Source organism: Embleya sp. NPDC020630 (genome assembly GCF_044334985.1).
In the GTDB taxonomy this organism is placed as follows: Bacteria; Actinomycetota; Actinomycetes; order Streptomycetales; family Streptomycetaceae; genus Embleya.
The window spans coordinates 273,003-328,551 of sequence record NZ_JBIRUB010000004.1; the positions used below are offsets into that span (position 1 = coordinate 273,003).

Consider the following 55,549-nt stretch of genomic DNA (forward strand, 5'->3'; position numbering starts at 1 on the left):
GGCCGTGCTGGGTGTGCACCAGGGCATCTCCGGCGGCTTCGTGGAGGTACCCGCACCGGTGGTCCAGGCCCCGCAGATGCCGCCCATGCCCACCTTCTGAGGCCCGCCCGCCTTCCCACGGCCACCACCCGGAAGACCGCCCCCGGCACGAACCGCGCGGACCGGCACGCCGCGACCCGGGTCGGGCGCACCCGCTCGATCGGCGCGGTCGACAATGGCCCCATGACCGCACCGAACGCACCCCGCCCGGCGCGCCGATGGTGAGCGTACGACCGATCACCCCGACCGCCCTGGTGGACGAACTGGTCGAGGCGATCGCCCGGCGCGCCGCCGGCCGGCCGTGGACCCGGGTGGCCCTGGACGGCGCGGACGCCGCCGAACCGGGCGCGCTCGCCGACGCGTTGGTGGCGCCGCTGCGCCTGCGCGGGCATCCGGTGTTGCGGGTGCGGGCCCGCGACTTCCTGCGGCCGGCGTCGGTGCGCCTGGAGTACGGGCACACCGACGCCGAGTCGTACCTGTGGGGCTGGCTGGACGACGCCGGGCTGCGCCGCGAGGTGTTGGAACCGCTGGCGCCCGGCGGCACCGGGCGGGTGCTGCCGAGCCTGTGGGACGCGGCCCGGGACCGGGCCACCCGCGCCGACTACACCGTGCTGCCCGAGGGCGGGGTACTGCTCCTGGACGGGCCGCTGCTGCTCGGCAAGGGCCTGCCGCTGGAGTTGACGGTGCATCTGTGGTTGTCCCCGGGGGCGCTGCGCCGGCGCACCCCCGCCGAGGACGCCTGGACGATCGAGGCGCTGACCCGCTACGCCGAGGAGATCGTGCCCACGACCGAGGCGGACCTGACCGTGCGCTACGACCATCCCGCGCATCCGGCGCTGGTCGAGCCGCAACGCCGCTGAGCGTCGGCGCGGTCGGCCTCAGTCGACCTCGTCCGGGTCCGGGCCGAGCCGCTCGCCCCGGTCGAGCCGGCCGATCGCGTCCAGTTCGGCCGCGTCCAGGTCGAAGTCGAACACCTCGAAGTTCTCCCGGATCCGCGCGGGCGTGACCGACTTGGGGATGACGATGTTCCCCAGGTGCAGGTGCCAGCGCAGCACCACCTGGGCGGGCGATTTGCCGTGCGCGCGGGCCGCCTCGGTGATCACCGGGTCCGCCAGCAGCGCGCCGCCCTTGCCCAGCGGGCTCCACGCCTCGGTCGCGATCGCGTGCGCCCGGTCGTACGCGCGGACCCGGCCCTGCTGGAGGTAGGGGTGCAGTTCGACCTGGTTGACCGAGGGCATCACGGCGGTGTGTTCGAGCAGTCGAGTCAGGTGCTCGGGTTGGAAGTTGGACACCCCGATCGTGCGCACCCTGCCATCCGCGAGCAGCTTCTCGAACGCGCGCCAGGTGTCCAGGTAGCGGTCCCGGCTCGCCGCCGGCCAGTGGATCAGGTACATGTCCACGTAGTCCAGGCCGAGCAGCCGCGCGCTCTCCTCGAACGCGGCGAGCGTCGAGTCGTATCCCTGCTCGGTGTTCCACAACTTGGTGGTGACGAACAGTTCCTCGCGCGGGACGGAGGAGGCGGCCAGGGCCCGGCCCACACCCGCCTCGTTGCCGTAGATCGCGGCGGTGTCGATGCTGCGGTAACCCACCTCGATGGCGTTCGTCACCGCGGCGGTGGCCTCGTCGTCGCCGACCTGGAAGACCCCGAAGCCGAGCTGCGGGATGGTGACGCCGTTGTTGAGGGTGACGTCGGGTACGGGGGTGGAACTCATGATGGGGACGGTCCTTCGTGATGGGGGGTGGGGATGGGGGATCGATAGGGGAAGGAAGGGCTCGCGGTCAGCCGCGAAGCCGGACGGGCCGAGGGGTCGCCGGCTCCGGCACGCCGGAGCCACCCTGCCCGCTCTGCCCGCCGGCGGCCTCGGCCACACCGGGGAGGTGTCCGGCGACCGTGCGCGAACGGGTGGGCGCACGCCGTTCCAGTGCCCGGGCCAGTACCGCCAGGGCCAGTGCGCCGAGCGCCGGCCCGGCGCCGACCCAGTTCGCCGACGCGTAGCCGTGGCCGGCGTCGATCACCAGGCCGCCCTGCCGCGCCGCGATCGCGTTGCCGAGGTTGAACGCGCCGATGTTGACGGCGGAGGCCAGGGTCGGCGCCAGGGGGCACCGAGGAGTGGACGTGCTCGACCGGCAGGACGGCTTCCACCTGCGGATGAACGAACTCTCGGACGCGGTGGTATTGAACCAGAGCGCGACCACGCGCCTGGTCACCCGGCTGGAGGAGCGCGGACTGCTCTCGCGCTATCTGTGCGACACCGACCGTCGGGGCATCTACACCGAGGTCACCACCGCGGGCTGCACACTGCTCTCCGCCGCCCGCCCCACCCACGACCGAGCCCTGCGCGAAGCCCTCGCCAAGGCCGAGGAGCACACCGAACTGGCCCCACTGGTCGACGTGGTCAAGTCGCTCGGCGCTTGGCGCGTGGGCGCTGCACGGAACCGGGGCACATCCGGCCCGACGCCGGACGGATCGAGGCGACCCGTCCGGCGGCCAGGCGGGCTCGGGAGCGGCCGGGCCCTGTCCGGCGGACCTAGGCCAGCACGCTGGTCGGGCTTCCGGTCGCGAGCGCGACGCCGAGGGCGGTGAGCCGGCCCGTGCCCGGGTCGCAGCGGAATGCGGTGATCGTGTCGCCGCGCTGGTTCGCCACGTACAACACGTCGCCGACCAGGGTCAGATCACGCGGCCAGGCCCCGCCCGTCGGGATCTCCTCGACCAGGGACAACTCCGTGCCGTCGACGGCGAGCACCGAGACCGTGTCCGGCCCCCGGTTGGCCGCGTACACGAAGCGCCCGTCCGCCGAGGCCACGATCCCCGACGGCGCGCCCTCGCCGCCGGACAACACGAACGGCTTGCCCGCCACCGTCAGCGCCCCCGTCCGCGGATCGCCGCGCAGCGGGGTGACCGTCGTGTTCAACTCCCCCGCCAACCAGGCCAGGTCCTTCGGCCCGTACGCGATGTGCCGCGGCCCGGTCCCCGGCGGCAGGGTCACCTTCGGCCCCTCGGCGATCGTCCCCGCCTCGGCGTCGAAGTTCAGGTGGTACACGGTGTCCGAGCCCAGGTCGCACACCACCAGCCACCCGCCGCCGGCGGCGAACGTCACCTGGTGCGCGTGCGAGGACGCCTGCCGGTCCGCCACCGGCCCGGATCCGGTCAGCCGTACGTGTGTGGCGGCTTCGCCGAGCGTGCCGTCGTCGGCGATCGGGTGCACGGTCACACTGCCGCCGCCGTAGTTGGCCACCACCACGAACCGCCCCGTGGGGTCGGCCGCCAGATGACACGGTCCGGCGCCGAGCGTGGAGACCTCGCCCAGCGGCACGAGCCGTTCGTCCTGCACCGAGTACGCGCCGACCGCGCCCTCGCCGGCCCGCTCGCTGACCGCGTACAGGAAGCGGCCCGAGGGGTGCCGGGTCAGATACGACGGCGAGATCGCGGGAATGGCCGCGGACGGCGTACCGAGCAGTCCGCTCTCCGGGTCCTGCCGGCACACGGTGATGCCGGTGCCGTGCCCGTCCATGTCGGGGGTGTACGAGCCCACGTACACCAGCGGTCCGCGTCGGTCGGAAGCATTTGGTGAGGTCACACGGTTCTCCTGTGGTCCGGCCGGTGGCGGCCGATCATCGGTCGACTCCTGATCCATCGACCGAGCCGGCGACGCCGACCACGCAGATCATCGCGGATCGAACGCGCCGCCGCGGCCGATGTCATGCTCCTCCCCGACCCCACCGCCGGCACACCCCGCCGAAGCGCCGGAGCCGGCTCACTCGGATCCGCGAACCGCGTAGCCCAGCACCTCGGCGCTCAACAACGTTTCGACCGCGTCCAGTTGCTCCAGCGCGCGGTCGGCCGTCTCGTCCGGATCGACGCCGTCGGCCAGGCGGCGGCCGATCCCCCGGAAGACGGCCTGCTGGATTCCGGCGAGTTGGCCGGCGATCAACTCCGGTACCGGGTCGGTGGGTGCCACTCCGGCCTCCTCGGCGAGGGTGCGCGCCAGCGCGTCGGCGCCGGCCTGCTGCATCCGCCACAGCCGGCCCACCAGCACCGGCGATTCCAGCATCACCCGCGCCCACCGCTCGTAGCCCGGAAACAGCCCGGCGTAGGGCGAGCGCTCCTCCACGTCCCGGCGCAGCACCGCCAACACCGCGCGTGTGGCCGACTCGCCCACCGCGCGCTCGCGCACGATGTGGGACAGGCGGTCCACCAGTTCCGACTCGCGGTCGAAGAACAGGTCCTCCTTCGCCGGGAAGTAGTTGTACACGGTGTTCACCGAGACCTCGGCCGCTTCGGCGATCTGCGCGACGGTGACCGCGTCGAACCCGCGTTCCATGAACAACCCGGTCGCGATGTCCGAGATGTGCGTCCGGGTGCGGCGCTTCTTGCGCTCACGCAGACCCTCGGCGGGTTCGGCCTCCGTCATGTCGCCATTGTAGTCATCTTAGGGGTTCTTAAATTTTGGGGTCGTTGCAAAAATTAAGCGACTGTGTTTCGGTGGTCCCATGACACCCGTCATCCACACCACCGGGCTCGCCCGGACCTTCCGGACCAAGCGCGGCACGGTCGAGGCCGTCCGCGGCATCGACCTGACCGTCCCCGCCGGCGAGATCCTGGGTTTCCTCGGGCCCAACGGCGCCGGGAAGACCACCACGCTGCGCATGCTCACCACGCTGCTCGCCCCCACCGGCGGCAGCGCCACGGTGGCCGGTCACGACCTGCTGCGCGATCCGGCGGGCGTACGCAGACGGATCGGCTACGTCGCCCAGTCCGGCGGCCTCGACCCGGGTGTGTCCATGCGCGAGGAACTCACCACCCAGGCCCGGCTGTACCGCCTCGACCGGGCCGCCGCCCGGGCGCGCACCGCCGAACTGGCCGCCGCCCTGGACCTGGCCGACCTCCTGGACCGCCCCTGCGCCGCGCTCTCCGGCGGCCAGCGCCGCCGGCTCGACATCGCGATGGGCGTGCTCCACCGCCCCGAGGTGCTGTTCCTGGACGAGCCGACCACCGGCCTGGACCCGGGCAGCCGGGTCGACCTGTGGGACCTGGTCCGACGGATCCGCGACGAGTGGGGCACCACGGTCTTCCTGACCACGCACTACCTCGACGAGGCGGACGCGCTCGCCGACCGCCTCGTCGTCGTCGACCACGGCCGGGTCGTCGCCGAGGGCACCGCACACGCGCTCAAGACCGAGTACGCCGGCTCGCCCGACGCCTCGCTCCAGGACGCCTTCATCGCCATCACCGGCCGGCGCGCCCCCGCGCCCGCCGAGACCCCGATCGCCGTCTGACCCGCCGAGGTGAGCATGTCCACGCCATCCGCGCCTTCCGCGCCGGCCGCGTTCCTGGCCGACACCCTGCTGATCTTCGGCCGCTACTTGCGCCAGACCCTGGCCGCCCGGGTCGGGTTGGTGTTCGGGCTGCTGCAACCCCTGCTGTTCCTGGTCCTGTTCGGGCCGCTCCTGCACGAGGTCCCCCTCGGCGGGAAGGGCGACTCCTGGCAGACCCTCGTCCCCGGCCTGCTGGTGCAACTCGGACTGTTCAGCGCCGCGTTCGCCGGTTTCGGCATCCTGATCGAAAAGCAGCAGGGCATCCTGGAGCGAATGCGGGTGACCCCGGTGAGCCGCGTGGCACTGCTGCTCGGGCGGGTGCTCAAGGACATCGTGCAACTGCTGGTCCAGTCGCTGCTGCTGGTCCTGGTCGGGTTGGCCTTCGGGCTGCGCGCGCCGATCCTCGGGATGCTGGTCGGATTCGGCTTCGTCGCGCTGATGACCGCGTCGATCGCGTCGCTGTCCTACGCGTTGGCGATGCGGGTGGACAGCCCGCAGGAGTTCGCCCCGGTGGTGAACTCGGTCAACCTGCCGGTGATGCTGCTGTCCGGGATCCTGCTGCCGATGTCGCTGGCCCCGGACTGGCTGGACGGGCTCTCTCGGGCCAACCCGCTACGGTACGTGGTCCTGGCGGTGCGCTCGGCGTTCGTCGGGGACTACGGGGGCACGGTCGGCACGGGGGCACTGGCGGCGCTGGGCCTGACCGCGGTGTCGGTCCCGGTGGCGGTACGGCTGTTCCGGCGGGCCGGGGCGTAGCGGGCGGCCGGTCCGCGGCGGCGCGGCGGCGCAGCGCGGGTGCCTACCCGTACCGCGCCGCCGTCGCGCGGGCGCCGGCGGCGATCGCGGCGCGCAGCTCGGGCGGGCCCAGGACCTCCACCTCCGGCCCCAGTCGCAGCAGTTCGGCCACCCCCACCTCGATCGTCTCGATCGGGAGCCGGGCCCGCACCCGACCGTCGGGCAGCGGCTCCCCCGCGCTCGCCTCCACGACCTCGGCGACGTGCGCGCCGAACAGGGGCCGCACCATTCCCCGCGCGCCCTCGGTCAACAACACCTCGGCGTCGATCGGCCGCAACCGCTCGGCGAACTCTCGGGACGAGTCCTCCCAGTAGGCCGCCAGATCGAAGTCCGGATCACGCTCGAACACCTCGTCGAGCACGTGCAACTCCTCGATCCGCACCACCCGATAGGTGCGGTCGCGACGCTCCCCCGCCCCGGCCGAGCGCGCAACCAGGTACCACTGCCCCGCCTTGAGCACGAGCCCGTACGGTTCCAGCTCGCGGATGACCTCGCCGGCCCACCGCCGGTAGTGCACCCGGATCCGCCGATCGGTCCACACCGCGCCCGCGATCCGGGACAGCTCGGGCGAGCGGTCCGCCTCCCGGTACCACCCCGGCGCGTCCAGGTGGAAGCGTGGTCGGGCCCGCTCGACGCGCTCGCGCAGTTCGGCGGGCAGTCCGGCCCGGACCTTGAGCTGCGCGGAGGCGACCACCGCGCCCAGACCCAGTTCCGCCGCCGGGCCCGGCAGCCCGGCCAGGGACAGTGCGTGGGCCTCGTCGTCGGTGAGCCCGTTGATCCGGGTCCGAAAGCCCTCCAGGAGCCGATAGCCGCCCGCGGGACCGCGCTCGGCAACGACCGGCACCCCGGCCGCCGCCAGCGCCTCCACGTCCCGGTAGACGGTCCGGACGGACACCTCCGACTGCTCGGCCAACTCGGTCGCGGTGACGAGCCCCCGGTTCTGCAGGGTCAGCAGGATGGTCAACAAGCGGCTCGCACGCATGGTCGCAATTGTGGCGGAGCGGACCCCGGCGGCGCCGAACGGGTGAAATGCCCGGCCGAACCGGTGCACTCGGCTTCTGGATCCTCGATCGTGCGCCGTTCGTTGATCGAATATCGAGTGGACTCTGCACGACTGTGATCTCGGGGCCGGAACGAAACGGAGAACGGCGCCATGAGCGGCTTCCTCGACAAGGCCAAGAAGATGGCCGAGGACACGATGAACACCGGCAAGCAGAAGGTCGAAGAGGTCCAGGTCGGCCGGGACGCGTCGGCACTGCTGAAGAAGTTGGGCGCCGCGTACTGGACCGAGCAGCGCGGCGGCGGCTCGCACGAGGAGGTCACGCGGGCCCTGGCCGCACTCGACGAGCACGTGGCCAAGCACGGCGATGCGGCGCTGCACGGCTGAACGTCCCGGCCCGGGTCGGGGCCCGGGCACAACGAAGGGGGCCGGGTCCACGACCCCGCCCCCGCTTGTCCGTCGCGTATGCCCGCCGGCCGATCAGGCGACGCTGTCCCCTCGGGTCGCCGACGTGGCCCCCGCGAAGTCGCGGCGCGCGTCACCCGACGCGGCGTCGGCGGTGGGGTCCGCGAACGCCGAGGAGCCGTCCTCCTCGGCGTTGCGCCGCCGCCGGCGCCGAATGAGGGTGACGGCCCCGGCGACGATCCCGATCGCCACGATCGCGGCCCCTATCCAACCGGGCACGCTCGCCGCCGACGGGTACGCGCTGCCCGCGAGCCGGCCCAGCATGATCGAGCCCGGCACCCACACCACGATGCCGACCGCGTTCCACGGGGCGAACCGCCGATAGGGCATCCCCGCCGCCCCGGCCAGTCGCGGCAGCAGTGTGCGGGCGAAGGCGACCCAACGACCCAGCATCACCGTCACGCCGCCCGCGCCCCGGCCGCGGGTGAACATCTCCTCCGCCCGTTCCCACCGATGTTCACCCACCCTGCGCCCGATGCGCCCGGTTCGTATGCGTTCGCTGCGATGTCTGCCGGACAGGTAACCGAGAGTGTCCCCGGCGAGCGCGGCCAAGGTCGCGATGATCAGTACCGGCACCAGTGCCAGGTGTCCGGTCGAGGTGAGCAGTCCACCGAGCAGGAGCACCGGTTCCGCGGGGGCGAAGACGCCGAGCAGCAGACCCGTCTCGATGATGGCGACCAGTGCGATCACGACATAGGCGTATAGCGGCGGGAGATCCCCCAGCCGATCCACCCACTCGTGCACGGCATCCACGTGGAACCTCCCCGTTAGGCCGCTTGCCATGTGGCCTGACAAGCATCCGCCTTCAATGGTGTCAACGGATCCTGCGCGCGGCCGAATTCCCGCCTACTCCCCTGGCGGTATGGACCTGACAAAAGTCATCCGATCCCGCGCGTCTACGTTGGGCACCATGAACGACATCCAAATCCGGCCGGCGAACCGCGACGACCTGGCCGCCATAGTCGGCCTCCTGGTGGACGACACCCTGGGTTCGGGACGCGACTCGCAGGAGGACATGACCCCGTACCTGGCCGCCTTCGACCGCCTGTCGGCCGACCCGAACCAGGAGGTGGTGGTGATGACCCGCCCGGACCCGGAAACCGGCGCCCCGAAGGTGATCGGCACCCTACAACTCACCATCATCCCGGGCCTGTCCCAACGCGGAACGACCCGGGCCTTGGTGGAGGCGGTCCGCATCCACAGCACCGAGCGCGGCAACGGCCTCGGCACAACGTTGATGCACTGGACCATCCAACGCGCCCGAGAACGAGGCGCCACCCTGATCCAACTAACCTCCAACAACACCCGAGAAAACGCCCACCGCTTCTACCGGACCCTGGGCTTCACAGACTCCCACGTAGGCTTCAAACTCCCCCTGCAATAACCCCAAAAGCCCCACCCGACACAACCCACCCCCAAAACCAAGCCCCTCAGCCCACAAGCCCACCCAGCCGAGCCAACACGCCCCCAAGCACCCCGACCCCCACTGGAAGCCCCCAGCCGGGTCAACGCTCGAGGCCAAACAGCCCGGCCGGCGCTTGAAGCCACCCAGCCCGGCCGGCGCTTGAGGCCAAACAGCCCGGCCGGCGTTCGAGGCCAAAGCCCGCCGCACGGCCCGAGTGCGCTCAAGGCCAACCCGGCACCACCAGGCTCGGGCGCCTACTCGCGCTCCCCAAGCACAACGCGCACGCCCACCGTCCCCGCCACCCCCCGCCGCACCCGGCTCCCGAGGAGCGTCACCCACCCCACCACGCCGAACTTGCGCCGAATCAACCCCCGATACCGCTCCGTCCCGGCCGCATCCAACAGCGACGCGGTCCCCGGCACCGCCTCCCCCCGCACGCGCCCCCGCGCATCACACTCGGCGACCGTGACCCGCCCGCTGTTACGGATCCGCTTCACCTTCCCGGACGACCGCGCCGTCCACACCCCGAGCGCATCGCCGTCGCGGAACACCCACACCGGCGTTCCCACCGCCCGCCCGTCCCGGCGAAACGTGGTCAACAGGACGTATTTGCCCGCCGCGAGTCGATCCAGATCCTCGGGCGTTCCGGACGAAGTCATGCGCGCGAGTCTAGGGCGCACGCGCGGCGCGGAGGCGGCGCACACGAAGCCGTAGCCAAGATCGTCCGCCGCCCGACCTGCCCGGCGCGCCGCCGCGGATGGGACGATGATCCGATGTCGCGCACATCGGAGGAAACCCGCGTCCAGGTCCGCCCCGCCGTCGAGGCGGACGGGACCAGTCTTGCCGAGATAGACCACCTCACGTGGTCCCCCGACGTCACGCCCGCCCCCCGCTGGGCGGTCGACAAGGTCTTCTTCCGCGACGCCGACCACGTGCGCGACACCCTCGTCGCCCACGAGGACGACATCGTCGTCGGCTATGTGCAACTCGAACGCTCGACCCTGTGCCCGGCCTCCGGCCACGTACAGATCATCAACGGCCTCGCGGTACACCCCGACCACCAGGGGCGCCGGATCGGCCGACTGCTGCTGACCGCGGCCGAGGCCGAGGCGCGCCGGCGCGGTGCCCGCCGCATCACCCTGCGGGTGCTCGGCGGCAACGCGTCCGCGCGCGCCCTGTACACGGCCTGCGGCTATCGCATCGAGGGCGTCCTGGAGGGCGAGTTCCTGCTCGCCGGGCGTTATGTCGACGACGTGCTGATGGCGCTCGACCTCACGAACGAGGCCTAGCCGCCGCGTACTTGACCGCCTCGGCGACCGGCACGTCGCCGCCGACCGCTTCCAGCGTGCGGCCGATGGTCCCGGGCTCTTCGAGCAGTTCGGCCAGGATCGCCGCCACGTCGTCCCGACGGATCGCGCCGCCACCCTCGCGTTCGGACAGCGCGATCAGTCCGGTGCCCGGGTCGTCGGTGAGCCGGCCCGGGCGCAGGATGGTCAGGTCCAGCGCGCCGCGCGAGCGCAGATCCTCGTCGGCCTCGCCCTTGGCGGTCAGGTAGAGCGCGAAGTCCGGGTCGGTGTCGGGCGGCGGCGCGGTCGAGGCGCCCATCGACGAGACGATCACGTAGCGCCGCACCCCCGCGTCCTCGGCCGCGTCCGCCAGCAGGACCGCGCCGCCGTAGTCGACGGTCATGGTGCGCTCGCGGGTGCTGCCCGGGCCCGCGCCGGCCGCGAACACCACCGCGTCCGCGCCCGCCAGGTGCTCGGCGACCTCCTCGACCGGGGCCCGCTCCAGATCGCACACGACGGGCTCGGCACCGGCCGCGACCAGGTCGTTCGCGTGATCGGGGTTGCGAATGAACCCGACCACCGTGTGTCCGCGATCGGCGAGCAGGCGCTCCAGCCGAAGGGCGATCTTTCCGTGTCCACCCGCGATGACAATGCGCATGTATGACACGGTAAATTCACAAACCGGGACATTCACCACCGCCGACCCGCGACACGTCCAGGTTCCACTGATCGGCCGCGCCCCGGACCACGCCCCGGGCCCACGTCCCCGCCCAGGCCCCCGCACACCCACGCCCGCACCGCACCACCCTCACCCGGCGCGACTCCCACCCGCCCCTACAGTCACATGCCATGACAATCACTCCGGGCCCGACCATCGACACCGACCTCACGCACACCCGCGACCTGCTCTTCGCGTACTACAACGCGACCGCCGAGGAGGTCGGCCACGCCGGCTGGGCCTCCCCCGACCTGCTGCCCGAGTGGTGCCGCACCGATCACGACGACCCGGCCGACTACTACGCGCACCCCGGCGCCTACTTCACCGCGCACCTGGCCGGCCGGCCCGTGGGCGGCGTCGGCGTACATCTGCTCGACCCGGGAACGGCGGAGGTCAAGCGCCTGTACGTGCTCCCGCACGCCCGGGGCCACGGCACGGCCCGGGCGCTGATGACCCGCCTGCACGCACACGCCCGCGCCGTCGGCGCCGACCGCTGCGTCCTGGACTGCCTCCCGCAGCGCACCGGCGCGATCGCCCTGTACGAAGCCCTCGGCTACCGGCCCATCCCGCCGTACCGGGAGTACACCGCCCACGCGCCGCTGTCCTGCTTCGAACTCCGCCTCGACGCGCGGGGGTGAACCCGACTTCAGCTCGACGCCCGCCGACTGCCGAAGTCGCCCATGATCCCCCATTTGCCGTAACTTGCCACGTCGCTTCCCCGCACGATCGGGCGGATTTCGCCCTTTGACCTCCCCCGCGCCCCGCAGCCGTTCTATCGTCGCCCCGTTCGGTGTCACCCGTACGGAAGGGGCCGGTCGTGACCCGAGGAGGCATCGGTGCGGCGCGCGTCGGCAAGGCACTGGGGCTCGTCCCCCGCCAGGTCCGCCTCGCCGCCAGAACAGGACTGCTCGCCCAACACCAAGACGGCACCTTCGACGCGGACGCCGTCGCCCGCGCCGCCGCCGACCCGGGCCCCTTCCTCACCGCGCTGCAACGCGAGGAACCGCTGACCGCCACCGAGGCCGCGCAACGCCTCGGGATCAGCCGCGAGCGCTTCCGCCGGGTCGCCCGGGCCGCCGGGCTGGCGGTGGTCGACCGGGTAAGGGTCTCGCGCTACGGTCGCGACCTGGAGGTGCGCTACTACCGCACCGCCGACGTGGACACCCTGCACCCGCACATCGCCGCCGACCGCGAACTGCGCGAGGCCGCCCGTACCGTGTCCCGCTCGCTGGCCGCCGCCAAGGCCGCCGCCACCCGCGCGCACAACCGCGAACGGGCGCACCACGCGCGCAGCTATCTGGCCACGCTGTCCCCCGACCAACAGACCGACCCGGCCGACGCGATCGCCTTCGCCTGCGCGCTGGCCCGCCTGCACGGCACCGCGCCCGCCCGGCTGCGCCGCTTCATGGCCGACCCGCGCGTACGCGACATCGCCGAGATCGCCGACCAGTGCCGCTTCAAACCGGAGGAAATCGCGGAACTGCTCACCGCCGCCGCCCCGCGCGCGATCGCCGCGCTGCGCGCCCTCGCCCGGCCGCACCGGGTCTGGGCAACGCTCGGCGTGCCCGCCGAGGACATCGCCCACCGGGTGCCCTCGATCGATCACCACATCAGCGTCGACCTGCTGCACGAACTGGCCACCGACCCCCCGCGCTGGCTGCTCGAACTGCACGCCGACCGCGAACTCGAACACGCCTCCGCGGCGGTCACCCGCTGGTTGGACCGGGAGTGGCACGCCCAGCAGCGGCGCGCCGAGGCGGTGTGTCGCGCGGCCGAGGCGGTGATCGACCAGCTCGCCGACGACGCGGTCGCCGAACTGTTCGCGCTGCCGGTGGAGGTGATCGTGGAACTGCGTCCGCGCAGCAACAAGTGGACGACCGCGTACGTCGAGGAACTGCTGCACACCCGCCCGCTGTGGTTGCGCAGCCTGGCCCTGGCCCATGCCGAGATCGCCCGCCGCGCCGCCGCCCGCACGCGCCGCGAGGCGGCGCGCACCCAACGCCGCCTCAACTGGCGCCGCACCTGGGCGAGGGCCCTGTCCGTCCCCCTGGACACCGTGCCCGACACGGTCGAACGCCCCACGCCGGCGGCCCTGCACACCGCGCAAACCGACCCCCCGCCCTGGGCCCGCCCCCACTGACCGACCCGGAACCGGGTCGGCCGGGCCGCTGCGAGCCGTAGCGGTTCAGGCGGGGGCCAGGCCCAGCGCGGTGCGGGCCTCGCCGACCAGTTTGTGCGAGCCCAGGACCACCACCAGGCCACCCTCCCCGGCCAGCTTCCCGGCGCGGCCCAGCGCCGCCGTCACGTCCGGCTCGACCCAGTCCGAGCGCGCCGCCCCGGCCGCCGCGCGCAGCGCGAACAGCGCCGCCGGGTCGGCCGCGTCGCCGGAGCCGCTCCGGGTCATCACCACGGGCCACTCGACCGGCAGCGCGGCCAACATCCGCGCCGCGGGCTTCTCCCGCATGACGCCGAAGACGACCACCGGCGGCACCCGATCCGCGGCGCGCGCGTGCCGGGCGATCTCCGGCGCGACGGCGGCCAGCCCCTGGACGTTGGTCGCCCCGTCCAGCAACACCCGTCCCGACCACTGCCCCACGCGCGCCGACGCGACCAGTTCGAGCCGTCCGGGCCAGCGAGTCGTGGCCAGCCCCGCACGCAGGCGCTCGTCGCGGTACGCGGGCACATGGCCGCGCTGCACGAGCGCGTCCACGCCGGCCACCGCGAGGGCGAGGTTGTCGTACTGGTGCGCGCCCGGCAACGTGCACACCAGGTCGCGACGCACCCCCAGCGGCGTCCGTACGTCGAGGAGCGGCGCACCGCCCGGGCCGCCGTCCCGCGCCTCGACCAGGATCTCCCGCCCCAGCCGCCACACGGTCAGCCCCGTGTGCCCGGCCAGCACCTCCTCGGCCGCCGCGGCCGCCTCCGCCGACAGGCGGCCGAGCAGCACGTGATCCCCGTCCACGGTCGCGCCGACCTTGGCCCGGGCGATCTCCGCCTCGCTTTTGCCCAGCCGCTCGGTGTGGTCCAGGCCGACCCCGGTGAGCACCTTCACGTCGAGCCCGAACTTGCGCACCACCGTGCGCTGCCCGCCGATGTTGGCCTCGGCCGCGACCAGTTCGACCCCCGCCCGCCGAAAGTGCGCCGCCGCCGCGGCCGCGTGCAACGACGAGGCGTTGTAGGCCAGTCCGGTGGCCCGGATCGCGTCCACCGCCTCCGTACAGGCCGCCGCGTACTCCTCCTCCGACACCGGCACCCCGTCGACCCGGATCCGCTCGCGCGGCTCCTGCAGATGCGGACTCGGCATGCTCCCCACCCGCAGCCCCATCCCGTTCAGCGCCGCGACCGCGAACGCGCACGTGGACCCCTTGCCGTTGGTCCCCACCACCTGCATCCCACGCAGCGCCCGCTCCGGATGCCCCATCGCCGCCAACAGCTCCGGAAAGTGCCGCCCGTTCCCCCGCACGCGGTGATACTCCTCGACCACGTGCGCGCACTCGCGATAGTCCATGACCCCCGATCGTGTCACCCCGAGCCACCCCTCGGCCACCCACCGTCGCGACCCCCGGCGATCCGCAACGGCCGGGCCCCGTCCGAGAGTTGCCGGCAGCCTCGCGGTGTGCGGCACACGCCGCCGCGGGCGCTCGCGGGTGGTGTCGGGAAATCGGCCGACCGGGCGGCCGCGGCTCGATCCCGGCGCTTTCGGGGCTCCTCGTCGATGTGGCAACGGAGGGAGCCCGCTCGCGTGGTGGGGCCTCGTACGTGTACAACTCCTACAACACCCCCGTACGGCCCGCGCGCACGACACGCCGGGACTCCGGACGAGCAGGGTGCCGCGCCGCGACGCGTCGAAGCGGTGTCGTCGGCGGGGGCGAAATGGTGCGACGCGACCCATTGGGGGAACGATTGCGCCACCCGGCGGGCGCACACCACCCACACCCGTGTCACACCACCCCGGGGCCTGACCTGCACCGATACCACGTTTGCCCAGGTCAGTGCATTGTTGACACCGCGCCCGCATCGCCCAGTACGTTCGACCCGGTCCACCGCAGGACGACCGGCAGGAGAACACCCTCCCCGAGCACGCGCACGCCTCCGGGCCACAGGTGGCACAGCCACCGGGCGCCAGGTCCGGAACCGACGTGACACGCGCCCGGGAGGCCGCCCCACGCGGCCACGAACGGCAGAGCGGCACCCGTGCAGCCGCCCCGCCGGACGCGAGCACACCCCACGCCGGAAGGTGAGACCGCGGCAGAGCCCGGTCGCCCAGTAGACAACGACCACCGCGACCGACAGCCAGCCGGTCCGGGGCCGGCCCGAAGGGCGACCGGGTTCCCGCTGCCATCCACCCATACCGTCGAGCCACCCGCGCCGTCGAGCGGGCCACGGGTCTGTCCCAGGGCGAAACCGAATGGCCGGCTCGTCCGTTGTACCGTCACTGCATCACCCGCCCGGCGCGCCACCGTGTCGAGCACGACCGCAGCGATCCACGACGACCCGGCGAGGGGGCCACACGGTGCCGCAGTTCGACCGCGACGCGGCGCCCCGCGCCGGCCACGCGGATCGACAACGCCATCGAAGCCAACGCCATCAAGGAGATGATGTGACCGACCGCGAGCAGACCAGCTTCGCCGATCTCGGCAAGGTGCTCGTCATCATCCCCACCTACAACGAATCGGAGAACATCGAGCCGATCGTTGCGCGCCTGCGCGTCGCGGTGCCCGACGTCGACGTGCTCATCGCCGACGACAACAGCCCCGACGGCACCGGCGACATCGCCGACACCCTCGCCGAGCACGACCCGCACGTCCAGGTCATGCACCGCGCGGGCAAGGAGGGGCTGGGCGCCGCCTACATCGCCGGCTTCCGCTGGGGCATCGATCGCGGTTACGACGTCCTGGTGGAGATGGACGCCGACGGGTCGCACCAGCCCGAGCAACTGCCCCGACTGCTCGAAGCGGTCCGGGACGCGGACCTGGTGCTCGGCTCGCGCTGGGTGCCCGGCGGCGGCGCGGTCAACTGGCCCGGCCACCGCAAGCTCATCTCTCGAGGCGGCAGCACCTACTCGCGGCTGATGCTCGGCGTCGACATCCACGACGTCACCGGCGGCTTCCGGGCGTTTCGCCGGGACACCCTGCTGGGCATCGGCCTGGACGAAGTCGCCTCGCAGGGCTACTGCTTCCAGGTCGACCTGGCCTGGCGCGCGATCCGCAAGGGCTACCGCGTCCTGGAGGTGCCGATCACCTTCATCGAGCGCGAACGCGGCAACAGCAAGATGAGCAACACCATCGTCGCCGAGGCGCTGTGGCGGGTCACCGCGTGGGGCGTCGGCCGCCGGGTCGGCAAGTACGCGGACGAGCCGACCCCGGAACCCGCCCCGGACGCCGCCCCCGTGCCGGCCCCGGCCGGCCCGACCGACGCCGAAGCCGCCAGTACCTCCGGCACCACCACCGGTGCCACCCCGCCGAGGACGTGATCTCGTGAGTACCCCGCTGCGCCGAGCGGTCAAGCTCTTGCCGATCGTCGCCCTGCCGCTGGCCGAGATCTACGTGATCACCCTGGTGGGCGGCGCCATCGGCGCGGGCGAGACCTTCCTGCTGATCCTGGCAGGCATCGCGGTGGGCTCGCTGGTGATCCGGTACGAGGGCCGCCGGGTGCTGAACCGGCTTCGCGCGCTGGGCGAACGGGCGCAGCGCGAGGGCCAGTCCGACCCGGCCGTGATCGCGGCCCAGGGCAAGGAGGCGACCAAGGCCGCCGCCGACGCCGGTGTGGTCATCCTGGGCGGCGTGCTGCTGATCATCCCGGGCTTCATCAGCGACGCGCTGGGGCTGCTGTGCGTGCTGCCGTTCACCCGGCCGCTGGTCCGCCGGCTGATCGGCACCGTGGTGGCGGCGAAGGTGGCGAGCAGCACCCGGTTGAGCGGCATGACCCGGCAGGCCCGGATCCATCGCCCCGACGGCAAGATCATCCAGGGCGAGGTGATCGACCCGGACCCGCGGCGGGACGACGAACCACCACCGCCGCCGCGCCCGCTGCCCTGAGCGTGCCCCCGGGCGGTCGGCCGTTCGAAGACACGCGCCAACACGACGCCCGGGGCGCCACGACCGTGAAGGTCGTCGGCGCCCCGGGCGTCGGTGCCACCTGTCGACGGGATCCGCCCGGGCCCGGAGCGGGCTCGCGCGGGGATCGCTCAGGCGCTCTTGCGGTTGTCGCGCGGATCGTGGTGGAGGTTGATGCCACCCGACCGCAGCACGGCGAGGCGCTCGGCGAGCACCTCTTCCAGCTCTTCCCTGGTCCGCCGCTCCATGAGCATGTCCCAGTGCGTGCGTGTCGCCTTGTTCTTCTTCTCCTCGGGCGGCGCGCCGTCCACCAGCTGCGCCACGGCGCCGCAGCTGCGGCACTCCCACGTCGACGGGATCTCCGCCTCGACGGAGAACGGCATCTCGAAGCGGTGCCCCCGGGGGCATTCGTATTCCACGGTGCGACGCGGCGCCAGATCGATACCGCGATCGGTCTCGTAGCTGGTGGCGCCAAGGCGTGTGCCGCGGAGAGCTCGCTCACTCATGAATCGTGCCTCCTGGCTGGTAACCCACATCGACAGGTCTTGCTGTCTCGTCCGATTGCAGAACGCGTGACGGGCCCCGAAGATTCCCGACCGAGGGGTCGACGGGGACGGCTCGGGGTCCGTGACGGTGGGTAGCTACCCGAAAACGGATGATTCATCACATCACCGGGAGAAAGTGACATAAAACTCGCGAGGTTCACCGGAATCGCCCCGCGAACGCGCCGTCGGCGACGTGTACCGCCACGCAACGAAAACCCACGGGGTGTCACCGGTCGCGGATCTCCGCCCAGACGATCTTCCCGGTGTCGGTGGGCCGCACTCCCCAGTCGGTGGTGAGGCCGGCCACGATGCACAACCCGCGATGCCGCTCGTCGTGGCCGGGAGAGGCGATCTCCTTGGGCAGTCGCCCGTCGTGGTCGACCACCTCGACGATCAGCCGGCCCGGATGGTGGCGCAGCCTCAACTCCATCGGCGTGCGGGCGTGTTCGGCGGCGTTGGAGACGAGTTCGGTGACCACCGAGCAGGTCGTGTCGCTGTGGTCGACCAGGCCCCAGCGGGCCAGCGTGGCACGGACGAAGTCGCGCGCCTCGCGGGCCGAGCGCGGGGTGGGCGGCAGGTCGAGTCCGGCGGTGCGCTCGACGCTGTGCCGGGCGCGCACCAGCAGCAGCGCGACGTCGTCGGGCTCCTGACCGGTGAGCATCGTCTTGGCCAGCAGGTCGGCCACGTCGGCGACGGTGCAGGTGCCGCCGGTGGTGCCGTCGATGTGCTCGGTGAGTTCCTGGAGCCGGTCGGTGAGCGAGGCGTCGTGCGATTCGACCAGACCGTCGGTGTACAGCAGCAGCTGATCGCCGGCGTCGAAGCCGACCATCGCGTCCTCGAAGGTGGTGCCGTCCAGGCCGAGCGGGACACCGAGGTCGTCCTCGAGGAGTTCGACCTTGCCGTCGGCGCTGATCAGCGCGGGCGGCAGGTGTCCGGCGTTGGACCAGTGCACGGTGGCGTCGCCGGGGTCGTAGACGGCGTAGACGCAGGTGATGATCTGGTCCTCGCCGCCGAGCCCGGTCACCAGCCGGTTCAGATGCCGCATCACCTGCGCCGGCGGCAGGTCCATGACCGCGTACGCCCGGACCGCGGCGCGCAGCTGGCCCATCACTGCGGCGGCTTGCAGGCCCCGACCCATCACGTCGCCGACCACCAGCGCGATTCGCCCGGCGGACAGCGGGATCACGTCGAACCAGTCGCCGCCGACCTGCTGGCCCTTGGCTCCGGGCAGGTAGCGGAAGGCGATGTCCAGCTCGTCCAGGTCGGGCGGGACCTGTGGGAGCAGGCTGCGCTGGAGTTCCACGGCGGTATCACGGACGCTGCGGAACAGCCGGGCGTTCTCGATCGCGGTGGCGGCTTGGGCGGCGATGCCGAGGGCGAGTTGTTCGTCGCGTTCGGTGAACACGTCGGGCCGGGTGTGGCAGAAGGAGAACGCGCCCAGGTCCTCACCGGTGGCGGTGGTCACCGGGATGGTCAGCAGGCTGCGGACCGGGGGTTGCCCGGCCGTGCTGACCCGGTAGGGCAGCAGTCCGGCGGCGCCCGGGTCCTCGGTCAGGTCGCCGCGGCGCACGGTGGCCGGCGGCACGACGGCGGTCTGCGGGCGGGTGCGCGCCGCGAGGGTGGGGCGCGGGCGCGGGAGACGGTCGATCAGGGTGGGGTCGGGGCTGGTGACCGCGTAGCGGGTGTCGGCGACGCCGCCGGAGTCGTAGTCGATGTAGCGGAAGATGCCGTGTTCGGCGGCGATCACCGAGGTGGCGGCGTCGGTGGCGGCCTGGACCAGGCGTTCGAGGTTGAGTTCGCGGGTGAGCTTTTGGCCGACGCGGTAGAGCGTCTCGACGATCCGGGTCTCCTGGTCGAGCCGGCGCTGTTTGTAGGCGAGTTGTTCCTGCTGCGAGCGCACCCGGTCGCGGGCGTCGGCGGCGACCAGGGCCGCCTGCGCGGAGGTGTCCTCGTGGGCGGCCAGGAGTTGTTCGAGCGCGTCCAGGCGGGCGGCGGCGAGGTGTGTGACGGGGGTGTGCCGTCCCGGGCCGCCGGCGAACAGGGGCGCGGTGTTGAGCGGGAGCAGGGCCAGCCGGGTGGAGACGGCGACGGTGCGGAAGAGTTCGGCGATCCGGGCCGGAACGTACACGCGGGTGAACATCAGGACGGTGAACAGTTCGCCGTCCGGGAGCTTGCCGGCGTAGCCGACCACGGATTTTATGCCGTGGCTCCGGATGAACTCCTTGTCCGGGACGGCGCTGCCGGCCAGCGCGTCGGGGATGTGGGTGATGTCGTGCCGGTCCCATTCGGTGTCGCCGCTCAGCGGGCCGGCCACGATCTCCTCGACGGTGACCCCGAGTTGGGCCAGCATGGCGCTGATCATCGGCGCCCGGCGGACCGCCTCGGCGCTGGGGAAGGCGACCACCTGGTGCCGGCTCGAGCGGGTGCGGTCGCACCAGTCGGGGTGGTCGCCGGTGGTGGCGAGGAGGGTGAGGCAGCGCAGGTCGGGGTGCGGGACGAGGTCGGGTTGCCGACGCAGGGCGCGCTGTTCCAGGTCCGGGGTGAGGTTGCGCCAGGGCATGGTCTGGAACAGACGGGTGAGGACGAGTTGGGACCGTCCGGTGTCCGGGTCGCGAAAGGTGGTGCGCAGGTGCTGCACGATCGCCCGGGCGGCGTCCTCGGTGGTGGCCGATTCGGCGGTGACCCGGCGCAGTTCGGAACTGCACACCACCATGTCGCTGACGGTGAAGTTGGCGAGGTCGAACACTGGGCGTCCACGTCCTCCGTGGGGGTGCGGGGCACCATCATGGCGCGGCAGTGCGGGTGAAGTGATGTGTTTTGTGTATTTGGTGGCGTGGCGGGCGAAGACCGGGTACACGTCGCGGCCCTCCGAGCCGCGGTCGCTCGGAGGGCCTTCGGAAGCGTGGGGGCGGCGCGGCGTCCGGGGCAGGGGGCGCGCGCCGGGTGGTCAGGCGGTCGGTTCGGGCTCTCGCCGGCGTTCCTTGGCGAGCGAGATGGTGGGGTCCTCGACGGTGAGCGCGTCGGCGTGGTGCGGCAGCAGCGCGAGCAGGCGCCGGCGTTCGGCCTCGGGGGTGTCCTCTTCGAGCGGGTCCGGGGTGTGCGGGACCTGGATGCGCACCACCGGGCCGTTGCCGATCCGTACGTAGCCGCGCCCGGGTGGCATGTCCTCGCCGCCAAAGACGCCGGGGCCGGTGCCCAGGACGGTCCGGATGGTCTCGGGATCGAGCGGGCCGAGGACGACGCGCGCGTGGGTGTCGGCGATCAGCGCGGGACGCAGCCGGTCCAGGTGGGTGGGGCGGGTGCTGGTGATCACGCCGATGTGGGTGGCCCGGCCCAGGCGCAGCGGCAGGTCGAGCAGTTCCTGGGGGTCGGTGGTGCCTTGACCGGCGGCGAGGTCGCTGAGTTCGGTGATCTCGTCCAGGATCACCCACAGCGGACGCCGGGCGTTGTCCGGAACCGGCGTGCCGTGTTGTTTGGCGTGGGTGACGGCGGCGATCCGGCGCTCCGTCTCGTGCCGCAGCCAGGTCAGCGTCTCCAGGGCGCCGTGGTAGCCGGTCTCGATGCGCAGGATGTTGCGGCGCCCGGCCAGGCAGGCGTAGTCGCCGGAGCCGCTGCCGTCGATCACCACGATGTCGCCGTCGCGGGCGGCCTGGAGGGCGATGGTGCGCAGCAGGTTCGACTTGCCCGCGCCGGGGGCGGCGACGGCGAGCAGGTGCGGGTCGGTGCTGCGGTTGCCGGTGCGCCAGATGACCGGCGGGAGTTGGTGGGTGGCTCCGTCGACCCGGATCGGGGTGCGGCGGTTGGTGCTGTCCGCGTCGGTGATGCCGAGCAGGATCTCGCAGGGCGCGGTGACGAACTGCTGGGCCGGGACGGCGGGGGGCAGCGGGGGCAGCGCGGCGACGGTGAGGCGGTTGTTCTCGGTGTCCCAGTCGTGGAAGTACTCGCGGCCGCGGCCGAGCTTGGCCTGGAGCACCCGCTCGATCCGGGCGCGGGCGCCGGGGTCGTCGTCGGTGAAGTAGGGGCTGTAGGTGAGTTCGAGGCGGGTGATCCGGTCGCCGTCGAGTTCCCAGTCGCGGAAGGCGTCGCGGTAGGCGCCGCCCGGGTGGAAGAGCCTGGCCGGGTCGTGGTCGTCGGCGAGGTGCGGTACGAGGCCGTTGTAGACGGCCTGGAGCCGGAGTTCGGTGGGGTCGGGGCCGGGCTCGGGGGCGGGGGGCTTGTCCGCGTGGCCGAGCCAGGCGGCGGCGGCCAGGATCAGCAGCAGGGCGATCAGCGGGGCATACGGCAGGAAGTAAAGGGCGAGCACCGCGCCGGCGACGACCGCGGCCCCGGCCTTGCGCTTGTCCGCGGAGGCGTTCTTCCACCAGGTCCGGGCCCAGGCGAGTTGCCGGTTCAGGCCGCGGCCGAGGGTGAGCACGGGCGAGAAGGTGTCGCGCGTGTGCTGCTGGATCCGCGTGGCGCGCGAGCGGGTGGTGCCGATGCCGTCCTTGGCGCGCTGGGCGATGGCGGCGAGGGATTTGGGGCCGGGGGACATGAGGTCTCCGTGGGGGGGTTGGTGCGGGTAGGCGGGAGGCCCCGGTTCGGGGGACGATCCGGGGCCTGTGCGTGACGTTCGGGGAGCGGTGCGCCCGCCGCGCTCGCCTCGGCGCACGGGTGAGTCACTCGAAGGCGGCGCCTGTGCGAGGGCTTCACCGGTGCGCCGAGGCGCGGCGCCGGGGGTGCGGGCGCGGCGGCGGGGCGGCGGGGCGGCGGTTCAGAAGGTGATGCCGCTGAGGAGGTTGGCGATGCTGTTGGTGCTCGCGGTGATGTGGGGGGCGATCGAGCTGCCCGCCAGATAGAACCCGAAGAGGGCGCAGACGAGGGCGTGCGGGATGCGCAATCCGTCCTTGCGGAACAGGACGTAGGCGATGACGCCAAGGAACAGGACACCGGAGATGGACAGAACCATGGGGACTCCTTCGGGCGGTGCACTCAATGCGTGGGGGTTGGGGTGAGGATCCCGGTCCGGGCGATCCCGTAGAGGACCAGAACGGTGACGCCGAGGCGACCGGGGGTGGACAACGCCCAGAGGGCGAGGTGCAACGCGATCACCAGCGGGAGCGTGGCGATCGCGTAGACGGTGTGGAACGCGCGGGACTGCGCGTTCGTGGCCCGGACGGCCGGGGCGAGTGTGCGGCGGACGACCGAGACGAGGGTGGGCGCCGCGGGGGCGGCGGGGGCGGGAACGGGCGGGGGGACGGGGGTGGGGGTGGGCGCGGGGGTGTGGCCGGCGGCCTCGGGGGCCGGGTCGGCCGGGGACTTGGTGCGGGGGTAGGGCAGTAGTCGTTGCCGCAAGGGGGTGAGGCGCATGTGGGTGGTTCTCCCCGAGGTGCCGGGCGGTTGGCCTATCGACGTATTACTTAAAGTGCTCTTATCGTGACAAATGGTGCGCAGGTGTCAAAGCATCAAACGGGTGGAATCACCATCTTTTCCTTGACGAACCACCCGTATGGAGGACGTGCGGAACCGCTGGGCGCGGGAACGCGGCGGCTCGCGGCGCGGGGTGTGCCCGCCGGCGCGGCCGGCTTCTGGCAGCGTGTGGCCATGGCCATCCTGCTCGTGGTGCACCACACGCCCTCGCCCACGCTCGCCGAAATGCTGGAGGCGACCCTCGCGGGCGCCCGCGATCCCGAGATCGAGGGGGTGGAGGTGCGGGTACGAGCCGCCCTCACCTGCTCGCCGGTGGAGGTCCTGGAGGCGGACGGCTACCTCCTCGGCACACCCGCGAACCTGGGCTACATGTCGGGGGCGTTGAAGCACTTTTTCGACACTGTTTATTACGTGTGTCAGCACGAGACGACGCGGCGGCCGTATGGGCTGTACGTCCACGGCGGCAGCGACACCACGGGGGCGGTGCGCTCGGTCGAGGCGGCGGCGACCGGTCTGCAGTGGCGTCGGGTGCGGCCACCGGTGGAGGTGGCGGGGCCGCCGACGCGGGAGTCGCTGGCCGCCTGCACGGAGTTGGGCGCGGTCGTGGCGGCCGAGTTGATGTCGCAGGAGTAGCGGCCCGGCCCCGGGAGCGTCCTCCCCCCGCCCGGTCGCGGGCCACCCGGGGACACCCCGACGGGCTATCGACCTTGGGTCGGCACGGGTGGGAGGTTGATTCGGTGGCAGATTTCGCGAATCCGCACAAGACGACGGCCGACGACATCGCGCGGGCGCTGCGCCGCGCGGAGGCGGAACGGCTTCGCGGGGTCGAGGCGGCTCGGGGGGACGGGCCGGGGCCGGCGCGGGAGACGTTGCGGCGCGTGTTGGTCGCGCGCGAACTGGCTCGGATCGCCGGGAGACGACGCGACGGGGGGACGGCCGCGGGCGCCGATGGGCCGGCGGGTGGTACGACCGGGCCGGCGGGCGCGGCCGGGGGCGGTGTGCGCCACGGCGGCGGGGCCGTACTCGACGCGCTGCGTGGCCGATCCGCGGCCGCCGCGCCGGGCAAGACCCGCAGCCGGCCCGGCCGGCAACCCGCCGCCGTGCCACAGCCCGCGCGGCCGGCCGGCAAGTCGCCCGCCGCGCCGCGGCACACGACACCCGCCGCGCCGCGGCCGGCCGCGCCGCAGCCCGCCCCGGCGGGCGACGCCGTTCCCGATGCCGGGGTGCCGCGCGTGGACCTGGCCGAGACGGTACGCACGGCCCCGAGCAAGGCCGCCGTCTTCGACGCCCTGCGCGCCGCGACCGCCGAGCGCCGCGCCGATCCCGGTGTGCTGCGCGAGGTGCGCGCCCGCTTCGGTACCCAACCCGACGACCTCTGGCTCGCCGAGACGATCGTGCGATCCGGGCCGGAGCCGCTGTGGAGCACGGCCGACCTGGGCGAACGCAGCCGACGAGCCGGCGGCGCACAGCCGTGGGCGGCCGAACCGGGCAACATCGCGGGCGGCATCGAGGATCCCGACCCGGATCCGGATGTCGGCTCCGAGCGGGCGCGCCGGATCGCGCCCATTCCGGCGTACCTGTTCCCGGGGACCGACCCCGACCTGCGGGCTCTGATCATCGGTGGCGTCCACGGGAACGAGCCCGAGGGGCGGGAGGTCGTCGAGCGGTTGCGGGCCCGGTTGACCAAGGAGTCGGCGGAGGGGAGGCCGCCGCGGTACACCACGATCCTGGTGCCCGAACTCGTCGTCGCCACCCATCACGCCTACGGCGAGCGCCCCGCCTTCGAGAAGCGCCTGCTGCCGGCGGGCCGGGCGCGCTCCGCGCCCGGAAGGGTCGAGCCGAATCGGAACCTGCCGTTCCCCGGCACGAGTTACCAGGAAGCGCGGAAGCAGGGCGCCGGCGGGAAGCCGGAGTTGAAGACCCTGCCCATCGACAAGAACGGCAACCCGATCCGCGGCGGGACTCCCGCACCGGAGCCACAACCTCCGCGCGATACCGACAAGTTCCCCACCAGCAGCGTACGGATGTTGCCCGAGACGCGCGCCCTGCTCGCTCTGCTGGAGCGGTTCAAGCCGCAGCGCGTCGTCAGCGTGCACGCGCACGGGCTCACCACGAAGGAAGGCGACGCGCCCGGCGTATTCGTGGATCCTCGGGGCATCGACCCGCGCACCCAGGCGGTCACGGACAAGGCGGCCGGTGAAGCCGACGACAGGCTCACCGCCCGACTGGCCGGCAGGGCCGCCGAAAAGGTTCCCGAGGACCTGCGCGCCGCCGCGTTCGCGGGAAACACCTTCCGCAAGACCTCCGCACCGGACGCCGGCTCCCCCACCGACGTCGGCACCCCCGGCAATGTCCGCTACGCATCGAGCGCGCACGGCGAGGGCAATTCCCTGGGCATGTACGCCCCGGTCCCCACCTCCGCCCGGCAGGGCGCGACCACCATCACCGTCGAGGTTCCGGAATTCCCGACGAAGGCCGCACTGGACCAGGTCACCGCCGCCCATGCCGAGGCGATCGACGAAATCATCCTCCGCAACCCCACCTGACCACCCCACCACACCGCGACCGGCACGTTCGGTCCACGCGGCTAATCAGGGGGCGACTCGTCGGCGAGCCGGTTGTTGCGGTCGATCTCCGCCATGTGCGTCTCGGCCCAGACCCGTAGGACGGAGAGCGGTCCTTCGAGGGACAGGCCCAGCTCGGTGAGCCGGTAGTGCACGGCGGGCGGCACGGTGGGTTCCACGCGGCGCGCGACCAGGGCGTCGCGGACCAGGCTGTGCAGGGTGACGGACAACATCTTTTGGGAGATGCCCGGGATACGGCGCCGCAGTTCCGCGAAACGGAGCTCCCCCGGAGCCTCCTCGGCCAGCACCTTGACCACCATCGACGTCCACTTGGTGCCGATACGGTCCAGCAACCGGCGGGTCGGGCAGCCCGGATCGAGCAGGTCCCCGCGCTCACCGGGTCGCGGGTCACGTGCGCCGGGCCTCGACGTGGTCACCTGGGGCTCACCACCTGAAGCGAAAGTGCCGTCTTGGGGGGACCAGCGTAGTTCCCTAGCGTGACCTGGTCACCATCACTCACCAAGTACCCGGAGTTCCGCCATGCCCGAACTGCGCCGCGTCCTCGCCAACGATGTCGAACTGAACGTCGCCCTCTGCGGATCGGGCCCGGCCGTCCTGCTGCTGCACGGCTTCCCGCACACCTGGGAACTGTGGACGGACGTCATGGCCGATCTGTCCGGCCGCTACCGCGTCATCGCGCCGGACCTGCGCGGGTTCGGCGCGAGCGGCCGGGCCGCCTCCGGGTACGACGCGGGCACCCTGGCCGAGGACGCCGCGGCGCTGCTCACCACGCTCGGCGTGTCCTCGGCCGCGGTGGTGGGCATCGACGCGGGCACCGTGCCGGCCTTCCTGCTCGCCCTGCGCCGCCCCGATCTCGTCCGGCGCCTGGTCGTCATGGAATCCCTGCTCGGCAGGCTGCCCGGCGCCGAGGACTTCCTCGCCGACGGGCCGCCGTGGTGGTTCGGCTTCCACGCCGCCGCGCCCGACCTCGCCGAGACCGTGGTGGAGGGCCACGAGGCCGCCTACGTCGACTGGTTTCTCCATGCCGGCACGCTCGGTGACGGTGTGCGCCCCGCCCTCCGGGACGCATTCGTCCGCGCGTACACCGGCCGCCAAGCGTTGAGTTGCGCGTTCTCGTACTACCGGGCGCTGCCCGAGAGCGCCGAACAGATCGAGCAGGCGGTCGCCGGCTCGCGCCTGACGGTGCCGACGATGGCGCTGGGCGCCCGGCCCGTCGGTCCCGCACTGGAACGCCAACTCCGCCCGATCACCGACGATCTCACCGGACACGTCATCGAGGACTGCGGCCACATCATCCCGCTGCACCGACCGCACGCCCTGCTCACGCTGCTGCACCCGTTCCTGGCCGGCGACGCCGCACAGACGGCGTGACCGGGGCGGCGGGGCCGACATCGGCCCAAATCACGGGTCCCGGCCGGGGGAGTCGGTGTGACGGCGTGGGCCCACGCGCGGTTGAGGGCGGGGGCGCGCGGTGGGACGTCGCCGGGCGGCCGTGGCGCGGCGGGTGGGGTCGTGCCCGGGGCGGGGTGGGCGGCGTGGGCGGTGGCCCTTGGTCGAGCCGGCGCGGCCGTGGGTTGCCGCCAGGGCCGCCGCGACCGAGCCCATCGCGCCGACCAGTGCCGCCAGCACATCCCGCATGACCCCTCCCGAGGTGCGGAACCGGGTGTTCCGCACAGGGCCCACAGTGCCGAGGGTCGGCGGTGAGGCGCGGAGGGGGCGGGCCGGCTGTGGACAAGTCGGGGGTTGTGGAAACCGCGCTCTGGGTGCGGCCCGGCTCAGGCCATGATGGCCGCGCCGGAGAAGCCCGCGTAGGTGGTGGGGCGGGTGCGTTCGGTCTCGGCCACCGCGGCGGACAGGCGGCGGATGGCTTCGGTCAGGGTGGCCGGGTCGTGCGCGTAGGGCAGACGGACGTGGTGTTCGAAGGTGCCGTCGGTGCCGAAGTGGGTTCCCGCCGCCACCCGCACCCCGTGTCGGGCGGCGGTTTCGGCCAGGGTCAGGCTGGAGGTGCCGTCGGTGCGTACCCACAACGACAGGCCGCCCAGGGGCATCGAGAAGGTCCAGTCGGGCAGGTGCTCGGTCAGCGCGTCGGCCAGCGCCCCCCGGGCGGCGCGCAGCGCGGGCAGGCGCGTCTCCAGGATGGCGTCCTCGTGGTCGGTGATCAGGTGGTGGGTGACCAGCTGGTCCAGCACCGGGGCGCCGACGTCGAACGACGCGCGGGTGGCCGCGATGCGCCGAACCAGATCCGGGGTGGCCCGGATCCAGCCGATCCGCAGGCCGCCCCAGAAGGTCTTCGAGGTGGACCCGATGGTGACCACGTTGTTGGTCCGGTCGAACGCGGCCATCGGCAGCGGCCGGTCCGCCGGGTCGAGGTCCAGGGCCAGGTCGAGGCAGGTCTCGTCGACGATCAGCGTGGTGCCGGTGTTGCGGGCCAGGTCCGCCAACGTGCGCCGGATCCCGGGGTCGGCGAGATGGCCGGTGGGGTTCTGGTAGTCCGGGATCAGGTAGGCCAGTCGCGGCGCCGCGGTGCGCAGCGTGTCACGCCAGGTCTCCACGTCCCAGCCGGTGTCCGTCATCGGCACCGGGACCGGACGGTTCCCGGCCTGCCGGATCGCGTCCAACACATTGGCGTAGGTGGGTGATTCGACCGCGACCCGGTCGCCGGGGCCGGCCAGCGTACGCAGCACCAGGGTCACCGCGGCGAGGGCGCCGGGGGTGACCAGGATCTGGTCGGGCGTGGTGGGCACGCCGCGGCGGGTGTAGCGCTGGGCGAGCGTGTCGCGCAGCACCGGCAGGCCGCCGGGGAGGTAGCCGTGGCCCGTGGTGTAGGTGGGCAGCGAGTCGGTGGCGTCGGCGACCGCCTGGTGCAGCGCGCGGCCGGGGCCGGGCAGCGCCGCCACGCCGAGGTCGATCACGCCGCTGCTGGTGCTCGGGCTGAGCCCTCGGGTGGGGATCTCGGTGTGCGTACCGGGCAGGGTGGTCCAGCTGCCGGAGCCGCGGCGGCTGGTCAGGTAGCCGTCGGTGCGCAGCAGCTCGTACGCGGCGGCGACGGTGGTCCGGCTGATCCCGAGCCGGTCGGCGAGGCCGCGTTCGGCGGGCAACCGCGCGGTCAGCGGGATCCGACCGTCCAGGAGCAGGGCGCGGATGCGGTCGGCGAGTGTGCGGTACGCCGGGCCGGTGCGCGCGGCGGACTGGGTCGCGGTGGTCCAGGGGTGCAGGAGGTCGGCGAGGCGGGTGCTGCTGACGGTCAGGTGAGGCGCGCTCATCAGTCCACTCCTGTCGAATTGGCTATGGATCCGTGATCCGGTGTCCGCGATTCTTTCACCGTTGGCTCTTTTTTGGCAGTCAGGCGCGGAACAGAGGTGCACGGTGGCTTGGTCGTGGGTCCGACGTTTGGTCCAGTTGTACGCGGGGCTCACGCTGTACGGGTTCAGCATGGCGTTGATGATCCGGGCCGAGTTGGGCCTGGATCCGTGGGACGTGTTCCATCAGGGCCTCGCCGAGCGCACCGGGTGGAGCTTCGGCGTGGTGACGATCGTGGTGGGCGCCGCGGTCCTGCTGCTGTGGTTGCCGATGCGGCAGCGTCCGGGGCTCGGCACGGTGAGCAACGTGGTGGTGATCGGCCTCGCGGTGGACGCCTCGCTGCGGTGGTTGCCCTCCCCCGACGCGTGGGCCTGGCGCGCGGCCTTCCTGGTCTCGGGTGTGGTGCTGAACGCGGTCGCCGGCGGCGCGTACATCGGTGCCCGGCTCGGGCCGGGGCCGCGCGACGGCCTGATGACGGGGATGGTGCGGCGGACCGGGCGTTCGGTGCGGTTGATCCGGACGAGCATCGAGGTCGCGGTCTTGGCGGTGGGCTTCGTGCTCGGCGGCTCGGTCGGATTGGGCACGGTCTTGTACGCGCTCACGATCGGCCCGCTGGTGCAGGTCTTCCTGCCGCTGCTGACCGTGCCGGAGCGCACGACGGATCGCACGGTCGCGGCGGGCAGATCCGGCTCGGGTGAGCCGGCCGAGCCGGCGCCGGGGTCTTCGGGGACCCCGGCGCCGACGCCGGCCTGCTGACCTCGGTCGCGCCGGGGTACTCGCTCACGCCGGTGTTCGCTCACGCGGGGTCGAGCGCTCCCTCGGCCGCATACACCGTGGTGCCGCGTACGGCGGTGCGCAGGCAGCGCGGCAGCGGCAGTTCGGGATCCAGGTCGGGCAGGCCCGGGGTGCCCGAGCGCGGGTCGGTGGACCAGCCGGAGAGCCGGGTGTCGGGGGCTTGGACGACCAGTTCGGTGGTGTCCCACACCGCGTAGGTGGCGGGCGCGCCGGGGACGAGCACACCCGCGTCGTCGCGCCCCGCGGCGCGGTGACCGCCGCGTGTGTGGGCGGCGAACGCGGCGCGCACGCTGATCCGTTGCCCGGGCGTGCGGTGGAAGGCGGCGGCGCGGATCGTACCCCACGGGTCGAGCGGGGTCACCGGCGCGTCGGAGCCGAACGCGAGCGGGACACCGGCGGCGCTGAGCGCGGCCAGCGGGTTCATCAGCGCCGCGCGTTCGGCGCCGAGGCGGCGCGCGTACATGCCGTCCGGGCCGCCCCACGCGGCGTCGAACGCGGGCTGTACCGACGCGGTCAGGCCGAGTGCGGCGAACGCCTTCACCGCGTCGGCGTCCAGGAGTTCGGCGTGTTCGACCCGGTGCCGCAGGGCCCGGAACGCGGCCGCGTGCGGTCCGGCGATCAGGTCGCGCGCGGCGGCGAGGATCGCGCCGATCGCGGCGTCGCCGATGGCGTGGAAGCCGGCCTGGATCCCGGCCCGTGTGCACGCGGCGAGGTGTGTGGCCACCTGCTCGGCGTCCAGATGGGTCAGCCCGGTACCGGGGTCGTCGGCGTAGGGCGCGTGCAGGCACGCGGTGTGCGAACCGAGCGAGCCGTCGATGAACAGGTCGCCGCCGAGCCCGTGCGCGCCCAGGTCGGCACGCAGTGCGCGGGCGTGCTCGGCGTCGTGCGCGAGCGCCCCCCAGTAGCCCACGACGTCCGGGCCAGCCTCCTCGGCGGCCAGCGTGGCCAGCGCGCGGAAGTCGGCCTCGCCGGCGATCTCCGGCCCACCGCACTCGTGCAGCGTCCCGATCCCGAGCGCGGCGGCCCGCTCCCGCGTGACGCGGTGCGCGGCGAGCCGGTCGGCCGGGGTCAGCGCGGCGTAGGCGGCGGCCCGCGCGACGTGGTGCGTGGCACCGGTGAGCGGCGTGTCGCCGTGTTCGCCCGGGACCAGCGCGAGCAGCGCGGGCGAGCAGGCGGCGGAGTGCACGTCGGTCCGGGACAGGTACACGGTCGCGCCGCCGGCGGCCCGATCCAACTCGGCGGGCGTGGGCGGGCGTCCCTCGGGCCAGCCGGTGTCGTCCCAGCCGTGCCCGAGCACGACGCGGCCCGGCCCGTACAGCCCGCGCGCCTTCGTGTACTCCGCCAGCGCGGTCAGCGCGTGGGCCAACGACGGGACGCCGGTCAGGTCGAGCCCGGTCGCGGCGAGGCCGGTCGCGGTGGCGTGCACGTGCGCGTCGACGAACGCCGGGGTGACCAGCGCGCCGCCGAGGTCGAGCACCGCGTCGACGGCGTCGACGTGCGCCGCGGCCGCCCCCTCGGCGCCGATCCAGGCGACGGTGTCGTTCTCGACGACCATGGCGGTCGCGAAGGGATCGGCGGGACTGTGCACGGCGCCGTTGCGCAGGAGGAGCGTGGTCATGCCCCCCAGTGTGGCCCGCCTCGAGGCAACGCCGAGCCGGAGGTCACCCCTTCGAGCGGCGCGGGCTCGCCACGAACCGCGTCCGGGGCCGTCGGACCCGCCCCGCCGCCCGTCGGGGTCGGCTCAGAAGCGGGGGGCGCGGGCCTCGTACGGGGTGGACAGGACCACCGTGGTGCGGGTCGATACGCCTGCCTGAAGGCGGATCCGGGCCAAGAGCGTCTCCAGGTCGCCCGGGGTCGGGACGCGGACCTTGAGGATGTAGCTCTCGTCGCCGGCCACGCTGTGGCACGCCTCCAGCTCCTCGAGGTCCGCCAGCCGTTCGGGGGCGTCGTCGGGGGCGCTGGGGTCGATGGGTTTGACCGAGATGAACGCGGTCAGCGGCAGGCCGATGGCCTCGGTGTCGACCACGGCGGCGTAGCCGCGGATGATGCCGCGTTGTTCGAGTCGGCGTACGCGCTGGTGGGCGGCCGAAGTGGACAGGCCGGTGGCCTTGCCCAGGTCGGTGTAGCTCATCCGCCCGTCCTGCAGCAGCAGTTTGACGATCTGTCGGTCCAGGTCCTCCACATGAGGAACCTATGGCATCGGAGTGGGAAGTGCGGCCCCGGTGCGGTTCGGGCACGCTCCGGGCGCGGTGCCGGTCGTGCTCCGGGCGCGCTCCGGGCGCGCTCCGGTGTCGGCGCGCCGCCGCCGAGTGCGCCCCGCGCGCTGCGAGTCCCCCGTCCGGCGGCGGTCGACGCGGCCGGTTCGTCGGTGGCGCCGGCTACAGTGCGGACATGGCCACCGAGGAGCGCGCGCCCGCGCTCGATCAGCTCGACCGGGCGCTGCTGCGCGTCACCGCACGGGCCGACACCTCGGCCGCACGCGCCCGGCAACTGCGCTGGGTGGTGGGCGAGTTGCGCCGCGCACTGGTACAGGAGGGCTTCCCGGCCGAGGCCCGTGCCTCGCTCGCCGCGCTGCTGTCCGCCGAGCCGACGCGGTGCTATCTGGAGCTGGCCCAACGCGGCCGGTTGCGCACCCGCGCGGTCGCGGGCGCCGGCATCTCGACCACGGCCAGCATGCGCGTGCGGATGGACTGCCTGGAAATCCTGGCCCGGGCCGGATCGGTGCCGGTGGAACTGCCGGAGCGGCCGGCCATGCCCGAGCTCAAGACGCCGGTGGGCGCCCGGCAGCGCTCGCTCCTCCTGAACTGGCTCGGCGAACACGCCGACCGGGCGGGCGCGGACGCGGGCCGAATCCGCCTGTTCGCCCTGATCGGGGTGGTCCTGGACACCGGCGCACGGGCGGGCGAGCTGTGCGCAATGCGACTGGACGACCTGGGGCCGGATGAGTGCACCGTCACGATCGTGCGGCACCCGCAGGCCCGCACCGTCAATCCGGCCGTCACCGAGGTACTGCCGCTGTCCGGCCCGACCCGCGCGGCGCTGCGTCGCTGGTTGGACGTACGCGCCGACCTGGTGTGGCCGCTGCGCGGCGAGGTGGCCGCCGTGTGGGTGTCGGTGCGGGGCAACCACTCGGGCATCCCCGACGAGGACGGCAACTCCCGGCCCCGCCCCGCCGGAATGCCGCTGATGCCGCGCGGCCTGGCCCGGGCGTACACCCGCACCGTGGTGCGCCTGAACGTGGACATGGTCGGCCGCCCCGGCTGGGAACCCCTCCCCTATCGCCTGGAACAACTGCGCCGCGCGATCGACGCCGCGCCGATAGCGGCCACCGTGCCCGACACGGGTGGGCAACGCGGCGCGTGAGCGCGGAAATCGACCCGGATCAGTACTGCAACGTTCCGGTCGGGCGGACTATCGTCGGCGGAGCGCGCCGTCGCCTCGGCGCCGTGGCGACAGGGGGAGCCCATGAGCATCGCCGTCGACCCATGCTCCGCAACGGTGCAGCGGGACCTCGTCGAGGACTTCGACGACACGACCCGCCCCGGCCGGTCCTCGGACACCCCCGCCGCCCCGAGCGTGCGGCGCGCGTGCCCGGAGTGCGGCGTCGTACTGGTCCTGGACCCGGTCGCCGACGGCGCGACGGTGCCGGACCACGTGGTGTGCCCGAGCGTGCTGGACCCGTTCGGCATCCGCCCCTGCCCGGGCTCCGGCGCGACCGTCACCACCCCGGCCGACCGCCCCGTCGCCGGACCGCCCCCGGCGCTCCCCAAGTCACCGATCCGGACGCTGCCCCCGGGCCTGGACTGGCGCGCGCAACCCTTCTCGCACACGGCCTGACCCACCCGGGCGCGCGGCCGACTCGGGCGCCGGCACACACCCACCACCTCCGCCGGGTGTAGCACACCGTCTCCCGGCGGCCGTGGCATGCCCGCGCCCACACGGCGTTGACAGTGCTTCCGAGGCGTTACTAACCTCAAATAGATTTGCTTTCAAAGCAAAGCTACTTACGAAGTCTGCCCCGATCCCGGAGACAGCCATGCCCGAAACCAGCACCCACACCGATCCGAACGCGCCGATCATCGCCGAGTTCCGAGCCCACAACGGCCGCGTCGGCGGCATGTTCGAGGGCGTCACCCTGGTCCTGATCACCACCGCCGGCCGGCACACCGGCAAGCCGTGGACCACCCCCGTCGTCGCCGAGCGGGACGGCGATCGGTGGCTGGTCTTCGCCTCCAACGCGGGCGGCCCGCGCGACCCCCACTGGTACCTCAACCTGGTCGCCAACCCCCAGGTGACCATGGAGATCGGCACCGACGAGGGCCGGGTGAAGCCGTTCGCCGCCCGGGCCGTCCCGCTCACCGGCGACGAACGCGATCACCAATGGGATCTCCAGTGCACGCGAAACCCGGCCTTCCGCGACTACGCGGCGGCGACCACCCGAACCATCCCCGTGGTCGCCCTGCATCCCCTCGACCTGACCGGGGACCCGGCCCGCGCGCGGCTGATCGCGGAGCAGTTGATCCGTCACCACGAGGATCTACGGACCGAGATCGACCAGGTCCGGAGGCGGTTCGAACACGCCCTTGCCGGCGAACCGGTGCCGGACGCCCCCGACAACGACACCGACGACCCCGACGACCCCGCCCACCGACTGCGCCGCCACTGCCTGACCTTCTGCCGACACCTCCAGCTGCACCACATCCGCGAGGACGGCGCCTTCTCCGCCTTCGAACGCGAATACCCCGAGCTGGTCCCGGCGATCACCCGCCTGCGTGCGGAACACGCGGTCGTGGAACGAGCGTTGGCCGCCTTCGCGGCGCTCCTCGAACGAGCCGCCGGGCCGGACCGGGGGCCGGACGCCGAACCGGCCCACCTGCGCGCGGAGTTCGAGGCGGTGTCGGCCGGCCTGGAGGAGCACTTCGCCTACGAGGAGGCCCACCTGCTGCCGGCGCTGCGGGGCTGACCGCTCACCCCTCCTCGCGCGCGGCCCCGTTCTCATAGGCCCCGATCGTCCGCACGAACATCGCCCGATCGGCCGGCGACAGCGGGTCGAAGGCCCGGCGCCAGGCGTCGGCGCCGTTCGCGAGCCAGTTCTCGATCGCCGTCCGGGTCTCCGGGTCGTCGGTGATCGCCACGATCGACCGCCGGCGGTCGGTCGGATCCGTACGTCGTTCCAACACCCCCTGGCGGCCCAGGTCGCTGACCATCAGGCTCACCGTGGTCGGCGCCACCTCGAGGCGCGCGGCCAGCTGATTGACCGGCATCGGGCCGTCGAAGAGCAGGTACGCCAGCAGCGACAGGTGTCGCGGCGCCAGGTTCATCGACCGCAACCGCTCGGGGATCCGGGTGCGCTTGAGCCGGGCGGCCACGCGCGGCATCAACAGCAACATCGCCCGAATCGCCTCGTCGGTGCTGAGCCCCGCGTCGGGCCCCTCGCCCGCCGCCGACCCCGCGTCGGCCCCCGGCCCGGACCCCGCGGCGTGCTCCGTCGTCATCTCCGCGGCCTCCTCGCCTCGACCCGTCCGGCTTCGAATGCGAAGCGCGACCCCCCGGATCCCGCCACCGTACCCGACCCCCACGACCCGATCCCGAAAGGCGCAAACCATCATGCCCGGATCACCCCCACCGGCCCCGAGCGACTACTCCCCCCGCCGCCTGGCGGCCTTCGTCCTCACCCTGGCCGCGACCTTCGTGGACCTGGTCGACGCGAGCGTGCTCAACGTCGCGCTGCCCGCGCTGCGGGCCGACCTGCACGCCTCGACCACCCAACTGGAGTGGGCGATCGCCGGGTACACGCTCGCCTTCGCGGCGGGCCTGATCACCGGCGCGCGCCTGGGCGACCGGCTAGGCCGGCTGCGGGTGTTCCAGGTCGGCCTGGCCGCGTTCACGCTTGCCTCGGCGCTCACCGGCGCGGCCGGCGCGCCCGGTCCGCTGATCGCCGCCCGGGTCGCGCAGGGCGCGGCGGCGGCGTTGATGGTGCCGCAGGTGTTGGCGATGTTGCGGGTGGAGTTCCCACCCGAGGAGCAGTCCCGCGCGGCCACGCTGTACGGGCTGGTGTTCTCCGTCGGCGGGATCGGCGGCCCCTGCTCGGTGGAGCCCTGTTGCACGCCGATCTGTTCGGGCTCGGCTGGCGGCCGATCTTCTACGTCAACGTGCCGATCGGCGTCGCCGCGCTGATCGGTACAGCCGTTCTCGGTCGCGAGTCGCGGGCCGAGCGGGCGGCCGGCGCGGACGGGCCCGGCCTGGTGCTCTCCACCGCCGCGCTGCTCACGTTGCTGTTCCCGCTGATGGAGGGTCGGGCGCTGGACTGGCCGTGGTGGTGTGTGCCCGTGGCCGCGCTGTGCCCGGTCCTGCTGTACGCACTGCTGCGGCACGAGCGCGCGCTGGCCCGCCGGGGTGGGGCGCCGCTGTTCGAACCGGCGTTGTTGCGGCTGCGCGCCACCGCCGGCGGTGTGGCCGCGGCGACGTTGTTCTTCGCCGGTACCGCCTACACGCTCGTGCTGAGCGTGCACCTCCAGACCGGGGTGGGTCGGTCGCCGCTGCGGGCCGCGCTGACCATGGCGCCGTTCGCGGTCGGGGTGGGCCTGTTCTCGCCGTTCGCGACCCGCCTGCGGCCGCTGGGGCGGCGGTTGGCGGTGTCGGGCTCACTGGTCCTGGCCGGGGCGATGGGCGCGGTGCTGGTCGTGGTCGGGCACGAGGGCGAGCGGTTGCGGCCCTGGCATCTCGCCCCGTGGCTGCTGATCGGCGGCGTCGGCATGTCGATGGCCTCCGGCGTGCTGGTCGCCACCGTCCTGGCCCGCACTCCCGCCCGACACGCCGGCGCCGCGGCGGCGCTGGTCGGGACCGCGATCCAGGTCGGCGTGGCGGCGGGCGTGGCCCTGGTCGGCACGGTCTACTTCGGCCTCCTCGACGCGGGCCACTCGCCCACCGAGGCGGCGGTCGGCGGTCTGTCGACCGTGGTCGCCCTGTACCTGCTCGCCGCACCGGCCGCCCTCATCCTCCCCGGCGGCCGGCTCACCTTCACCACGGCCGCTGCCGAGCCGCCGCTCACCCGTTCCGCAGCAAGTCCTTCGCGATGACCATGCGTTGGATCTGGTTCGTGCCCTCGACGATCTGCAGGCATTTGGCCTCGCGCATGTATCGCTCGGCCGGGAAGTCGGTGGTGTAGCCGTAGCCGCCGAGGATCTGTACCGCGTCGACGGTCACCCGCATCGCCGTGTCGGTACAAAAGAGCTTGGCCATCGCCGCCTGTCGGCCGAACGGCAGCCCCGCGTCGCGCAGGCGGGCGGCGGCCAGGTACAGCGCGCGGCCCGCCTCGATCGTGGTGGCCATGTCGGCGAGCATGAACCGGATGCCCTGCTTGTCGGCGATCGGACCGCCGAACTGGGTGCGATCCTGCGCGTACTCGGCCGCCACGTCCAGCGCGGCCTGGGCGACACCGGTGGCACACGCGGCGATGCCCAGCCGGCCGCAGTCGAGGGCGGCGAGCGCGATGGAGAATCCCTGGCCCTCCGCGCCGATCCGCCGCTCGGCCGGAACCCGGGCGCCGTCCAGGTGGATCTGCGCGGTGGGCGAGGAGCGCATGCCCATCTTGTGCTCCGGCGCGGCGGCGGCCAGGCCCGGGGTGCGCGCGTCGACCAGGAACGCGCTGATCCCGTGTGCGCCTTCGGGCGAGGTACGGGCCAGGACGGTGTAGAAGTCGGCGACCCCGCCGTGGGTGATCCACGCCTTGGTCCCGGTGAGCGTGTACCCGTCGGCGTCGGCCGCCGCTCTGGTGCTCAGCGCCGCCGCGTCGGAGCCGGAGTGCGGCTCGGACAGGCAGTAGGCGCCGAGCAGTTCGCCGCCCAGCATCGCGGGCAGATGCTCGGCGCGCTGCTCGGACGTGCCGAACGTGGCGAGCGGATGGCAGGCCAGCGTGTGCACCGACACGCCGAGGCCGACCGCCAGCCACCCTGCGGCCAGTTCCTCCAGGACCTGGAGGTAGACCTCGTAGGGTTGCGCGCCCCCGCCGTACTCCTCCGGATAGGGCAGCGACAGCAGTCCGGCGGCGCCGAGGGTGGCGAACACCTCGCGGGGGAACCGTCCGTCGGCCTCGTCGTGGGCGGCACGTGGCGCGATCTCCCGGGCGGTGAGGTCCCGGGTGAGGTCGAGCAGGGCACGGGACTCGTCGGTGGGCAGCGTGCGCGGGACAGCCATGGGAGACGTCCTTCCGTGCGGTCCGGGGGTGGCCGGACCCGGCGGGTGGCCGGCGGCGGACCGGGTGGGGTTCGCCCCCCGGCCGTTGCGCACGATCGTACGGTGACGCCGCGCGCCCGCCGGGCACCGACGCGGCGCACCCGCGTGGTGGGCCTGCCACGCGCCTCGGCCGCGCCCGAGCCCGACCGCCGTCGGCGGCGCCGGCCTCCGGCCCGGGGTCCTCAAACGCCGGACGGGCTGATGTCACGTGAGTTGCACGGCGAGCTGGTGTCACGTGGGCCTTGCACACCGAGCTGATGTCACGTGGACCATGCACGCCGGATACCCACACGGCAGCGGCCGGCCTCCGGCCCGGGGTCCTCAAACGCCGGACGGGCTGATGTCGCGTGGGTTGCACGGCGAGCTGATGTCACGTGGGCCTTGCCGCCGGTTGCCCATCACGCTCGGTCCCCGGTCGGAACGCACTACCTCCAGCCCGTCCGGCGTTTGAGGACACCGGGCCGGAGGCCGGTCGAGGCGACAGGGCCGCGCACCACGAGTGCGTGGCCCGAACCCGGCCGGCCCGTCCCCGGCGTCCGTCCCCGGACGCCGGGCCGCCGTGCCCGAGCGACCGGAGTCCGGGGACGGTGGGCCGAGTGGACCGGCCCGCCTCGGAAAGGTCTGAACGGCTTCGAAAGCCCGTCGGATCCGCGCGGAGCACAGGCGGCCCCGAAGCACCGAAGCCTCGGCGGAGCCTAAAGCACCGTCAGGCCGTGCGGCCGCACGTTCATCGGGTCGCCGCCGTTCTCCCCGCAGATCACGATGTCCTCGATCCGCGCCCCGTGCGTGTCGGGGATGTAGATGCCGGGCTCGATCGAGAAGGCCATGCCCGGCTCCAGGGGCAGCTTGTTGCCCTGGACGATGTATGGGTGCTCGTGGCTCTCCAGCCCGATGCCGTGGCCCGTGCGGTGGATGAAGTACTCGCCGTAGCCGGCCTCGGTGATGATGTCGCGGCCCACCGCGTCCAGTTCCTCGCAGGTCAACCCGGGCCGTACGGCCGCGAGTTGGGCGGCCTGGGCGCGCTCCAGGACATCGTAGTAGGCGCGGAACTCGGCCGGCGGCTCGCCGACGGCGTACGTCCGGGTCTCGTCCGAGCAGTAGCCGTCCTCGGTGGTGCCGCCGATGTCGACCACGACCACGTCGCCGGTCTCGATCACCCGGTCGGACAACTCGTGGTGCGGGCTCGCGGCGTTGGGACCGGAGCCGACGATCACGAAGTCCACCCGGATGTGCCCCTCGGCGATGATCGCGTCGGCGATGTCCGCGCCCACCTCACGCTCGGTACGACCGGCCCGCAACCACTCGCCCACCCGCGCGTGCACCCGGTCGATCGCCGCGCCGGCCCGGCGCAGCGCCTCGACCTCGGCGGCCGACTTGCGCATCCGCAACTCGCGCAACACATCGCCCGCCAGGCTCTGTTCGGCGGTGGGCAGCGCGGTGCGGAAGGCGAGTACCTTCTCCGCCCACATGTGGTTGTCCAGGCCGACCCGGGCAACCTGCGCGGGCAGTCGCTGCGCGATCAGCGCGTACGGGTCGTCCGTCTCGGCCCAGCCGAGCACGTCGATCCCGAGCGCGCCCGCGGGTGACGCGAGGGCGGCGGGTCGTTCCAGGCCCGGGACGACGAGGAAGGGCTCGGCGGTGACGGGCACCACCAGGCACGTGAGGCGTTCCAGCGGAAGCGCCTCGTAGCCCGTGAGGTAGCGCAGGTCGGCGCCGGGCGAGACGAGCAGGGCGTCGAGTCCCGCGTCGGCGGCTGCCTTTTGAGCGCGGCCGAGGCGGTCGGTGGGGTAAAGGTTCGGGTCGTGGGTCACGCGCCCAAACATATGACATATCACCGGGCGTCCGGCAGACCCGACGCGGGTTCAGTGCGCGGCGGCGCGTCCCGCCGCGACCGCGTCGCGCACCGCGTCCCACAGATCGGCGCGCGCCCGCAGCGACACCGTGACGGTACCCGCGCTCTCGCGCCAGGCGCGGGCCGGGTCGGGGCCGGCGGCGCACAGTTGGGCGAGCAGGCGCAGCGCCATCGGGCCGTGGTCGTCGCCGTCCACCTCGATGTGCCGGGCGAGGTATTCGCGGAACACCGCGAGCCGGCCGTCGTGCATGTCGTCGAGCGTGGTGAGGTGGTCGAACATGCGCGGGATCAGCTCTTCGCGGCCGAGCGCGAAGGACGCGGCGACGCAGTGCAGCGGGGCGTGGGCGACGACCTGCCAGGTGCGGCACACGAACGCGGCGGCACCGGCGGGTGCGCCGCACGCGCCGACCGCCTCGGGGACGGGGACACCGTCGGCGATCAGGCCGAGGAAGCGGCGGGCCGGGCGGGTGTCGGCGCCGGCGCCGTCCATCGCGGCGAGGTAGAGCTCGAAGTGGCTGAGCGGGCCGAGCGAGGTGGTGTCGCTCTCCTCGCCGAGCACGATCTCGTTGACCATCCGCCGGATCTCCGCGTCGCCGCGCGGCACCCACGGCACCTCGACGCAGGTGAGCCGCCGCTGCAGGCTCTTGAGCAGGGACATGAAGTCCCAGACGGCGAAGACGTGATGCTCCATGAACACCCGGATCGCGGCGAGGTCGGTGAGCTCGCGGTAGACCGTGTGTCGGAGCACTCGTTGGCGTACGGGGGCGGTTTCGCCGAGCAGCCGCGCGATGTGGTCGGCCGGGAGGGTGTTCGCGCGGGCGCGCGGGAGGGTGGTGTCGGTGAGCGCGGTGGTGTCCATGACGACCGATCGTAGAGATTTCACCACTCGGTGAAACATTTGTGCCGGAGTGCCGGACACGCTGGGGATGCGCGTGCCACGATGTGCGGTTGCGCGGGCGTGCGTTGCCGGCTGGGCGCGGTGGGATGCCGGGGCCCGGCGCCTATGCCGATGCCGGGCGCCGGGTACGTCCGTCCGGGTGACGGCCGAACCGCCCGCCGGGGTCAGTCCTTCGGCGCGAGTGCGGCGGCCTGCTCGGGGGTCAGCCCCCAGCCCTCCAGGAGCGCCGCGTCGACGCGGCCGGACGCGTCCCGGGCGACCGAGGGGGTCCCGGAGAGCCGGGGCGCGGCGGCGGGTTGGACGGTGCCGTCGGGGCGGACGAAGGTGGATCGGGCCTGGTTGTGCGGGTGTTCGACCGCCTCGTCCCAGGTCAGCACGGGCGTTACGCAGGCGTCGACGGGCTCGAAGATCGCGGTCCACTCGTCCCGCGTACGGCCGGCGATCACCTCCGCGAAGCGTTTGCGCAGGAGCGGCCAGCCGGCGCGGTCCGACTGTTCGGGCAGGTCCTCGTCGGCGAGGCCGAGGCCGGCCAGGAGCAGGGCGTAGAACTGCGATTCGATCGCGCCGACGGCGAGGTAGCGGCCGTCGGAGGTGGTGTACACGTCGTAGAACGGCGCGCCGGTGTCGAGCAGGTTGGTACCGGGCTCGCCGTCCCAGCCGCCCATGCCGCGCATGCCGTGGATGAAGGTGCTCAGCGTCGCCGAGCCGTCGGTCATCGCGGCGTCGACGACTTGGCCGCGTCCGGTGGTTCGGGCCGAGATCAGCGCGGCGAGGATGCCGAACGCGCAGAACATCGCGCCGCCGCCGTAGTCGCCGACCAGGTTCAGCGGCGGCACCGGCCGCTCTCCGGCGCGGGCGAAGGAGTGCAGCACGCCGGAGATCGAGATGTAGTTGATGTCGTGTCCGGCACGCGGCGCCAGCGGGCCGTCCTGGCCCCAGCCGGTCATCCGGGCGTAGACGAGGCCGGGGTTGGCCGCGAGGCAGATGTCCGGTCCGAGGCCGAGCCGTTCGGCCACGCCGGGCCGAAAACCCTCGACGAGCACGTCGGCGCCGGCGATCAGCCGCAGTACGGCCTCGCGGGCGGCGGGGTCCTTGAGATCGGCCTTGATCGTGCCGAGCCGGCCGCGCCCGACCGCCATCGAGGGCACCGAGACGCCGTCGGGCCGGTCGACCCGGACGACCCCGGCGCCGGCGTCCGCCAACATCATCCCGACGAACGGCCCGGGCCCGATCCCGGCCAACTCGACCACTTTGACGCCATCCAACGCACCCATGCCGACTCCCAGCCCGAGCCCCCACCAAGAATTACGCGGCACAGTCAAGCAGATCGGTCATGATCTGTCCCGAGGTCGGCCACACCGAGATCCGATTCGGGCCGTCCCCGTGCCGGGCCGCCCTTCCCCGAGCCCCCGCTCCGGGGTGTCTTCCGTGTCGGTCGGGCACGGGCCCGGCCCGGCTCACGGCCTCGGGATGTTGCGGAGGTTGGTCCGGGCCATTTGGATCATCTGCCCCACGCCGCCGCTCAGAACGGTGCGGCCGGCGCTCAGGGCGAAGCCCTGGATCTGGTCGGCGGTGATCTTCGGCGGGATGGACAGCGCCTTCGGGTCGGTGACGATGTCGACCAGGGCCGGGCCCTTGTGGGCGAACGCCTCGCGGAGCGCGCCGCGCACCTTGTTCGGCTTCTCCACCCGCACCCCGAAGGCACCGGCCGCGCGGGCGATCGCGGCGAAGTCCGGGTTCTTGTTGGTGGTGCCGAACGGGGTGAGGCCGGCGACCATCATCTCCAGCTCGACCATCCCCAGCGACGAGTTGTTGAACAGCACGATCTTCACCGGCAGTTCGGACTGCACCAGGGTGAGCAGGTCGCCCATCAGCATGGAGAATCCGCCGTCGCCGGACATCGACACGATCTGCCGGTCCGGGTACGGGAACTGCGCGCCGATCGCCTGGGGCAACGCGTTGGCCATCGAGCCGTGCGAGAACGAACCGATCACTCGGCGCCGCCCGTTCGGGGTCAGGTAGCGGGCCGCCCACACGTTGCACATGCCGGTGTCGACGGTGAAGATCGCATCGTCGTCGGCCTCCTCGTCCAGGATCGAGGCGACGTATTCCGGGTGGATGGGCACATGCTTCTCCACCTTGCGGGTGTACGCCTTGACCACCCCTTCGAGGGCGTCGGCGTGCTTGTTCAACATGCGGTCCAGGAATCGGCGATCGGTCTTGGCCCGCACCATCGGGGTCAGCGCGCGCAGCGTCTCGCGCACGTCGCCCCACACCGCCAGGTCCAGCTTCGTGCGCCGGCCCAGGTGTGCGGGCCGTACGTCCACCTGCACGGTGGCCACGTCCTGCGGCAGGAAGGCGTTGTACGGGAAGTCGGTGCCGAGCAGGATGAGCAGGTCCGCCTCGTGCATCGCCTCGTACGCCGCGCCGTAGCCGAGCAGCCCCGACATGCCCACGTCGAACGGATTGTCGTACTGGATGTGCTCCTTGCCGCGCAGCGCGTGCCCCACCGGAGCGTTGATCCGCTCGGCGAACGCCATCACCTCGGCGTGCGCGCCCGCCGTGCCCGCGCCGCAGAACAGGGTGACCCGCCGGGCCTCGTCGACCATCCGGGTCAACGCGGCCAGATCCGCGTCGCCGGGGCGCACCGACGGCAGCGAGGTGGGCAGCGTCACCGAATAGCCCCGCTCCGGCGCCGGCCGCGCGGCCACGTCACCCGGGAGGGTGACGACGGACACCCCGCCCAGGCCCACCGCGTGCTGGATCGCCGACTGGAGCACCCGGGGCATCTGCTCGGGCGTGCCGATCATCTCGCTGTAGTGGCTGCACTCCACGAACAGCCGGTCCGGGTGCGTCTCCTGGAAGAAGGCCGTGCCGATCTCGCCGCCCGGGATGTGCGACGCGAGCGCCAGCACCGGCGCGTGTGAGCGGTGCGCGTCGAACAGGCCGTTGATCAGGTGCAGATTGCCCGGACCGCAACTGCCCGCGCACGCGGTCAGCCGACCGGTCAACTGCGCCTCCGCGCCCGCGGCGAACGCGGCCACCTCCTCGTGCCGTACGTGCACCCAGTCGATCGCGGCGTTGCGGCGCACCGCGTCCACGATCGGGTTGAGGCTGTCGCCCACCACGCCGTACAGCCGGCGCACCCCGGCCTGGGCGAGGATGTCCACGAACTGCTCGGCGACGCTCTGCTTGGCCACGGGGAGACCCTTCCGTCCGGCGACGACCGGGTCGGACCGGATCGGGCCGGGTCGGACCGCATCCGCCCGCCTCGGTGCGAGTGGTGACCGGATACGCCTACCCGTGCCGCGCCCGGCTATCCACGGCCGTCGGCCAGATCCCCGTACGCCTGGAACAGATCGGACAGCCGCAGCGTGGTCAGCTCGGCCAGATCCGGGCCCTCCGGCAACTCGACCAGGCGCACGTCCCGATACATGCAGCACTTCTCGTACAGGGTACGAACGAATCGGGCGTTGCCCAGTTCGTCGATCCAGCCCTGCTCGCGGACGTGCCCGGTGATGCTGCGCAACTCGGCCGCCGCGTCCTCGTCCCAGGTGTCACCGCCGCCGGCCGCCATCACCTCGGCGATCCGGGCCAGGTCCTCCGCGCCGTAGGAGGGGAACTCGACCCGGGTGGTGAAGCGCGACGTCAGGCCGGGGTTCGAGGTGAGCAGCCGGTCCATGCCCTCGGGGTAGCCAGCCAGGATGATCACCAGCCGGTCGCGGTCGTCCTCGGCCCGCTTGAGCAACACCTGGAGCGCCTCGTCGCCGTACGCGTCGCCCTTGGAGTAGCCCACGTTGGTGAGGCCGTACGCCTCGTCCACGAACAACACGCCGCCCAGCGCCGAGTCGATCAACTCGCTGGTCTTGACCGCGGTCTGGCCCAGATACTCGCCGACCAGGTCGGAGCGCTGCGCCTCGACCAGGCGATCGCTCTCCAGCAGGCCGAGCGCCGCGAAGACCCGGCCGAGGAGGCGGGCCACGGTGGTCTTGCCGGTGCCGGAGGGCCCGGAGAAGACGAAGTGCCGCTTGGGCGCCTGCGCGGGCAGGCCCTGCGCCTCGCGCAGCCGGGCCATCCGCATTTGCGCGGACAGCGCCCGGACCTGGCGTTTGACCGGCTCCAGGCCGACCATCGACTCCAATTCGGCGAGCACGAGGGCGAGTTCCTCGGGGGCCGCGGCGGGGCGCATCGGCGCCGCCCGGCCGGCCGCCCGCGCGTCGACGTCGGCCTGCGGGTCGGCCTCGCCGTCCGGGACGGGCTCCGGCTCGCGCTCGGTCTCCACCGCCGGCGGCGGCCCTGCGGGCGGGGGCGCGGTCGCGGGTATGGGCGGGAGCACGTCGGGCAGCGGGCCGCGACCGACCACGGGGCCGGCCAGGCGCGCGGTTATCCCGCCGTACTCGTCCAGCGGCTCGCCCGCCGCCAGCGAGGACAACCTCGCGGCGGTGTCCATGAACGACGGGTCGGCCTGGTGCACCGCGCGGTACAGGGGCAGCGCGGCCGGGGTGCGGCCGGTCTCCTCGTACGCGCGGGCGAGCCAGTAGCGCAGCTCCTTGCGCTGCGGGTGCTCCGAGCGGCAGCGCACCAGGGCGGTGGCGAGCACCTGTTCGGCCTTGGCGTACAACCCCAGGCGGACCCGGGCCATGCCGGCGAACAGGCCCGCCTCGACGCCGAGCAGCGCGTCGTCGTCCAGGCCCGCGGTGTGCCGGAGCAACTGCTGCCAGTCCTTGCCCAGATAGGCCCGACAGGCGAGCAGGAAGCGGGTGGCGGCGTCCTGTTCGGCGGGCGGGCACAGGGCGAGCGCGGCGTCCAGCTCGGGCAGGTGCCGGCCGTCCAACCAGTGCGAGGCGTGCGCGAGCGCGAGGTCGCGCGGGGTCTCAAGGACGAGCTGGACCCACCAGCCCAGCCAGTACCAGGAGTTGAGCGGCCGGCCGTACTTCGCGCGCTGCTCCCCGAAGCGCTCGCGATGGGTGTGCATGGCGACCACCGCGGTGGCCACCTCGACCTTGAGCGCGTGCAGCCCCAGCCACGCGTCGGCCATTCCCGGATCGGCCTCGACCGCGGCCCGGAACTGCACCTCCGCCTGGCCGTACTCGCCGGCGACATAGGCGTCCATGCCGCGCAACCAGGCCAGTTCGGCCGGACTACCGGTGCGTGCGCCACGTTCGGTCTGTCCCACGGTGGACCCCCCTTCCCCCGGCCGGTCCTCTCCGCGTGCCCGTGTCCCCGAGGGGACTTCGAGAGGATGTCGGCCCGCTGCCGATGAATCCCGGTGCGCCCATTCCGCTCGATCGGCGACGCCCCTTAAAGCCTCTCCCGTTCCGCTGTCCGTCACGCACGCATCGGTCACGGATGGTGTCCGTTTCGCCACGCGTTCGCCCCCCGGGGCATCGTACCGAGCGGGGGCGGTCAAGCCGAGGGGCGAATGAGACTCGAGGTGGTGAGTCGCGGCCGGCGGATGCGAGCCGGGGGTGCGGCGGGGGCGGTGAAGTCCCCCGGGGCGGACGCGAGTCGGCCCGGCGCACATGAGGAAGCTCCCGGTCGCGGGGGAACGATCGGGAGCTTCGTCTCGGCGCGGAACCCGGGGCCATCCCCGGTGTCGCCGCTGTACCGCAAGCTATGGCGATCCGGACACAACGGTCAAGCGTGCCACGCGGGCAAACCCCGGGACGGAATCCGATGTTGCCGGGACGGCCCTCGCAGGGGGATCGTGCGCCGGGCGCACTCCGGGGGTGCACTGCCCGCACGCTCTCGGTGGTGCTGACGCGCTCGTGTTCGTAACGCTACGGTCGGTATATGGGCAACCTCGGGGACGCGGGCGGAACGGCAACCGGGGGCGAACCGCAGTTTCGTCCCGGGGACAAAAGCGGCGGAGCCGGCCGCGCGACGGTGGCCGGAGCGGCGCCGCGTCGGCTGCCGCCACGGCGCCGCAAGGTCGTCGGGGGCGGCGCGAGCGCCCCCGAGCCCGACCCGACCCCGCGCGCCCGGGTCGCGGGCGCCTCGACCGCGTGGGAGGCGGGCAAGGACCCGCGCCCGCAGCCCACGGTCCCGGCACCCGCCGCGCCCCCGGACGCGAGCGTCCCCGGGCAGGCGGTACGGCCGGGCGGGCGACCGCTCGTGGACACCGCGATCGGCTTGGCGGGGCGGCTGGCGCAGGCCGCCGCCGACGCCAAGTACCGCAGCGACCTGATGCGCGACCTGCTGACGGGGCGCGGCACGGACCTGACGGGCTGGGCGGTACTGCCGACCGGACCGCTCCTGGTCGTGGTCGCCGAGACCGACCCGCCCGCGGCCGGCCGCGACCCGAGGGCGATCCGGGCCGGGCAGGAGGCACTGGCCCTCGCCTGGTCCGGCGCGGTCGGCGCACGAGCTCCGGAGGCGGCGGTCGCCGCGTATCCGCGCGAGGTGGTCACCCTGCTCGGCGCACCGGCCGACGGCCAGGCCGCCCGGCTGGTGACCGAACTCGCGGCCGTGGTGCAGGCGGATTGCGGCCCGGCGATCCGCTCGTTCACGACGGGGGTGAGCCGACCGGCGGAGTCACTCGACGCGCTGCCGGCCGCGTACGAGCAGGCCCGCCGCGCGGTCGCCGCCGGTCGGCGCATCCACGGCCCCGGCGCGGTGGCCGACTTCGACCAGCTCGGCGTCTTCCGACTGCTCAGCCTGATCCCCGATCCGAGTGAACTCGACCGCTTCGCCCGGGAGGCCCTGCGCACACTGGCCCACCCCCGCGACCCGGAGGCAGCCGACCTGCGCAACACACTGCAGGCGCTGCTCGACACGAACCTGAACGTGGCCGAAACGGCACGGCGGCTGTACGTGCACTACAACACGCTGCGGTATCGAATCACCAAACTGGAGCGCCTGCTCGGCCCGTTCACACAGGATCCCCATCTGCGCCTGAACCTGATGATCGCACTACAAATCGTCCGCATGCAGGGTCGCTGACGCTCCGGAGGGGGCGGGGGCAGGCTCGCGATGCGCGTCGGCTGCGCCGGACCTGGAACGGGGCGGCCGGCCTCCGGCCCGGCTGTCCTCAAACGCCGGACGGGCTGAGCGGGTTCGGGCGCGGGCAGGCGCGGCACGGTCCGTTGCGGGTGCGGGGGCGAGTGCGGGGGCGGCAGCGTCCGGTCGGGTCGAGCGCTTCCGGCGGCGGTTGCGCAATTGGTTGCGCGGCCCGGTCCGGAACCGATCTGAGCCGCGAGGCGAGCCGCCGCCGGCGCTCGGGGCGCCGAGACCGGGGCTCCCCACGAGACGGGTGCGTTGCTCGGCGAAAACCAGCCGGCAACGGCCGGGCGCGGCCCGGGTCCGGCAGGGTCGGGTTGGGTCGAGTCGAGTCGGGTCTGCCGGGGCCTTCCCAGGTGGGTCAGGTATTTCCGGCGAGCGTTGCGTCTCGGCGGCTGCGGGGGCCGGTCTGAGTCGCGGGGTCGGCCGCCGCCGGCGTGCGGGGCTCCGAGACCCGAAGCCCCCGATGAGACGAACCTGTTGGTCGGCAAAAACCGGCTGGCAGCGGCGGGGAGGGTGAAGGGTCGGGTCGAGTCCGCCGGGGAACCTTCGGGATGGGTGGGGTGTTTCCGGCGAAAGTCGCGCCTGGGTTGGGTCCGGGGCCGGTCAGAGTCGCCGGGTCGGCCGCCGCCGGCGTGCGGGGCTCCGAGACTCGAAGCCCCCGACGAGACGGGTGCGTTGGTCGGCGAAAACCGGCCGGCAGCGGCGGGGAGGGCTCGGGTCGGGTCTGTCGGGGGCCTTCCCGAGTGGGTTGGGGGCATTTCGGGAGGCGTTTGCGGGGGTTGGGGGCTGAAACCGGTTTGCGATGGGTGGCTTGGGGCTTCGCGTTTCGGTGACCTGCGGTTTTGCGGCGCCGGCACGGAAAATTGGGTATCGAGTGCCGGTTTCGTGCGCTCCGGCCTCTAAAACGCCGGCGTGGCGACCGAAAGTGCCCTGCACGAGTCGAAACCGGATCCCGAGCCCTCGAAACGGCTCCCGCCCAAAGCTGACCTGCGGTTTTCTCTCATGCTGAGGCAGCAGCACCCCACGCGATCCGGGTTCGTGAACTTTCACCACCCACACACCCACCGCACACCGAAAACACCCGCCCTCCCGGCTCACTCGGAAAGGCTCCCGGCCGACTCGACTCGACCGCCCTGCCTCCCCGCCGCTGCCGGCCGGTTTTCGCCGAGCAACACACCCGTCTCGTCGGGAGCCCCGGTCTCGGAGCCCCGCACGCCGGCGGCGGCCAACCCGGCGACTCTGACCAGCCCCGGACCGGCCCTGCACCCGACCGAGACGCCACGCTCGCCGGAAACGCCCGACCCACCCGGGAAGGCTCCCCGGCGGACACGACCCGAGCACCACCCGCTCGCCGCTGCCGGCCGGGTTTCGCCCACCGACGCAGCCATCTCGTGGGGAGCCCTGGTCTCGGAGCCCCGCACGCCGGCGGCGGCCCACCACCGACTCTGACCCGCCCCGGACCAGCCACCCGCAACCAAAAGCGCAACCCCCGCCGAAAGCAGCCGACCCACTCCGGAAGGCCCCCCGGATGACTCGACCCGACCCCTCACCCTGCCGCCGCTGCCGGCCGGATTTCGCCGAGCAACCCACCCGTCTCGTCGGGGCCCCGGGCTCGCCGCCCCGCGCGCCGGCGGCGGCCGACCACCGACTCCGGCCCGCCCCGGTGGCCCCCACGTGGCCACCCTCCCCCGTGCCGCGCGCCGCGCTACCGTGCCTCGGGGGCTGTGCCGTAGTGGTCGGCCAGGGTTCGGAGTTCGCGGGCCGCGGTGATGGCGGCGGATTTGCCGTTGGAGGTTTGGATGCCCATTACCGGCAGCGTGTCGCCGTTGGACATGTCGATGTAGACCCACGGGTCGCCCTGGCGGAGGTACACCCGGACGATCTGGGCCCATTCCAGATGTGTGGTCCGCAGCAGGTTGACCACCGTCACGCCGTCCGCGGCGGCGACCACCTTCGGGCGGCCCAGCATCACCATCGCGCCGAGTCCCAGGACGCCGGTGGCGGCGACGCCCATGCGTGAGCCGAATCCCCAGCCGCCCTTCTCCGGCAGCATCACCGCCAGCACGCACAGCCCGACCAGGATGATCGCGCCGAGCACGCCGGTGATCAGCCGACTGCGCCTGGCGTACCAGGTCCGCGGGAGCGGGGGGTCGACGGGGGTGGGCTCGCTCATAGGGAAACGGTTCTCCGGAGGTGGCGGTGGTGGGCCCGCCGGGTGACGGGCCGACCGGACGGGGTCAGAGGCGGCAGGCGTGGATCCCGGTGACCAGGATCGCCCGGGCGCCGATCTCCCAGAGGTCGTCCATGATCTGCTGGGCGTTCTTGCGCGGCACCATCGCCCGCACCGCGACCCAGCCCTCGTTGTGCAGCGGGCTGACCGTCGGCGACTCCAGGCCCGGGGTCAGCGTGACCGCCGCCTCGACCCGCTCGACCCGGATGTCGTAGTCCATCATCACGTAGCTGCGCGCGACCAGGACGCCCTGGAGCCGGCGCACCAACTGCTCCAGCGCGGGCGAGGTCTCCGCGCCGGCGCGGCGGATCAGTACCGCCTCGGAGCGCAGGATCGGCTCGCCGAACACCTCCAGGCCCGCCTGGGCCAGCGTGGTGCCGGTCTCCACCACGTCGGCGATCACGTCGGCGACGCCCAGCTGGATCGCGGTCTCCACCGCGCCGTCCAGCTTCACCAGTGCCGCGGCCTCGATGCCGTGCTCGGCGAAGTCGCGCTGGACGATGCCGATGTAGGAGGAGGCCACCCGCAGCCCGGCCAGCCCCTTCTTGCCCTGCTCGGCCAGCTCGCGCGCGATCGGCGCGGGCGCGGCGTAGCGGAACGTGGCCGGGGCCAGGCCCAGTTGCAGGATCTCCTCGGCCTCGGCGCCGGAGTCCATCAGCAGGTCGCGCCCGGTGATCCCGGCGTCCAGCCGGCCGGAGCCGACGTAGATCGCGATGTCGCGCGGGCGCAGGAAGAAGAACTCGACGTTGTTGTCGGGGTCGGTGAGGACCAGTTCCTTGGAGTGCTTGCGCTGGCGGTAGCCGGCCTCATGCAGCATCGCCGACGCAGGCTCGGAGAGGGAACCCTTGTTGGGGACGGCGATGCGCAGCATTGGATGACCCTTCGGGATGGTGCTGAACCGAGTGGAGCGGAACCGGGTGGAGCGAACCGGGTGGATCTCAGGGGTACGGCTTCGCCCCCGGCCCGGGCGGTGGGCCGGGGACGGCGGCTGTCACAGGTGAGCGTATACGTCCTGGAGGGAGATGCCGCGGGCGACCATCATCACCTGGAGGTGGTAGAGGAGCTGGGAGATCTCCTCGGCGGTGCGGTCGGCGCCCTCGTGCTCGGCGGCCATCCACACCTCGGCGGCCTCCTCCACGACCTTCTTGCCGATCGTGTGTACGCCGGCGGTGACGAGCTCGACCGTGCGCGAGCCCTCCTGGCCCGATTCCGCCTTGGCCCGCAGCTCGTCGAAAAGCTGTTCAAACGTCTTCATGGTGCCCATCGCGTGGTTGTGGGTGGCATGCCGAACGGCCCGGCCGACCTGCCGGTCAGGCCGAACGCCACGGTTCGGAGAGCGTACGCAACGCCATCGCGGTCGCGACGGCCGCCTCCACCGCTTCGCGGCCCTTGTCCTCGCGCGAGTGCGGCAGGCCGGCCCGGTCCAGGGCCTGCTCCTCGGTGTCGCACGTGAGCACGCCGAAGCCGATCGGCACGCCGGTGTCGAGCGCGACCCGGGTGAGGCCGTCGGTGGCGGCGGAGCATACGTACTCGAAGTGCGGAGTGCCACCGCGGATGACCACGCCGAGCGCGACCACCGCGTCGTAGCCTCGGCCGGCCAGCGCCTTGGCGAGCACGGGCAATTCGAACGCGCCGGGGGCGCGGATCAGCGTGGGTTCGGTGATGCCCAGCTCGCTCAGGGCCTTGACGGCCCCGTCCACGAGGCCGTCCATCACGGCGGTGTGCCACTGCGCGGCGACCACGCCCACGCGCAGGTCACGGCAGCCCTCGACGGTCAGTTTCGGGGCTCCTGCGCCACTCATGTCTGTCGTTGTCCTTCGGCTGGAACGGCTCGATGCCCGGTTGGTGCTGCCCGGTTGTGCACGACTGCGAGCCTGGTTGCGAGATGAGGATGGAGCGGTTCGAACGAGACGAACCTATCGGCGCGGCCGGGACCGCACCGCGCCCGTGTCACCGGTACGGGTGACGTCGGCGGCTCGGGAGAGCCGAGGGGTCACGCGCTGCTGACCGCGCGCCCCTTCGCGTCGACGGCCTCCGCGACCTCGGCGACCGACGGCAGGTCCGCGGTCGGGTCGCTCGGGTCCAGCCAGGGCAGGTCGTGGCCCATCCGGTCGCGCTTGGTCTGGAGGTAGCGCAGGTTGTCCGCGGTGGCGTGCACCGGCAGGGCGACCCGGCCGGTGATCTCCAGGCCGTAGCCCTCCAGGCCCGCCCGCTTGGCGGGGTTGTTGGTGAGCAGCCGCATCGAGCGCACGCCCAGGTCGACCAGGATCTGCGCGCCGGTGCCGTAGTCGCGGGCGTCGGCCGGCAGGCCCAGTTCCAGGTTGGCGTCCACCGTGTCGTGGCCGGCGTCCTGGAGTTGGTACGCCTGGAGCTTGTGGATGAGCCCGATCCCGCGCCCCTCGTGCCCGCGCATGTACAGCACCACGCCCCGGCCCTCGGCGGTGACCCGGTCCAGGGCGGCGTCCAGCTGCGGGCCGCAGTCGCAGCGCAGCGAGCCGAACACGTCGCCCGTCAGGCACTCGGAGTGCACCCGGACCAGCACGTCCTCGCCGTCGCCGATGTCGCCGGCGACCAGAGCGATGTGCTCGACGTTGTCGACCGTGCTGCGGTAGCCGATCGCCCGGAACGTGCCGTGCTCCGTGGGCAGTCGGGTCTCGGCGGCGCGCTCGATCGTGCGCTCGGTGCGGCGGCGGTAGGCGATCAGGTCGGCGATGCTGACGATCTTGAGGCCGTGTTCGCGGGCGAACGGGATCAGCTGCGGCAGCCGGGCCATCGTGCCGTCGTCGTTGACCACCTCGCAGATCACCCCGACCGGCGCCAGCCCGGCCAACTCGGCGAGGTCCACGGCCGCCTCGGTGTGCCCGGGGCGCACCAGCACACCGCCCTCGACCGCGCGCAGCGGGAAGATGTGGCCGGGTCGGGTCAGCTGGGTGGGCAGCGTGTCCGGGTCGGACAGAAGCCGCACGGTGTGCGTGCGGTCGGCGGCCGAGATGCCGGTGTCCACGCCGTCCTTGGCGTCGACCGAGACCGAGTAGGCGGTGCCCTTGCGGTCCTCGTTGACGGCGGTCATCGGGGGCAGCTTCAGCCGGTCCAGGTCGGCGCCGCGCATCGGCACGCAGACCACGCCCGACGAGTAGCGGATCATGAAGGCCATCAACGCCTGCGTCGCCAACTCGCCGGCGAAGATCAGGTCGCCCTCGTTCTCCCGGTCCTCGTCGTCCACGACGACGATCGCCTCGCCGGCGGCCATCGCCTTGATCGCGTCGTCGATGGTGTCGAGGGCCGACGCGGTGGGCGCGCCCATCTGCGCCGGCACCTCGATCTCGGTGGTTTCGCTGCTGGTCTTCACGCCGTTGCCCCTTCCAGGTGCCGTTCTGCCCCGCGGGCAGCCCCCTTGTCCCGGTACCGCCGGGAGCGGTTCCACCAGTCGACGAGTCCGGCGACGCACATCACGAGGAAGACGCCGTAGACCAGTCCGCTGAACACCAGACCGTGCTGCCAGGCGAGGGGTACGCCGACCAGGTCGACCGCGATCCACACCAGCCAGAACTCGAACAGCCCTCGGGCCTGCGCGAGCATCGCCACGATCGAGCCGACGAAGATGTAGGCGTCCGGCCAGGGCGCCCACGAGATGCCCGTGTGTTCGAGCAGTTGCGCGAAGCCGACCGTGCCCGCCGCCATCAGCGCGACCAGTGCGATCCGCTCGTGGGTGGTGCCGAAGCGGATCTCCACCTCACCGGTGTCGCGACGCCCGCGCGCCCAGCGCCACCAGCCGTACGCGGCGGCGACGATGATCACCACATTGCGCATCGCGCTGCCGCCCAGGTGCACGGAGGTGTTGGCGGCGATCAGCAGCGCCGCGCCCAGGATCTGTACCGGCCACGCCCACAGGTTGCGGCGCAGCGCGAGCCAGACGGTGGCCAGGGACGCGATCTGGCCGAGCAGGTCGGACCACGGCACCGGCTTGTTCGCGACGGTGAACGCGGCGTCGTTGAGCCAGCCGGTCACGATGCCCTCACCCCTGTGCCCGGTCCGTGGGTGCCCAGCCGCTCGACGTACTTGGCGATGATGTCGACCTCGAGGTTGACCGGGTCGCCGACGGTTTTCACGCCGAGGGTGGTGAGCGCGAGCGTGGTGGGGATCAGGCTGACGGTGAAGCTCGCGTCGTGCGCCTCGACGACGGTGAGGCTGATCCCGTCGACGGTGATCGAGCCCTTGTCCACCACGTAGCGGGCCAGGTGCGCCGGGAGGGCAATCTCGACGATCTCCCACTCCTCGCCGGGGGTGCGGGCCAGGATCTCGCCGGTGCCGTCGACGTGCCCCTGGACCAGGTGTCCGCCGAGCCGGCCGCCGAGCACCATGGGGCGCTCCAGGTTGACCCGCGAGCCGGTGCGCAGCGCGCCGAGGCTGGACTTGTCCAGCGTCTCCTGCATCACGTCGGCGGTGAAGGTGGCCACCTCGGGGTCGACCTTGTCGTCCACGACGGTCAGACACACACCGTTGACGGCGATCGAGTCGCCGTGTCGGGCCCCGGCGGTGACGACGGGGCCGCGGATGGTGATCCGGGCCGAGTCGGTCAGTCGCTCGATGGCCACGATCTCGCCGAGTTCCTCAACGATTCCGGTGAACATGCGTCAGGACTCCTTCGTACGGCCGGCGGAGTGCGGCCGTGGGCGGGCGGTGATGCGGATGTCGGTGCCGAGGCGCGTGACGTCGTCGACGTCCAGTCGCAACATCTCGGAGATGGTGCCGATTCCGGCCGGGCCCAGGGCGGTGGGTCCGGCGCCGAGCAGGGCGGGGGCGAGATAGCCCACGACGGTGTCGATCAGGCCGGCCGCGGCGAACGCGCCGGCGAGGGTGGGGCCGCCTTCGAGCAGCAGGGCGCGCACGTCGCGGGCGTACAGCTCCTTCAGCAGCGCGGGCAGGTCCAGGCCGGTGTCCGCGAGCGGTACGCGCAGCACGGCGGCCTCGGGCAGGTGTGCGGCGACCGCGTCGGGGCCGACCGCGATCAGGGTCGGCGCCGCGTCGTCGAGCACCCGGGCGTCGGCGCGGGTGCGGGCGTGGGTGTCCACGATCACCCGCAGCGGTTGCCGGGCGCCGGGTACGTCGCGCGCGGCCAGGTGCGGGTCGTCGGCGAGCTGCGTGCCGGAGCCGGCCAGCACCGCGTCGACGCTCGCCCGCAGCAGGTGGGTGTCGGCACGGGATTCGACGGAGCTGATCCAGCGGGCGCTGCCGTCGGCGGCGGCACTGCGGCCGTCGAGCGTGGCCGCGTACTTCCAGGTCACGTGCGGGCGGCCCAGGCGGATGGCGGTCAGCCAGGCCCGGTTGCCCGCCTCGGCCTCGGCGGCGAGCAGGCCGCCCTCGGCGTCGATGCCCGCCGCGCGCAGCACCGCTTTGCCGCCGGCCGCGGTCGGGTTGGGGTCGGCGACGGCGTAGCGCACCCGGCGGATGCCGGCGTCGATCAGGGCCTGCGTGCAGGGGCCGGTGCGGCCGGTGTGCGAGCAGGGTTCGAGGGTGACAAGGGCGGTGCCGCCGCGGGCCGCCGGACCGGCCGCGCGCAGTGCCTCGACCTCGGCGTGCGGGGCGCCGGCGCGGGTGTGGAAACCCTCGCCGACCACGGT

The 55,549-nt window shown here is 73.0% G+C and carries 51 protein-coding genes and 3 pseudogenes (2 of these 54 only partly in view); 21 read left to right on the forward strand and 33 right to left on the reverse strand.

The window, feature by feature from the left end:
* Both ACH4XV_RS17150 and ACH4XV_RS17155 read left to right on the forward strand, forming a co-directional pair.
* Window positions 1-100, forward strand: the final stretch of a protein-coding gene (locus tag ACH4XV_RS17150) for a hypothetical protein (RefSeq protein ID WP_395790560.1). It extends 179 nt beyond the left edge of the window; the window shows 100 of its 279 coding nt (coding positions 180-279); the start codon falls outside the window, past its left edge; its stop codon occupies window positions 98-100.
* A gap of 157 nt (window positions 101-257) precedes the next feature.
* A complete protein-coding gene (locus ACH4XV_RS17155) occupies window positions 258-899 on the forward strand; it encodes a uridine kinase (RefSeq protein ID WP_395790562.1) in 642 nt (213 codons plus the stop codon).
* Between the two features lie 18 nt (window positions 900-917).
* On the opposite strand, the gene ACH4XV_RS17160 is transcribed toward ACH4XV_RS17155, so the two are convergent.
* Together ACH4XV_RS17160 and ACH4XV_RS17165 are read right to left on the reverse strand one after the other, a co-directional pair.
* Complete coding sequence (locus ACH4XV_RS17160) at window positions 918-1,751, reverse strand: aldo/keto reductase (protein WP_380001398.1); 834 nt, start codon at window positions 1,749-1,751, stop codon at window positions 918-920.
* A 67-nt stretch (window positions 1,752-1,818) separates the two neighbouring features.
* A pseudogene (locus ACH4XV_RS17165) lies at window positions 1,819-2,133 on the reverse strand (MFS transporter); the annotation flags it as partial.
* Between ACH4XV_RS17165 and ACH4XV_RS17170 the strand changes: the two are divergent.
* A pseudogene (locus ACH4XV_RS17170) lies at window positions 2,126-2,446 on the forward strand (MarR family winged helix-turn-helix transcriptional regulator); the annotation flags it as partial. The pseudogenes ACH4XV_RS17165 and ACH4XV_RS17170 overlap by 8 nt on opposite strands.
* 121 nt (window positions 2,447-2,567) lie before the next feature.
* Here ACH4XV_RS17170 and ACH4XV_RS17175 read toward each other — a convergent pair.
* Together ACH4XV_RS17175 and ACH4XV_RS17180 are read right to left on the reverse strand one after the other, a co-directional pair.
* Entirely contained in the window at window positions 2,568-3,617 is a 1,050-nt protein-coding gene (locus tag ACH4XV_RS17175; RefSeq protein WP_395790564.1) for a lactonase family protein, read from the reverse strand.
* A 177-nt stretch (window positions 3,618-3,794) separates the two neighbouring features.
* The gene (locus ACH4XV_RS17180; RefSeq protein WP_395790566.1) at window positions 3,795-4,451 is read right to left on the reverse strand and encodes a TetR/AcrR family transcriptional regulator; all 657 of its coding nucleotides are present in this window, start codon (window positions 4,449-4,451) and stop codon (window positions 3,795-3,797) included.
* Window positions 4,452-4,530: 79 nt separating this feature from the next.
* Between ACH4XV_RS17180 and ACH4XV_RS17185 the strand changes: the two genes are divergently transcribed.
* Entirely contained in the window at window positions 4,531-5,316 is a 786-nt protein-coding gene (locus tag ACH4XV_RS17185; RefSeq protein ID WP_395790568.1) for an ABC transporter ATP-binding protein, read from the forward strand.
* Window positions 5,317-5,331: 15 nt separating this feature from the next.
* A complete protein-coding gene (locus ACH4XV_RS17190; RefSeq protein ID WP_395790570.1) occupies window positions 5,332-6,111 on the forward strand; it encodes an ABC transporter permease in 780 nt (259 codons plus the stop codon).
* Window positions 6,112-6,154: 43 nt separating this feature from the next.
* Here the strand turns inward: ACH4XV_RS17190 and ACH4XV_RS17195 are convergent, their stop codons facing one another.
* The gene (locus ACH4XV_RS17195; protein ID WP_395790572.1) at window positions 6,155-7,132 is read right to left on the reverse strand and encodes a helix-turn-helix transcriptional regulator; all 978 of its coding nucleotides are present in this window, start codon (window positions 7,130-7,132) and stop codon (window positions 6,155-6,157) included.
* 171 nt (window positions 7,133-7,303) lie between these two features.
* On the opposite strand from ACH4XV_RS17195, the gene ACH4XV_RS17200 reads away from it, so the two are divergent.
* Window positions 7,304-7,537 (forward strand): hypothetical protein, encoded by a 234-nt coding sequence (locus tag ACH4XV_RS17200; RefSeq protein ID WP_395790574.1) that lies wholly within the window; start codon window positions 7,304-7,306, stop codon window positions 7,535-7,537.
* Window positions 7,538-7,630: 93 nt separating this feature from the next.
* Here the strand turns inward: ACH4XV_RS17200 and ACH4XV_RS17205 are convergent, their stop codons facing one another.
* Entirely contained in the window at window positions 7,631-8,368 is a 738-nt protein-coding gene (locus ACH4XV_RS17205; RefSeq protein WP_395790576.1) for a DedA family protein, read from the reverse strand.
* A gap of 157 nt (window positions 8,369-8,525) precedes the next feature.
* Here ACH4XV_RS17205 and ACH4XV_RS17210 point away from each other — a divergent pair, with 157 nt between their 5' ends.
* Entirely contained in the window at window positions 8,526-8,999 is a 474-nt protein-coding gene (locus ACH4XV_RS17210) for a GNAT family N-acetyltransferase (protein ID WP_380001382.1), read from the forward strand.
* 275 nt (window positions 9,000-9,274) lie between these two features.
* Here ACH4XV_RS17210 and ACH4XV_RS17215 read toward each other — a convergent pair whose 3' ends face one another.
* Window positions 9,275-9,679: a PPOX class F420-dependent oxidoreductase gene (locus ACH4XV_RS17215; RefSeq protein WP_395790578.1), complete on the reverse strand. Its 405-nt coding sequence runs from the start codon at window positions 9,677-9,679 to the stop codon at window positions 9,275-9,277.
* A 114-nt stretch (window positions 9,680-9,793) separates the two neighbouring features.
* Here ACH4XV_RS17215 and ACH4XV_RS17220 point away from each other — a divergent pair, with 114 nt between their 5' ends.
* The gene (locus ACH4XV_RS17220; protein ID WP_395790580.1) at window positions 9,794-10,309 is read left to right on the forward strand and encodes a GNAT family N-acetyltransferase; all 516 of its coding nucleotides are present in this window, start codon (window positions 9,794-9,796) and stop codon (window positions 10,307-10,309) included.
* On the opposite strand, the gene ACH4XV_RS17225 is transcribed toward ACH4XV_RS17220, so the two are convergent.
* Window positions 10,293-10,964 carry an SDR family oxidoreductase gene (locus ACH4XV_RS17225; protein WP_395790582.1) on the reverse strand — a complete coding sequence of 224 codons (672 nt, stop codon included), beginning with the start codon at window positions 10,962-10,964 and terminating at the stop codon, window positions 10,293-10,295. The genes ACH4XV_RS17220 and ACH4XV_RS17225 overlap by 17 nt on opposite strands.
* Before the next feature lie 191 nt (window positions 10,965-11,155).
* On the opposite strand from ACH4XV_RS17225, the gene ACH4XV_RS17230 reads away from it, so the two are divergent.
* On the forward strand, window positions 11,156-11,662 hold the full coding sequence (locus tag ACH4XV_RS17230) for a GNAT family N-acetyltransferase (RefSeq protein ID WP_395790584.1): 507 nt from the start codon (window positions 11,156-11,158) through the stop codon (window positions 11,660-11,662).
* A 179-nt stretch (window positions 11,663-11,841) separates the two neighbouring features.
* A complete protein-coding gene (locus ACH4XV_RS17235) occupies window positions 11,842-13,164 on the forward strand; it encodes a hypothetical protein (RefSeq protein WP_395790586.1) in 1,323 nt (440 codons plus the stop codon).
* Between the two features lie 45 nt (window positions 13,165-13,209).
* Here the strand turns inward: ACH4XV_RS17235 and ACH4XV_RS17240 are convergent, their stop codons facing one another.
* Window positions 13,210-14,532 (reverse strand): bifunctional folylpolyglutamate synthase/dihydrofolate synthase, encoded by a 1,323-nt coding sequence (locus ACH4XV_RS17240; protein ID WP_395790588.1) that lies wholly within the window; start codon window positions 14,530-14,532, stop codon window positions 13,210-13,212.
* 1,092 nt (window positions 14,533-15,624) lie between these two features.
* Between ACH4XV_RS17240 and ACH4XV_RS17245 the strand changes: the two genes are divergently transcribed.
* Window positions 15,625-16,497 (forward strand): polyprenol monophosphomannose synthase, encoded by an 873-nt coding sequence (locus tag ACH4XV_RS17245; protein WP_395790590.1) that lies wholly within the window; start codon window positions 15,625-15,627, stop codon window positions 16,495-16,497.
* 4 nt (window positions 16,498-16,501) lie between these two features.
* Window positions 16,502-17,062, forward strand: coding sequence for an FxsA family protein (locus ACH4XV_RS17250; protein WP_395790592.1), 561 nt, complete (start codon window positions 16,502-16,504; stop codon window positions 17,060-17,062).
* A gap of 149 nt (window positions 17,063-17,211) precedes the next feature.
* Here ACH4XV_RS17250 and ACH4XV_RS17255 read toward each other — a convergent pair whose 3' ends face one another.
* The 5 genes from ACH4XV_RS17255 to ACH4XV_RS17275 form a co-directional block, all read right to left on the reverse strand.
* Window positions 17,212-17,586, reverse strand: a complete 375-nt coding sequence (locus ACH4XV_RS17255; RefSeq protein ID WP_126640085.1) for an RNA polymerase-binding protein RbpA — start codon at window positions 17,584-17,586, stop codon at window positions 17,212-17,214.
* Window positions 17,587-17,851: 265 nt separating this feature from the next.
* Window positions 17,852-20,371: a SpoIIE family protein phosphatase gene (locus ACH4XV_RS17260; RefSeq protein ID WP_395790594.1), complete on the reverse strand. Its 2,520-nt coding sequence runs from the start codon at window positions 20,369-20,371 to the stop codon at window positions 17,852-17,854.
* 201 nt (window positions 20,372-20,572) lie between these two features.
* Window positions 20,573-22,156, reverse strand: a complete 1,584-nt coding sequence (locus ACH4XV_RS17265; protein WP_395790596.1) for an ATP-binding protein — start codon at window positions 22,154-22,156, stop codon at window positions 20,573-20,575.
* A gap of 219 nt (window positions 22,157-22,375) precedes the next feature.
* On the reverse strand, window positions 22,376-22,570 hold the full coding sequence (locus ACH4XV_RS17270) for a DUF2304 domain-containing protein (RefSeq protein ID WP_380001356.1): 195 nt from the start codon (window positions 22,568-22,570) through the stop codon (window positions 22,376-22,378).
* Between the two features lie 23 nt (window positions 22,571-22,593).
* Window positions 22,594-22,971, reverse strand: coding sequence for a hypothetical protein (locus ACH4XV_RS17275; RefSeq protein ID WP_395790598.1), 378 nt, complete (start codon window positions 22,969-22,971; stop codon window positions 22,594-22,596).
* 234 nt (window positions 22,972-23,205) lie between these two features.
* On the opposite strand from ACH4XV_RS17275, the gene ACH4XV_RS17280 reads away from it, so the two are divergent.
* Both ACH4XV_RS17280 and ACH4XV_RS17285 read left to right on the forward strand, forming a co-directional pair.
* Complete coding sequence (locus ACH4XV_RS17280) at window positions 23,206-23,664, forward strand: flavodoxin family protein (protein WP_395791097.1); 459 nt, start codon at window positions 23,206-23,208, stop codon at window positions 23,662-23,664.
* Window positions 23,665-23,768: 104 nt separating this feature from the next.
* Complete coding sequence (locus ACH4XV_RS17285; protein ID WP_395790600.1) at window positions 23,769-25,577, forward strand: hypothetical protein; 1,809 nt, start codon at window positions 23,769-23,771, stop codon at window positions 25,575-25,577.
* Window positions 25,578-25,618: 41 nt separating this feature from the next.
* On the opposite strand, the gene ACH4XV_RS17290 is transcribed toward ACH4XV_RS17285, so the two are convergent.
* Window positions 25,619-26,032, reverse strand: a complete 414-nt coding sequence (locus tag ACH4XV_RS17290; protein ID WP_395790602.1) for a winged helix-turn-helix transcriptional regulator — start codon at window positions 26,030-26,032, stop codon at window positions 25,619-25,621.
* 103 nt (window positions 26,033-26,135) lie between these two features.
* Here ACH4XV_RS17290 and ACH4XV_RS17295 point away from each other — a divergent pair, with 103 nt between their 5' ends.
* Window positions 26,136-26,987: an alpha/beta fold hydrolase gene (locus tag ACH4XV_RS17295; RefSeq protein WP_395790604.1), complete on the forward strand. Its 852-nt coding sequence runs from the start codon at window positions 26,136-26,138 to the stop codon at window positions 26,985-26,987.
* Between the two features lie 404 nt (window positions 26,988-27,391).
* On the opposite strand, the gene ACH4XV_RS17300 is transcribed toward ACH4XV_RS17295, so the two are convergent.
* A complete protein-coding gene (locus tag ACH4XV_RS17300; protein ID WP_395790606.1) occupies window positions 27,392-28,879 on the reverse strand; it encodes a PLP-dependent aminotransferase family protein in 1,488 nt (495 codons plus the stop codon).
* A gap of 169 nt (window positions 28,880-29,048) precedes the next feature.
* Here ACH4XV_RS17300 and ACH4XV_RS17305 point away from each other — a divergent pair, with 169 nt between their 5' ends.
* Entirely contained in the window at window positions 29,049-29,672 is a 624-nt protein-coding gene (locus ACH4XV_RS17305) for a YitT family protein (RefSeq protein WP_395791099.1), read from the forward strand.
* A gap of 40 nt (window positions 29,673-29,712) precedes the next feature.
* On the opposite strand, the gene ACH4XV_RS17310 is transcribed toward ACH4XV_RS17305, so the two are convergent.
* Both ACH4XV_RS17310 and ACH4XV_RS17315 read right to left on the reverse strand, forming a co-directional pair.
* Window positions 29,713-31,329, reverse strand: a complete 1,617-nt coding sequence (locus ACH4XV_RS17310; RefSeq protein ID WP_395790608.1) for an amidohydrolase — start codon at window positions 31,327-31,329, stop codon at window positions 29,713-29,715.
* Window positions 31,330-31,452: 123 nt separating this feature from the next.
* A complete protein-coding gene (locus ACH4XV_RS17315) occupies window positions 31,453-31,893 on the reverse strand; it encodes an Lrp/AsnC family transcriptional regulator (RefSeq protein ID WP_020549917.1) in 441 nt (146 codons plus the stop codon).
* A 209-nt stretch (window positions 31,894-32,102) separates the two neighbouring features.
* Here ACH4XV_RS17315 and ACH4XV_RS17320 point away from each other — a divergent pair, with 209 nt between their 5' ends.
* From ACH4XV_RS17320 to ACH4XV_RS17330, 3 genes are all read left to right on the forward strand, one after another.
* Complete coding sequence (locus tag ACH4XV_RS17320; RefSeq protein WP_395790610.1) at window positions 32,103-33,074, forward strand: hypothetical protein; 972 nt, start codon at window positions 32,103-32,105, stop codon at window positions 33,072-33,074.
* A gap of 102 nt (window positions 33,075-33,176) precedes the next feature.
* On the forward strand, window positions 33,177-33,548 hold the full coding sequence (locus tag ACH4XV_RS17325) for a hypothetical protein (protein WP_395790612.1): 372 nt from the start codon (window positions 33,177-33,179) through the stop codon (window positions 33,546-33,548).
* Window positions 33,549-33,747: 199 nt separating this feature from the next.
* A complete protein-coding gene (locus ACH4XV_RS17330) occupies window positions 33,748-34,674 on the forward strand; it encodes a nitroreductase/quinone reductase family protein (RefSeq protein WP_395790614.1) in 927 nt (308 codons plus the stop codon).
* 4 nt (window positions 34,675-34,678) lie between these two features.
* On the opposite strand, the gene ACH4XV_RS17335 is transcribed toward ACH4XV_RS17330, so the two are convergent.
* On the reverse strand, window positions 34,679-35,101 hold the full coding sequence (locus ACH4XV_RS17335) for a MarR family winged helix-turn-helix transcriptional regulator (RefSeq protein WP_380002055.1): 423 nt from the start codon (window positions 35,099-35,101) through the stop codon (window positions 34,679-34,681).
* A 217-nt stretch (window positions 35,102-35,318) separates the two neighbouring features.
* On the opposite strand from ACH4XV_RS17335, the pseudogene ACH4XV_RS17340 reads away from it, so the two are divergent.
* Window positions 35,319-36,790: pseudogene (locus ACH4XV_RS17340) on the forward strand (MFS transporter).
* Here the strand turns inward: ACH4XV_RS17340 and ACH4XV_RS17345 are convergent.
* The 6 genes from ACH4XV_RS17345 to ACH4XV_RS17370 form a co-directional block, all read right to left on the reverse strand.
* Window positions 36,759-37,907: an acyl-CoA dehydrogenase family protein gene (locus ACH4XV_RS17345; protein WP_395790616.1), complete on the reverse strand. Its 1,149-nt coding sequence runs from the start codon at window positions 37,905-37,907 to the stop codon at window positions 36,759-36,761. The pseudogene ACH4XV_RS17340 and the gene ACH4XV_RS17345 overlap by 32 nt on opposite strands.
* Window positions 37,908-38,641: 734 nt before the next feature.
* Window positions 38,642-39,757, reverse strand: a complete 1,116-nt coding sequence (locus ACH4XV_RS17350; RefSeq protein ID WP_395790618.1) for a M24 family metallopeptidase — start codon at window positions 39,755-39,757, stop codon at window positions 38,642-38,644.
* Between the two features lie 51 nt (window positions 39,758-39,808).
* Complete coding sequence (locus tag ACH4XV_RS17355; RefSeq protein WP_395790620.1) at window positions 39,809-40,657, reverse strand: DUF3050 domain-containing protein; 849 nt, start codon at window positions 40,655-40,657, stop codon at window positions 39,809-39,811.
* A gap of 203 nt (window positions 40,658-40,860) precedes the next feature.
* On the reverse strand, window positions 40,861-41,970 hold the full coding sequence (locus ACH4XV_RS17360; protein WP_395790622.1) for a CaiB/BaiF CoA transferase family protein: 1,110 nt from the start codon (window positions 41,968-41,970) through the stop codon (window positions 40,861-40,863).
* 183 nt (window positions 41,971-42,153) lie between these two features.
* Window positions 42,154-43,896 carry a pyruvate dehydrogenase gene (locus ACH4XV_RS17365; protein ID WP_395790624.1) on the reverse strand — a complete coding sequence of 581 codons (1,743 nt, stop codon included), beginning with the start codon at window positions 43,894-43,896 and terminating at the stop codon, window positions 42,154-42,156.
* Window positions 43,897-44,012: 116 nt separating this feature from the next.
* Window positions 44,013-45,809, reverse strand: a complete 1,797-nt coding sequence (locus tag ACH4XV_RS17370; protein ID WP_395791101.1) for an AAA family ATPase — start codon at window positions 45,807-45,809, stop codon at window positions 44,013-44,015.
* A 680-nt stretch (window positions 45,810-46,489) separates the two neighbouring features.
* Here ACH4XV_RS17370 and ACH4XV_RS17375 point away from each other — a divergent pair.
* Entirely contained in the window at window positions 46,490-47,638 is a 1,149-nt protein-coding gene (locus ACH4XV_RS17375; RefSeq protein ID WP_395790626.1) for a PucR family transcriptional regulator, read from the forward strand.
* A 1,765-nt stretch (window positions 47,639-49,403) separates the two neighbouring features.
* Here the strand turns inward: ACH4XV_RS17375 and ACH4XV_RS17380 are convergent.
* The 8 genes from ACH4XV_RS17380 to ribD all read right to left on the reverse strand — a co-directional run.
* Window positions 49,404-49,871, reverse strand: a complete 468-nt coding sequence (locus ACH4XV_RS17380; protein WP_380001320.1) for a PH domain-containing protein — start codon at window positions 49,869-49,871, stop codon at window positions 49,404-49,406.
* A 64-nt stretch (window positions 49,872-49,935) separates the two neighbouring features.
* Window positions 49,936-50,799 (reverse strand): ATP phosphoribosyltransferase, encoded by an 864-nt coding sequence (gene hisG, locus ACH4XV_RS17385; protein WP_078974258.1) that lies wholly within the window; start codon window positions 50,797-50,799, stop codon window positions 49,936-49,938.
* Window positions 50,800-50,919: 120 nt separating this feature from the next.
* Window positions 50,920-51,183 (reverse strand): phosphoribosyl-ATP diphosphatase, encoded by a 264-nt coding sequence (locus ACH4XV_RS17390; protein ID WP_371863190.1) that lies wholly within the window; start codon window positions 51,181-51,183, stop codon window positions 50,920-50,922.
* 55 nt (window positions 51,184-51,238) lie between these two features.
* A complete protein-coding gene (gene ribH, locus ACH4XV_RS17395; protein WP_126642970.1) occupies window positions 51,239-51,730 on the reverse strand; it encodes a 6,7-dimethyl-8-ribityllumazine synthase in 492 nt (163 codons plus the stop codon).
* Between the two features lie 191 nt (window positions 51,731-51,921).
* On the reverse strand, window positions 51,922-53,232 hold the full coding sequence (locus ACH4XV_RS17400; protein ID WP_395791103.1) for a bifunctional 3,4-dihydroxy-2-butanone-4-phosphate synthase/GTP cyclohydrolase II: 1,311 nt from the start codon (window positions 53,230-53,232) through the stop codon (window positions 51,922-51,924).
* Window positions 53,233-53,273: 41 nt separating this feature from the next.
* A complete protein-coding gene (pnuC, locus tag ACH4XV_RS17405) occupies window positions 53,274-53,936 on the reverse strand; it encodes a nicotinamide riboside transporter PnuC (protein WP_395790629.1) in 663 nt (220 codons plus the stop codon).
* Complete coding sequence (locus ACH4XV_RS17410; RefSeq protein ID WP_395790631.1) at window positions 53,933-54,559, reverse strand: riboflavin synthase; 627 nt, start codon at window positions 54,557-54,559, stop codon at window positions 53,933-53,935. The genes pnuC and ACH4XV_RS17410 overlap by 4 nt, the downstream gene beginning before the upstream one ends.
* 3 nt (window positions 54,560-54,562) lie before the next feature.
* Window positions 54,563-55,549 carry the 3' portion of a bifunctional diaminohydroxyphosphoribosylaminopyrimidine deaminase/5-amino-6-(5-phosphoribosylamino)uracil reductase RibD gene (gene ribD / locus ACH4XV_RS17415; RefSeq protein WP_395791105.1) on the reverse strand. Its footprint extends 90 nt past the window's final position, so only the last 987 of its 1,077 coding nucleotides appear in the window; its start codon lies off the right edge, out of view — the gene reads right to left on this strand; the stop codon is at window positions 54,563-54,565.

What these genes read in the sequence shown, in the direction of transcription:
- ACH4XV_RS17155 (WP_395790562.1), top strand. Translation starts at nt 258, where the DNA reads ATGGTGAGCGTACGACCGATCACCCCGACCGCCCTGGTGGACGAACTG.
- ACH4XV_RS17160 (WP_380001398.1), bottom strand. Translation starts at nt 1,751, where the DNA reads ATGAGTTCCACCCCCGTACCCGACGTCACCCTCAACAACGGCGTCACC.
- ACH4XV_RS17180 (WP_395790566.1), bottom strand. Translation starts at nt 4,451, where the DNA reads ATGACGGAGGCCGAACCCGCCGAGGGTCTGCGTGAGCGCAAGAAGCGC.
- ACH4XV_RS17185 (WP_395790568.1), top strand. Translation starts at nt 4,531, where the DNA reads ATGACACCCGTCATCCACACCACCGGGCTCGCCCGGACCTTCCGGACC.
- ACH4XV_RS17190 (WP_395790570.1), top strand. Translation starts at nt 5,332, where the DNA reads ATGTCCACGCCATCCGCGCCTTCCGCGCCGGCCGCGTTCCTGGCCGAC.
- ACH4XV_RS17195 (WP_395790572.1), bottom strand. Translation starts at nt 7,132, where the DNA reads ATGCGTGCGAGCCGCTTGTTGACCATCCTGCTGACCCTGCAGAACCGG.
- ACH4XV_RS17200 (WP_395790574.1), top strand. Translation starts at nt 7,304, where the DNA reads ATGAGCGGCTTCCTCGACAAGGCCAAGAAGATGGCCGAGGACACGATG.
- ACH4XV_RS17210 (WP_380001382.1), top strand. Translation starts at nt 8,526, where the DNA reads ATGAACGACATCCAAATCCGGCCGGCGAACCGCGACGACCTGGCCGCC.
- ACH4XV_RS17215 (WP_395790578.1), bottom strand. Translation starts at nt 9,679, where the DNA reads ATGACTTCGTCCGGAACGCCCGAGGATCTGGATCGACTCGCGGCGGGC.
- ACH4XV_RS17220 (WP_395790580.1), top strand. Translation starts at nt 9,794, where the DNA reads ATGTCGCGCACATCGGAGGAAACCCGCGTCCAGGTCCGCCCCGCCGTC.
- ACH4XV_RS17225 (WP_395790582.1), bottom strand. Translation starts at nt 10,964, where the DNA reads ATGCGCATTGTCATCGCGGGTGGACACGGAAAGATCGCCCTTCGGCTG.
- ACH4XV_RS17230 (WP_395790584.1), top strand. Translation starts at nt 11,156, where the DNA reads ATGACAATCACTCCGGGCCCGACCATCGACACCGACCTCACGCACACC.
- ACH4XV_RS17240 (WP_395790588.1), bottom strand. Translation starts at nt 14,532, where the DNA reads ATGGACTATCGCGAGTGCGCGCACGTGGTCGAGGAGTATCACCGCGTG.
- ACH4XV_RS17255 (WP_126640085.1), bottom strand. Translation starts at nt 17,586, where the DNA reads ATGAGTGAGCGAGCTCTCCGCGGCACACGCCTTGGCGCCACCAGCTAC.
- ACH4XV_RS17265 (WP_395790596.1), bottom strand. Translation starts at nt 22,156, where the DNA reads ATGTCCCCCGGCCCCAAATCCCTCGCCGCCATCGCCCAGCGCGCCAAG.
- ACH4XV_RS17270 (WP_380001356.1), bottom strand. Translation starts at nt 22,570, where the DNA reads ATGGTTCTGTCCATCTCCGGTGTCCTGTTCCTTGGCGTCATCGCCTAC.
- ACH4XV_RS17275 (WP_395790598.1), bottom strand. Translation starts at nt 22,971, where the DNA reads ATGCGCCTCACCCCCTTGCGGCAACGACTACTGCCCTACCCCCGCACC.
- ACH4XV_RS17280 (WP_395791097.1), top strand. Translation starts at nt 23,206, where the DNA reads ATGGCCATCCTGCTCGTGGTGCACCACACGCCCTCGCCCACGCTCGCC.
- ACH4XV_RS17295 (WP_395790604.1), top strand. Translation starts at nt 26,136, where the DNA reads ATGCCCGAACTGCGCCGCGTCCTCGCCAACGATGTCGAACTGAACGTC.
- ACH4XV_RS17300 (WP_395790606.1), bottom strand. Translation starts at nt 28,879, where the DNA reads ATGAGCGCGCCTCACCTGACCGTCAGCAGCACCCGCCTCGCCGACCTC.
- ACH4XV_RS17305 (WP_395791099.1), top strand. Translation starts at nt 29,049, where the DNA reads ATGGCGTTGATGATCCGGGCCGAGTTGGGCCTGGATCCGTGGGACGTG.
- ACH4XV_RS17310 (WP_395790608.1), bottom strand. Translation starts at nt 31,329, where the DNA reads ATGACCACGCTCCTCCTGCGCAACGGCGCCGTGCACAGTCCCGCCGAT.
- ACH4XV_RS17320 (WP_395790610.1), top strand. Translation starts at nt 32,103, where the DNA reads ATGGCCACCGAGGAGCGCGCGCCCGCGCTCGATCAGCTCGACCGGGCG.
- ACH4XV_RS17325 (WP_395790612.1), top strand. Translation starts at nt 33,177, where the DNA reads ATGAGCATCGCCGTCGACCCATGCTCCGCAACGGTGCAGCGGGACCTC.
- ACH4XV_RS17330 (WP_395790614.1), top strand. Translation starts at nt 33,748, where the DNA reads ATGCCCGAAACCAGCACCCACACCGATCCGAACGCGCCGATCATCGCC.
- ACH4XV_RS17335 (WP_380002055.1), bottom strand. Translation starts at nt 35,101, where the DNA reads ATGTTGCTGTTGATGCCGCGCGTGGCCGCCCGGCTCAAGCGCACCCGG.
- ACH4XV_RS17345 (WP_395790616.1), bottom strand. Translation starts at nt 37,907, where the DNA reads ATGGCTGTCCCGCGCACGCTGCCCACCGACGAGTCCCGTGCCCTGCTC.
- ACH4XV_RS17355 (WP_395790620.1), bottom strand. Translation starts at nt 40,657, where the DNA reads ATGGACACCACCGCGCTCACCGACACCACCCTCCCGCGCGCCCGCGCG.
- ACH4XV_RS17360 (WP_395790622.1), bottom strand. Translation starts at nt 41,970, where the DNA reads ATGGGTGCGTTGGATGGCGTCAAAGTGGTCGAGTTGGCCGGGATCGGG.
- ACH4XV_RS17370 (WP_395791101.1), bottom strand. Translation starts at nt 45,809, where the DNA reads ATGGACGCCTATGTCGCCGGCGAGTACGGCCAGGCGGAGGTGCAGTTC.
- ACH4XV_RS17375 (WP_395790626.1), top strand. Translation starts at nt 46,490, where the DNA reads ATGGGCAACCTCGGGGACGCGGGCGGAACGGCAACCGGGGGCGAACCG.
- ACH4XV_RS17380 (WP_380001320.1), bottom strand. Translation starts at nt 49,871, where the DNA reads ATGAGCGAGCCCACCCCCGTCGACCCCCCGCTCCCGCGGACCTGGTAC.
- hisG (WP_078974258.1), bottom strand. Translation starts at nt 50,799, where the DNA reads ATGCTGCGCATCGCCGTCCCCAACAAGGGTTCCCTCTCCGAGCCTGCG.
- ACH4XV_RS17390 (WP_371863190.1), bottom strand. Translation starts at nt 51,183, where the DNA reads ATGAAGACGTTTGAACAGCTTTTCGACGAGCTGCGGGCCAAGGCGGAA.
- ribH (WP_126642970.1), bottom strand. Translation starts at nt 51,730, where the DNA reads ATGAGTGGCGCAGGAGCCCCGAAACTGACCGTCGAGGGCTGCCGTGAC.
- ACH4XV_RS17400 (WP_395791103.1), bottom strand. Translation starts at nt 53,232, where the DNA reads ATGGGCGCGCCCACCGCGTCGGCCCTCGACACCATCGACGACGCGATC.
- ACH4XV_RS17410 (WP_395790631.1), bottom strand. Translation starts at nt 54,559, where the DNA reads ATGTTCACCGGAATCGTTGAGGAACTCGGCGAGATCGTGGCCATCGAG.